Annotated in this window: 48 protein-coding genes and 1 pseudogene; 27 read left to right on the top strand and 22 right to left on the bottom strand. The window is 66.2% G+C overall.

Going from position 1 to position 52,601, the window contains the following annotated elements:
• Positions 1-63 precede the first annotated feature (63 nt).
• Both H7U20_RS23280 and H7U20_RS23275 read right to left on the bottom strand, forming a co-directional pair.
• Positions 64-1,467, bottom strand: coding sequence for a M16 family metallopeptidase (locus H7U20_RS23280; protein ID WP_199761504.1), 1,404 nt, complete (start codon positions 1,465-1,467; stop codon positions 64-66).
• Between the two features lie 3 nt (positions 1,468-1,470).
• Positions 1,471-2,784: a M16 family metallopeptidase gene (locus H7U20_RS23275; protein WP_199761503.1), complete on the bottom strand. Its 1,314-nt coding sequence runs from the start codon at positions 2,782-2,784 to the stop codon at positions 1,471-1,473.
• Positions 2,785-3,000: 216 nt separating this feature from the next.
• Here H7U20_RS23275 and H7U20_RS23270 point away from each other — a divergent pair, with 216 nt between their 5' ends.
• From H7U20_RS23270 to H7U20_RS23255, 5 genes are all read left to right on the top strand, one after another.
• On the top strand, positions 3,001-3,363 hold the full coding sequence (locus H7U20_RS23270; protein WP_199761502.1) for a hypothetical protein: 363 nt from the start codon (positions 3,001-3,003) through the stop codon (positions 3,361-3,363).
• Between the two features lie 27 nt (positions 3,364-3,390).
• Positions 3,391-3,732 (top strand): hypothetical protein, encoded by a 342-nt coding sequence (locus H7U20_RS23265; protein WP_199761501.1) that lies wholly within the window; start codon positions 3,391-3,393, stop codon positions 3,730-3,732.
• Positions 3,733-3,844: 112 nt separating this feature from the next.
• Positions 3,845-3,976, top strand: a complete 132-nt coding sequence (locus tag H7U20_RS30720) for a hypothetical protein (protein ID WP_255522880.1) — start codon at positions 3,845-3,847, stop codon at positions 3,974-3,976.
• Between the two features lie 122 nt (positions 3,977-4,098).
• On the top strand, positions 4,099-4,812 hold the full coding sequence (locus tag H7U20_RS23260; protein ID WP_199761500.1) for a hypothetical protein: 714 nt from the start codon (positions 4,099-4,101) through the stop codon (positions 4,810-4,812).
• 484 nt (positions 4,813-5,296) lie between these two features.
• Positions 5,297-5,776 (top strand): acyl-CoA thioesterase, encoded by a 480-nt coding sequence (locus H7U20_RS23255; RefSeq protein ID WP_199761499.1) that lies wholly within the window; start codon positions 5,297-5,299, stop codon positions 5,774-5,776.
• A 98-nt stretch (positions 5,777-5,874) separates the two neighbouring features.
• Here the strand turns inward: H7U20_RS23255 and H7U20_RS23250 are convergent, their stop codons facing one another.
• Positions 5,875-8,817 carry a bifunctional diguanylate cyclase/phosphodiesterase gene (locus tag H7U20_RS23250; protein WP_199761498.1) on the bottom strand — a complete coding sequence of 981 codons (2,943 nt, stop codon included), beginning with the start codon at positions 8,815-8,817 and terminating at the stop codon, positions 5,875-5,877.
• 102 nt (positions 8,818-8,919) lie between these two features.
• Positions 8,920-9,687 (bottom strand): spermine/spermidine synthase domain-containing protein, encoded by a 768-nt coding sequence (locus H7U20_RS23245; protein ID WP_233411007.1) that lies wholly within the window; start codon positions 9,685-9,687, stop codon positions 8,920-8,922.
• A 218-nt stretch (positions 9,688-9,905) separates the two neighbouring features.
• Here H7U20_RS23245 and H7U20_RS23240 point away from each other — a divergent pair, with 218 nt between their 5' ends.
• The 10 genes from H7U20_RS23240 to H7U20_RS23195 all read left to right on the top strand — a co-directional run bounded on the left by H7U20_RS23240 (position 9,906) and on the right by H7U20_RS23195 (position 21,338).
• Positions 9,906-10,181, top strand: coding sequence for a hypothetical protein (locus tag H7U20_RS23240; protein ID WP_199761497.1), 276 nt, complete (start codon positions 9,906-9,908; stop codon positions 10,179-10,181).
• 72 nt (positions 10,182-10,253) lie between these two features.
• Positions 10,254-11,432, top strand: coding sequence for a GGDEF domain-containing protein (locus H7U20_RS23235; RefSeq protein WP_199761496.1), 1,179 nt, complete (start codon positions 10,254-10,256; stop codon positions 11,430-11,432).
• Between the two features lie 146 nt (positions 11,433-11,578).
• The gene (locus H7U20_RS23230) at positions 11,579-13,036 is read left to right on the top strand and encodes a Ppx/GppA phosphatase family protein (protein ID WP_199761495.1); all 1,458 of its coding nucleotides are present in this window, start codon (positions 11,579-11,581) and stop codon (positions 13,034-13,036) included.
• A gap of 152 nt (positions 13,037-13,188) precedes the next feature.
• On the top strand, positions 13,189-14,076 hold the full coding sequence (locus H7U20_RS23225) for a substrate-binding periplasmic protein (RefSeq protein ID WP_233411006.1): 888 nt from the start codon (positions 13,189-13,191) through the stop codon (positions 14,074-14,076).
• Positions 14,077-14,236: 160 nt separating this feature from the next.
• The gene (locus tag H7U20_RS23220) at positions 14,237-17,227 is read left to right on the top strand and encodes a hybrid sensor histidine kinase/response regulator (RefSeq protein ID WP_233411005.1); all 2,991 of its coding nucleotides are present in this window, start codon (positions 14,237-14,239) and stop codon (positions 17,225-17,227) included.
• A gap of 2 nt (positions 17,228-17,229) precedes the next feature.
• The gene (locus tag H7U20_RS23215) at positions 17,230-17,640 is read left to right on the top strand and encodes a response regulator (RefSeq protein WP_199761494.1); all 411 of its coding nucleotides are present in this window, start codon (positions 17,230-17,232) and stop codon (positions 17,638-17,640) included.
• A 184-nt stretch (positions 17,641-17,824) separates the two neighbouring features.
• On the top strand, positions 17,825-18,577 hold the full coding sequence (locus H7U20_RS23210) for a hypothetical protein (RefSeq protein WP_370593227.1): 753 nt from the start codon (positions 17,825-17,827) through the stop codon (positions 18,575-18,577).
• 93 nt (positions 18,578-18,670) lie between these two features.
• Positions 18,671-19,438 carry a GNAT family N-acetyltransferase gene (locus H7U20_RS23205; protein WP_199761493.1) on the top strand — a complete coding sequence of 256 codons (768 nt, stop codon included), beginning with the start codon at positions 18,671-18,673 and terminating at the stop codon, positions 19,436-19,438.
• Between the two features lie 128 nt (positions 19,439-19,566).
• The gene (gene fdhD, locus H7U20_RS23200; RefSeq protein ID WP_199761492.1) at positions 19,567-20,370 is read left to right on the top strand and encodes a formate dehydrogenase accessory sulfurtransferase FdhD; all 804 of its coding nucleotides are present in this window, start codon (positions 19,567-19,569) and stop codon (positions 20,368-20,370) included.
• 293 nt (positions 20,371-20,663) lie between these two features.
• The gene (locus H7U20_RS23195; protein WP_233411004.1) at positions 20,664-21,338 is read left to right on the top strand and encodes a choice-of-anchor J family PEP-CTERM protein; all 675 of its coding nucleotides are present in this window, start codon (positions 20,664-20,666) and stop codon (positions 21,336-21,338) included.
• A 68-nt stretch (positions 21,339-21,406) separates the two neighbouring features.
• Here H7U20_RS23195 and H7U20_RS23190 read toward each other — a convergent pair whose 3' ends face one another.
• Entirely contained in the window at positions 21,407-22,588 is a 1,182-nt protein-coding gene (locus H7U20_RS23190; RefSeq protein ID WP_199761491.1) for an aminotransferase class V-fold PLP-dependent enzyme, read from the bottom strand.
• Between the two features lie 230 nt (positions 22,589-22,818).
• On the opposite strand from H7U20_RS23190, the gene H7U20_RS23185 reads away from it, so the two are divergent.
• Positions 22,819-23,616 (top strand): type 2 periplasmic-binding domain-containing protein, encoded by a 798-nt coding sequence (locus tag H7U20_RS23185; protein WP_199761490.1) that lies wholly within the window; start codon positions 22,819-22,821, stop codon positions 23,614-23,616.
• A 15-nt stretch (positions 23,617-23,631) separates the two neighbouring features.
• On the opposite strand, the gene H7U20_RS23180 is transcribed toward H7U20_RS23185, so the two are convergent.
• Positions 23,632-25,950, bottom strand: a complete 2,319-nt coding sequence (locus tag H7U20_RS23180; protein WP_199761489.1) for an FdhF/YdeP family oxidoreductase — start codon at positions 25,948-25,950, stop codon at positions 23,632-23,634.
• A 130-nt stretch (positions 25,951-26,080) separates the two neighbouring features.
• Here H7U20_RS23180 and H7U20_RS23175 point away from each other — a divergent pair, with 130 nt between their 5' ends.
• From H7U20_RS23175 to H7U20_RS30985, 5 genes are all read left to right on the top strand, one after another.
• Positions 26,081-26,350: an ArsR family transcriptional regulator gene (locus H7U20_RS23175; RefSeq protein ID WP_199761488.1), complete on the top strand. Its 270-nt coding sequence runs from the start codon at positions 26,081-26,083 to the stop codon at positions 26,348-26,350.
• A gap of 265 nt (positions 26,351-26,615) precedes the next feature.
• Positions 26,616-27,086: a nuclear transport factor 2 family protein gene (locus tag H7U20_RS23170; protein WP_199761487.1), complete on the top strand. Its 471-nt coding sequence runs from the start codon at positions 26,616-26,618 to the stop codon at positions 27,084-27,086.
• Between the two features lie 32 nt (positions 27,087-27,118).
• Entirely contained in the window at positions 27,119-27,664 is a 546-nt protein-coding gene (locus tag H7U20_RS23165) for a TetR/AcrR family transcriptional regulator (protein ID WP_370593226.1), read from the top strand.
• 209 nt (positions 27,665-27,873) lie between these two features.
• Positions 27,874-28,899 carry an acyltransferase family protein gene (locus H7U20_RS23160; RefSeq protein ID WP_199761485.1) on the top strand — a complete coding sequence of 342 codons (1,026 nt, stop codon included), beginning with the start codon at positions 27,874-27,876 and terminating at the stop codon, positions 28,897-28,899.
• Positions 28,900-28,914: 15 nt separating this feature from the next.
• The gene (locus H7U20_RS30985; RefSeq protein ID WP_370593225.1) at positions 28,915-29,304 is read left to right on the top strand and encodes a class I SAM-dependent methyltransferase; all 390 of its coding nucleotides are present in this window, start codon (positions 28,915-28,917) and stop codon (positions 29,302-29,304) included.
• On the opposite strand, the gene H7U20_RS23150 is transcribed toward H7U20_RS30985, so the two are convergent.
• Genes H7U20_RS23150 through H7U20_RS23140 form a run of 3 tightly spaced genes read right to left on the bottom strand, consistent with a single transcriptional unit; the run spans position 29,294 to position 30,655 of the window.
• Positions 29,294-29,647 carry a hypothetical protein gene (locus H7U20_RS23150; protein ID WP_370593237.1) on the bottom strand — a complete coding sequence of 118 codons (354 nt, stop codon included), beginning with the start codon at positions 29,645-29,647 and terminating at the stop codon, positions 29,294-29,296. The two genes, H7U20_RS30985 and H7U20_RS23150, sit on opposite strands and share 11 nt — an antisense overlap.
• Before the next feature lie 22 nt (positions 29,648-29,669).
• On the bottom strand, positions 29,670-30,155 hold the full coding sequence (locus H7U20_RS23145) for a penicillin-insensitive murein endopeptidase (RefSeq protein WP_199761483.1): 486 nt from the start codon (positions 30,153-30,155) through the stop codon (positions 29,670-29,672).
• A gap of 8 nt (positions 30,156-30,163) precedes the next feature.
• Positions 30,164-30,655 (bottom strand): Hcp family type VI secretion system effector, encoded by a 492-nt coding sequence (locus H7U20_RS23140; protein ID WP_199761482.1) that lies wholly within the window; start codon positions 30,653-30,655, stop codon positions 30,164-30,166.
• A gap of 102 nt (positions 30,656-30,757) precedes the next feature.
• On the opposite strand from H7U20_RS23140, the pseudogene H7U20_RS23135 reads away from it, so the two are divergent.
• A pseudogene (locus H7U20_RS23135) lies at positions 30,758-30,940 on the top strand (IS21 family transposase); the annotation flags it as partial.
• A gap of 182 nt (positions 30,941-31,122) precedes the next feature.
• On the opposite strand, the gene H7U20_RS23130 reads toward H7U20_RS23135, so the two are convergent.
• From H7U20_RS23130 to H7U20_RS23100, 7 genes are all read right to left on the bottom strand, one after another.
• Complete coding sequence (locus H7U20_RS23130) at positions 31,123-31,896, bottom strand: ferritin-like domain-containing protein (RefSeq protein ID WP_199761481.1); 774 nt, start codon at positions 31,894-31,896, stop codon at positions 31,123-31,125.
• A gap of 303 nt (positions 31,897-32,199) precedes the next feature.
• Positions 32,200-32,487, bottom strand: a complete 288-nt coding sequence (locus tag H7U20_RS23125) for a hypothetical protein (RefSeq protein ID WP_093390804.1) — start codon at positions 32,485-32,487, stop codon at positions 32,200-32,202.
• A 190-nt stretch (positions 32,488-32,677) separates the two neighbouring features.
• Positions 32,678-33,355 (bottom strand): ABC transporter ATP-binding protein, encoded by a 678-nt coding sequence (locus tag H7U20_RS23120; protein WP_199761480.1) that lies wholly within the window; start codon positions 33,353-33,355, stop codon positions 32,678-32,680.
• Positions 33,356-33,430: 75 nt separating this feature from the next.
• Positions 33,431-34,234, bottom strand: coding sequence for a phosphonate ABC transporter, permease protein PhnE (phnE, locus tag H7U20_RS23115; protein WP_199761479.1), 804 nt, complete (start codon positions 34,232-34,234; stop codon positions 33,431-33,433).
• Positions 34,231-35,076 carry a PhnE/PtxC family ABC transporter permease gene (locus H7U20_RS23110; protein ID WP_199761478.1) on the bottom strand — a complete coding sequence of 282 codons (846 nt, stop codon included), beginning with the start codon at positions 35,074-35,076 and terminating at the stop codon, positions 34,231-34,233. The genes phnE and H7U20_RS23110 overlap by 4 nt, the downstream gene beginning before the upstream one ends.
• Before the next feature lie 4 nt (positions 35,077-35,080).
• Entirely contained in the window at positions 35,081-35,926 is an 846-nt protein-coding gene (locus H7U20_RS23105; RefSeq protein WP_199761477.1) for a phosphonate ABC transporter ATP-binding protein, read from the bottom strand.
• A 3-nt stretch (positions 35,927-35,929) separates the two neighbouring features.
• Positions 35,930-36,817 carry a putative selenate ABC transporter substrate-binding protein gene (locus H7U20_RS23100; protein WP_199761476.1) on the bottom strand — a complete coding sequence of 296 codons (888 nt, stop codon included), beginning with the start codon at positions 36,815-36,817 and terminating at the stop codon, positions 35,930-35,932.
• 218 nt (positions 36,818-37,035) lie between these two features.
• Between H7U20_RS23100 and egtD the strand changes: the two genes are divergently transcribed.
• Positions 37,036-38,052: an L-histidine N(alpha)-methyltransferase gene (gene egtD / locus H7U20_RS23095; protein WP_233411026.1), complete on the top strand. Its 1,017-nt coding sequence runs from the start codon at positions 37,036-37,038 to the stop codon at positions 38,050-38,052.
• Between the two features lie 67 nt (positions 38,053-38,119).
• Positions 38,120-39,466: an ergothioneine biosynthesis protein EgtB gene (gene egtB / locus H7U20_RS23090; RefSeq protein WP_199761475.1), complete on the top strand. Its 1,347-nt coding sequence runs from the start codon at positions 38,120-38,122 to the stop codon at positions 39,464-39,466.
• Between the two features lie 182 nt (positions 39,467-39,648).
• On the opposite strand, the gene H7U20_RS23085 is transcribed toward egtB, so the two are convergent.
• Entirely contained in the window at positions 39,649-41,259 is a 1,611-nt protein-coding gene (locus tag H7U20_RS23085; protein WP_199761474.1) for a methyl-accepting chemotaxis protein, read from the bottom strand.
• Positions 41,260-41,504: 245 nt separating this feature from the next.
• Positions 41,505-43,205 (bottom strand): 2-isopropylmalate synthase, encoded by a 1,701-nt coding sequence (gene leuA, locus H7U20_RS23080; protein WP_199761473.1) that lies wholly within the window; start codon positions 43,203-43,205, stop codon positions 41,505-41,507.
• A 604-nt stretch (positions 43,206-43,809) separates the two neighbouring features.
• Between leuA and H7U20_RS23075 the strand changes: the two genes are divergently transcribed.
• Entirely contained in the window at positions 43,810-44,544 is a 735-nt protein-coding gene (locus H7U20_RS23075) for a PEP-CTERM sorting domain-containing protein (RefSeq protein ID WP_199761472.1), read from the top strand.
• A gap of 245 nt (positions 44,545-44,789) precedes the next feature.
• Here H7U20_RS23075 and selD read toward each other — a convergent pair whose 3' ends face one another.
• Positions 44,790-45,839 carry a selenide, water dikinase SelD gene (gene selD / locus H7U20_RS23070; RefSeq protein WP_199761471.1) on the bottom strand — a complete coding sequence of 350 codons (1,050 nt, stop codon included), beginning with the start codon at positions 45,837-45,839 and terminating at the stop codon, positions 44,790-44,792.
• Positions 45,836-46,984: a glycosyltransferase gene (locus tag H7U20_RS23065; RefSeq protein ID WP_199761470.1), complete on the bottom strand. Its 1,149-nt coding sequence runs from the start codon at positions 46,982-46,984 to the stop codon at positions 45,836-45,838. The genes selD and H7U20_RS23065 overlap by 4 nt, the downstream gene beginning before the upstream one ends.
• 55 nt (positions 46,985-47,039) lie before the next feature.
• Between H7U20_RS23065 and senA the strand changes: the two genes are divergently transcribed.
• The gene (gene senA, locus H7U20_RS23060; RefSeq protein ID WP_233411002.1) at positions 47,040-48,242 is read left to right on the top strand and encodes a selenoneine synthase SenA; all 1,203 of its coding nucleotides are present in this window, start codon (positions 47,040-47,042) and stop codon (positions 48,240-48,242) included.
• A 127-nt stretch (positions 48,243-48,369) separates the two neighbouring features.
• Here senA and H7U20_RS23055 read toward each other — a convergent pair whose 3' ends face one another.
• On the bottom strand, positions 48,370-49,746 hold the full coding sequence (locus H7U20_RS23055) for a sensor histidine kinase (protein ID WP_199761469.1): 1,377 nt from the start codon (positions 49,744-49,746) through the stop codon (positions 48,370-48,372).
• A 1-nt stretch (position 49,747) separates the two neighbouring features.
• Positions 49,748-50,404 carry a response regulator gene (locus tag H7U20_RS23050; protein WP_199761468.1) on the bottom strand — a complete coding sequence of 219 codons (657 nt, stop codon included), beginning with the start codon at positions 50,402-50,404 and terminating at the stop codon, positions 49,748-49,750.
• Positions 50,405-50,650: 246 nt separating this feature from the next.
• Here H7U20_RS23050 and H7U20_RS23045 point away from each other — a divergent pair, with 246 nt between their 5' ends.
• Entirely contained in the window at positions 50,651-52,471 is a 1,821-nt protein-coding gene (locus H7U20_RS23045; protein ID WP_199761467.1) for a DUF885 domain-containing protein, read from the top strand.
• Positions 52,472-52,601 lie beyond the last annotated feature (130 nt).

Here is a 52,601-nt window from a genome sequence, read left to right as displayed (position 1 = left end):
GGTGGGTGGTTCTGTTTCCGCCGGCGCCACCATCGGGCGGCCGACGGTTCCGGCCTGGCCGTATTATCGCGCAGCCGGGGCGAAGCCGTCGGCGCTGATCTCCAACTCGGTCACCTCGCCGTACTTGGCGGCGATGGCGCGGATCGCTTCGGCCTTGCCGACCAACACCGTCTGCAGCTTGTCGCGCGGGAAGTGGCGCTCGACCAGTTGCTTGGCCTTGGCCGGCGTCAGGCTGTCGACGTCGCGCATGAAGTTGTCGATCTGCTCGCGGCCGACCTGGAAGGCGTACATGTCGCCCAGCAGTCCGGCCAGTTGCTCGCCGGTTTCGAAGCGCGGCGGAAACTGGCCCTTGACGTAGGCCTTGGCCGAGTCCAGGGTGGCCTGGTCGATGCCGCGCGTCCACAGCCGCTGGTAAGTCTGGTGCGCCAGCGCCAGCGCCGCCTCGGTCTTGGGCAGGGCGGTGAAGCTGGAGATGGCGAAGGTGCCGCTCTGGCCCAAGGTGGCGAACTCGCTGCGGGCGCCGTAGGTCAGGCCGGAGTTGACGCGCAGCTCGTCGTTGAGCCAGGAGGTGAAGCGGCCGCCGAGGATGGTGTTGAGCACCTGCAGCGGCACGTAGTCCGGGTCGTTGCGGGCGATGCCGGCGCCGCCGATGAGGAAGGTGGTCTCGATCGCGTCGGGTTTGTTGACCAGCCAGACGCGCGCCTGGTCGGCCTTCACCTTGCCGTTGTCCTGCGCCGGCGGCGGGCCGCCGACGGCCTGCCAGGCGCCGAACAGCGACTCGATCTGGCGCCGCATCTCGGCCGCCTGGAAGTCGCCGACCACGACGATGGCGGCGTTGTCCGGCCGGTAGTAGCGCTGGTGGAAGCTTTTCACGTCGGCTTGTTGCAGCGCGGCCACGCTGGCCACCGTGCCGCCGGGCGGGTTGGCGTAGGCGCCGGCGCCGAACAGCATGCTGCGGTAGTAGTTGCCGACGACATTGCGCGGACTTTCCTTGGCCTGCTTGAGACCGTTGACCTTGCGCTCGCGCAGCTTGGCCAGCTCGGCCGCGTCGAAGCCGGGTTGCTGCACCATCTCGGCGAACAGCGGCAGCAGCGCGGCGGCGTCGGCCTTGGCGAAGTTGGCTTGCAGGGTGCTTTGCTCGCTGCCGGCGGCGCCGGCCAGGCGGGCGCCACGGAAGTCGAAGGCCTGGTCGATGGCGGCCTTCGGATGGGCCGCGCTGCCCAGCAGCAGGGCGTCGCCGGTCAGGTTGGACAGGCCGGGCTGGGCGGCGTCGTTGACGGCGCCGGCCTTGACCACGGCGCGCACCGAGATCAGCGGCACCTCGTGGCGCTCCATCAGGTAGACGGTCAGGCCGTTGGACAGGCGCGCCGTTTCAAACGCGGGCAGGCGGAATTCGGCGGCGCCGGCGCCGGTGGCGGCGGCCAGGCCGGCGCCGGCCAGCAGGCTAATGTGCAACAGGGTCTTCATCGGTCAGTCCTCCTTCGCGGCGAGCACGCCGACGGTGCGCTGCGATTTTTTCAGGTATTTGGCGGCGACCGCCTGGATATCGGCCGGGCTCAGTTTTTCGTATGCGGCCGGGGCGTCGAACAGCTTCTTGTAGTCTCCGAAGAAGACCTCGTAGTTGCCCAGCTGCTGGGCCTTGCCGTTGATGGTTTCTTGCGCGCGGTACAGATTGAGCAGCTTCTGGTTCTTGACCTTTTGCAGCTCCTCGACGCTGACGCCGTTGCGCACCACGTTGTCCAGCTCGGCCAGCAGGGCCTGCTCCAGCTTGGCCGGCTCGACCTTGGCGGCGGCCACCGCGTACAGGTAGAGCAGGCCGGGGTCGAAGCCGTCCAGGCTGTCGGCGCCGACCTGGGTCGCAAGTTGCTGCTCGACCAGGGCGCGGTAGAGGCGCGAGGTCTTGCCGTCGGTCAGCAGACTCTGCAGCACGTCGAGGGCGTAGTGGTCGGCGTGGTTGATGGCCGGCACCTTGTAGGCCACCAGCAGGTTGGGCGCGGTGACCGATTCCTTGGCGACGAAGACGCGGCGCTCGCCTTTTTGTTCGGGCTCGACGGTGCGCACGGCCGGCGGCAGCGCGCGCTTAGGGATGGCGCCGAAGTATTTGCTGGCCAGCTGGCGCACCCGCTCGACCTGGACGTCGCCGACGATGACGGTGACGGCGTTGTTGGGCGAATAGTAGGTGTTGAAGTAGCGCACCAAGTCGTCCTGGGTCCAGGCCTTGATGTCGGACTCGTTGCCGATCACCGACCAGGAGTAGGGGTGGGCGCTGAAGGCGACGCTGTTGAGCTCTTCCTGCAGCAGGCGCACGTTGGAGTTCTCCAGGCCGGTGCTGCGCTCGGACAGCACCACGCCGCGCTCGCTGGCGACCATCTTCGGGTCGATGCTGAGGTGGGCGATGCGGTCGCTTTCGAGCGTGAACACGGTCTCAAGCGAGGCAGCCGGGAACCAGTCCTGGTAGACGGTCACGTCGTTGCTGGTGTAGGCGTTGTTGGAGCCGCCCTTGGCCTCCATGGTGCGGTCGAACATCTTCGGGCCGTAGTGCTTGGAGCCGTTGAACATCATGTGTTCGAAGAAGTGCGACAGGCCGGTGATGCCGGGCGCCTCGTTGCGCGAGCCGACCTTCCAGAAGGTGTACATATTGGCGTTGGGGATGGCGCTGCTTTCGAGCACGATGAACTTCATGCCGTTGGCCAGCGTGAACGATTTCACTTGGTCGGCGGTCACCGCGGGCGCGGCGCCGGCCAGTCCGAACAGGACGCTGGCGGCCAGGACTTTCCACTTCATAAGGCTTCCTTTCGGGGGAGGGTGCAGAATGCGGCAAGGATACGATATTTTCCGGGAGAAAGTAGGCCTTTTTGATAATGACATTATTGCAAGTAAAATGGCGTCGCAATATATTGGCATTTTGGCTGCCTGAAGGGAACTTCGAAAAACCGTCATTCCGCATCGGCGGACCGCCGCGCAGGCGGGAATCCATACCCGCAAGCTCATTGGCTCAGCATGGGTTCCCGCCTGCGCGGGAACGACAATTTGGTGGTTTTTTTGAAATGCCCTGAAGAGCAGTCGCACCTGATATTTTTGACAGGTTTGCAACTAAAGGGCACCTCGAAAAACCGTCATTCCCGCGCAGGCGGGAATCTATACCCCGCATATCCATTGGCTCAGCATGGGTTCCCGCCTACGCGGGAACGACAATTTGGTGGTTTTTCGAAGTGCCCTAAATTGAAAAATATTTCTAGGCGGAATTTTTCTATTCAGGTAATTTGTAAAAATAATGTTTATTTTGCACAATTCGCTGACGGCGTTGCCAGTGGCAGCGTTGCGCGAGGTGTTGTCATGTTTTTGTTTTTAATTGAAAAATAGTATTGAGCGCGGAAGGTATGGTTTGGAATGGTTAAAGTATTTTTATTCATACTAGTTTCTTTGTTGCATTTTTCCTCTATGGGAAAAGATTATAAAGGTCGCGCTGACCTTGTTAGGGTTATTGATGGTATTAAAGTACTGGTTCATTCAAATGAAGAGTTGAGTTCTGAGTTTGTTTCGAGAATTTTTGAACTAAAATTAACTCCTAAATGTAATGTTCCACCTGATGGGAACGTTGATGGTCTTTACTACTGTCGATATGCGAGTAATTTTAAGAGTAAAGGCGCAATAAAGTTTGTTGCGTTTGAATCATTGGGTAAAGCCGCTAAGCCAAATCTTGGGGGGGAATGCTTCTTGGCGAGTGGATAAAGCTAGGCTGTGTGTAACCCGTCTTGATTTGACGGCTATGTTTGGAGTGGATTACTCATCACCACATACCCCACCTGCTTACTATTTAGGTAGTGGTTCGGGAGATTTTCCAATGAATGACTTTGACATTGTTTTGGTAGGCGGGGGAATTCCTATGGATGACGTTTATGTCCAAGTGAGAACTGATGGCGTATGTGCAATGGATATAATTTTACATAAGCCTTTTATAGAAAAGAAAAATTAATGGATAAGGCACTTCTTCAGATCGCATCGAAAACTGGTTAAAAACTATGATGGATGTTGCGAAAAATTTATAAGTAAATTGAACTCTCAATTAAACAGTTGAAAACGATTTGGAGAATGGAAGTGAAATTTCCTTTTTTGTTTTTTATTATTTTTCCCTTTGCGTTCAGTTCCAATGCTCAAAAAATTGGTTCAGCGCCAGTAGTTTCAGTAGACACGAGTGGCTTGGGAACGAGCAATCTAGCTACTGTTTTAGCTAAATCCGCAGGCGCGACGACGGAGGAGTTGACTCGACGTCTTGTGGCTTCTTTAATCCATGGCAACGCAATTGACGAAATGCACGATAAAAAACAAAGTATGGAAGCGCTTGGATTTAATTGTAGTGCGACGTTGTGCAACTACAAAGGGATTTATCGATCAGTCGTTAGGTCAGAAAAGTGGCTGCAATACGCGGATCGTAATTACGATATATCCGTAGACATCAAAAAATCACCTATTGAAATTAAGGTCTCTATTCAATCGATAAGGAAAGAGTCATCTGAATTAATCGGTACGGAGATTGGTGAATTTATTGCCAAGGAAGGTCCTTTTTCGGATAATGAAAAATTTTCTGAAAAAGTAATGTCCATCCTATCCATCATCCCAAAGCAGGACAGGCTCGAAGAGCTTCGGAAAATGGGATTCATCTGTGAAAACACCTGTGAATTTTCCGGAGGGCAACGTATAGACGTACTCAGTGGATGGGATTTAAAATCAAGAGCTTATAAATATAATGTCACAATTTCTGATTTGTCTGGAAGGTTTATTGTTAATGCAAATCAATTTATTTTAAATTGAGCAGATTTCATGGCAACGATTGTAGCGGATCAAGCTCCAGTGGCAGGTGTTCGAGAGCATGATTTTTGCGCTCTGGAAAGCAGGGGGTGACTGTGTAAATCTTATCAACAGTATGAATTTCAACTGTAATGCTTTCTCTATCGATGTCCTAGGCTTTAAAGGCACCTCTAAAAACCTGTCGTTCCCGCGTAGGCGGGAACCCATGCTGAGCCAATGGACATGCTGGGTATAGATTCCCGCGTGCGCGGCGGTCCGCCGATGCGGAATGACGGTTTTTCGAAGTGCCCTTAAATGTGCAATCGTCAAATGGGATCAGTGGAGGACCGGGCAAGTACCAACCTCCAACAGAAAAATAACTGGCTTTGTTTTCGAAAAGCTTGCTAACTGTTTGCCACGGCGGGTGGGAGCGGCTAGCATGACGCAGATCAACTCCGCAAAACACCACCAACACCCCCGAAAGCAGAAAACCGATATGGAAAAACCGATGAGCTGGTCCGCCCACGAACTGTCGATGACGGTGCTGATGACCCCCGACATGGCCAATTTCTCCGGCAATGTGCACGGCGGCACCATCCTGAAGTACCTCGACAGCGTGGCCTATGCCTGCGCCAGCCGCTATTCGGGCAGTTACGTGGTTACCCTGTCGGTCGACCAGGTGATGTTTTTGCAGCCGATCCACGTCGGCGAACTGGTCACCTTCCTGGCCTCGATCAACTACACGGGGCGCACCTCGATGGAGGTCGGCATCCGCGTGGTGACGGAGAACATCCAGCAGCGTTTGGTGCGCCACGCCAACAGCTGTTACTTCACGATGGTGGCGGTGGACGAGCACCGCAAGCCGGTGAAGGTGCCGCCGCTGGTGCCCGAGTCGGCCGAGCAGATCCTGCGCCATCAGCAGGCCCAGTTGCGCAAGCAGGCGCGCCAGATGGTGCACGGCGCCAAGAAGGGCGGCGCGCCGGCCTGACCGCCCACGGACGGCGGCCGGACGGTGGCGCGGTTAGGGCCGAGGCCGGCGCCGGCCAAGGCCGGCGCCAAGGCCGAGCGAGGCCAGGCTAGGCCAGGCTAGGCGAAGGCGGTCGACGGCGCCAGATGCTTGCCGTCCTTGAGCATCTGTTCGAACACGGCGGCCGGCACCGGCGGGCTGAAGTGGAAGCCCTGCATCTGGTCGCAGCCGTTGCGCCACAGGTAGTCGAGCTGGCGCGCCGTCTCCACCCCCTCGGCGACCACGCGCAGCTTGAGGTTGTGCGCCAGCGCGATGATCGACACGACGATGGCCGCCTCGTCGCCGCTGGCGCCGATGTCGCTGACGAAGGAGCGGTCGATCTTCAACACGTCGATGGGGAACTGGCGCAGGTAGGACAGGCTGGAGTAGCCGGTGCCGAAGTCGTCGATCGACAGGGTCAGGCCGAGGCCCTTCAACTGGTGCAGCAGTTCGACCGCCAGCGTGACGTCGCTCATGAACAGGCTCTCGGTCAGCTCCAGCTCCAGGCAGTCCGGCGCCAGGCCGCTGCTGGCCAGCACGGCGGCGATGGCGGCCGGCAGCTTGGGCTCGTTGAACTGGCGCGCCGACAGGTTCACCGCCACCCGCAGCGGCCCCAGGCCGGCGGCCAGCCAGGCCTGCGTCTGGGCGCAGGCGCTGGCCAGCACCCAGGCGCCGATCGGCACGATCAGGCCGGTCTCCTCGGCCAGGCCGATGAAGCGGTCCGGCTGCACCATGCCCAGCTCCGGGTGGCGCCAGCGGATCAGCGCCTCCATGCCGACGATGCGGCCGCTGTCGAGGTCGACCTGGGGCTGGTAGTGCAGCACGAACTCGTCGCGCTCCAGCGCGTTGCGCAGCGCGCCCTCGATGCGCAGCCGCTCGAGCGCCTCCTCGTTCATCGCCGGCCGGTAGAACTGGGTGTTGTTGCGGCCCTGCTTCTTGGCGCAGTACATGGCGATGTCGGCGTGCTCGATCAGGTGCTGGGCCGGCGTGCCATCGGCCTGGTAGATGGCCACGCCGATGCTGCAGGTGACGAAGAACTCCTTGCCCTCCAGCTGCACCGGCTGCGCCATGGCGCGCATGATGCGCGCGCTCACCTCCGGCGTCAGCGCCTCGTCCGGGTACTCGGTCAGGATGGCGACGAACTCGTCGCCCGACAGGCGGGCCACGGTGTCGCTCTCGCGCACGCTGTCCTGCAAGCGGCTGGCGACGGTCTTGAGCAACAGGTCGCCGGCCTTGTGGCCCAGGCTGTCGTTGACGAACTTGAAGCGGTCCAGGTCGATCAGCATGACCCACAGCGGATGGCCGCTGCGGTTGGCGTAGGCCACCGCCTGGCCGAGCCGGTCCTGCAGCAGCACGCGGTTGGGCAGGCCGGTCAGCACGTCGTGGTGGGCGATGTGCTGGATGCGTTGCTCGGACTGCTTGCGCGCGGTGATCTCGCTGCCGGTGCCGCGATAGCCCTGGAAGACGCCGTCGGCGTCGAACACCGGCTCGCCGTTGGTGCTGAACCAGCGCGCCACGCCGTCCAGGCCGACCAGCGAGTACTCCAGGTCGTTGAACGGCAGGTGCGCCTCGAGCCGGGCGATGTGCTCGCGGCCCCATTTCGCGCCGCGCATCTCGGCGTTGTTGTCCCAGCGCGTCAGGCCGAGGAAGCGCTCGCGCGGCAGGTGGCCCTTGTCGAAGAAGCCGTCGGTGATGTGGGTGAAGCGGAAGGCGCTGTCCTGCTCCCAATACCAGTCGGAGGACAGCGCCAGCAGGCGGCGGAAGCGGTGCTCGCTGTGCTGCAGCGCCAGTTCGGTGGCCTTGCGCGCGGCGACGTCCTGGTTGAGCTTCTCGTTGCTCAACTGTAGGTCGTGGGTGCGCGCCTCGACCAGCCCCTCGACGCGGCGCCGGCGTTGCGTCAGCGATTGCACGAAGGCGGCCGTCAGGGCGGAGAACAGCAGGCCGCCGAGCAGGGTGGCGCCGGAGCCCAGGTGCTCGGCCAGGAAGGGCTGCGGCAGCGGCGTCACCTGGACGTGCCAGGGCTTGCCGGCGGCGTTGAAGGTGCGGGTGAACACGGCGGCGCCGGCCGGCCAGGGCCAGGGCCAGGCCGCCGGCGCCGGTGTCGAGGTTTGGACGGTCCGGCCCTCGACGCCGGCGGCGTGGGCCTGGGCGGCGTTGGCGGGCGGCGTGGCCGGCGCCGGGGCGGCCCCGGCCGGCGGGCCGTAGACCAGGTTGTCGGGCTGGACCTCGTCGCCGGTGTAGACGCGCAGGCGCAGCTCGGCGTCGTCGAGCAGGTCGGCGCCGAGCAGGATCTTGTGCACCAGGTCGGTCGAGCGTATCACCGCGCCGGTGTTGCCGACCCAGGCGGCGCGGCGCTGCGCCGGCGTGGCGCTGGGCGCGCCGGCGCGGAACACCGGCATCAGCAACACGAAGCCCTGCCGGCCGCCGCGCTCCTGGGCCAGGCGCAGCAGCGGGCTGGCGGTGACCTGGCCGCTGGCCACCGCCTGTTCGATGGCGCCCAGCAGGGGCCGGTTGGGCGCCAGGTCGAGGCCGAAGGCGGCCTCGTTGCCCTGGTAGGGTTCGAGGTAGTCGACGATGATGTGCAGCGGCCGCGAACGCACCGGCACCAGCGCGCCGTGGTCGCCCTGCGCCTTCTCGCGCATCTGGTAGCCGGGCAGGCGGCGCGCCAGTTCCGCCTGGTAGGGCGCCAGCTCGGCGTCGCTCAGCACGCGGTGGTAGTTGAAGGCCTGGATGAAGGGGTAGCGGCGCAGCAGCGGCAGGGTGAAGGCGCGGAACTGCTCGCGGCTGGGCTCGCCGAAGGTGCGGAACAGGTCGTTGGTGATGGTGAGCACCTCGACGGCGTCGTCCAGGCCCCGCCGGATCGCCGCCACGCGCAGGTTGGCGCGCTGCTGGAAGCTCAGTTCGAGCTTGTCGAATTCCAGCGCGCCGACGGCGGCGCACAGCAGCGCCGTCACGGCCAGGCCGGCGCCCAAGGTCAGCGCGGCGGCGGCCGAGAGGGCAGAACGCTTGCTGCGGTGCGGCATCGCGCTTCCTTGTCAGGTGAAAGTATGCTGTCGATCAGTGTGTCACAAAAGTCCGCCGGCGGGGGGGGGGGGGGGGGNNNNGCTTTGCCGCCGCCGCCGCCCTCAGTGGCGGCCGCCGCGGCGCAGCCGCCACACCACCCAGTGCGCCAGCAGCCGGTTCAGCGGCGCCAGCCCCAGGCCCTGGTAGGGCGCCACCCGCTGCAGCGTGCTCAGCGCCGGCGACGGCGCGCCGCCCTTGACGGCGAACAACAGGCGGTTGTTGCCGGCGATGCCGCGGAAATGGCACAGGCGGTCGGCGAAGGCCATGCGCAGGCGCCGCCGCATGGCCGGGAAGTGCGGGTCGTAGCTGAACATGTTGGCCACCAGCACGCCGCCGGGGCGCAGCGCGCGGCGGCAGTCGGCGTAGAAGCGGGCGCTGGCCAGCGCCGGCGGCAGGCCGTCGGCGTCGAAGCCGTCGACCAGCAGCACGTCGGCGCTGCCGGCCAGGCTGGCCATGTGGCGCGCCGCGTCGGCGCAGACGATGCGCAGGCGCTCGTCGTCGGGCGGGATGGCGAACTGCTCGCGCAGGGCGATCACGTCGGCGCGCAGTTCGAGCACGGTGATGCGGCTGTGCGGCAGGTAGCGGTGGCAGAACTTGACCAGCGAGCCGCCGCCCAGGCCGACCATGACGATGTGCTCGGGGCGCGGCTGGAACAGGGTGAAGCACATCATGGCGCGGGCGTAGGCCAGCACCAGCTGGTCGGGGCGCGACAGGCGCATCTCGCTCTGCACCATGCCGGGCAGGAATTCGAGCGAGCGCAGATCGCCGTCGGTGCGGACCTGCGGGGCGGCGGCGGACGATGGGTGCGGCAGGTTCATGACTTCATGCATGCTAGCTTGTTGCCAAGCGCGGGTTTCTGATAAGCTGGGGCAATGTTGTGGTCGCGCCGGCGGTTTGATCTTAGCATGGCGCCGCCGACCGTTGCGGCGGCGCGCATCGGACGCCGGGCCGCCACATTGCGTTTACAGACGGAAAATTTGTAGGTACATTGACAGCACAGCAGCCGGCGCATCCGACGGCCCCCTTGGAGCGAAGAAGAGAGAGAGCGATGTTTTTAGACCACCCCACGATTACCGCCACCAACAGCTTCACCGAGCCGGACCGGATCGAGCGGCTGACCCGCGTCTATGGTTATGTGATGGCGCTGGCCGACTCGGCGGGCAACAGCCATTTCGTCGAGAAGCTCAGCCAGATCCACGACCACAAGGGCACCCTCATCGTCTTCTGGCACGACGCCCCGAGCGATGAGGAGAAGTCCTTCTTCACCCAGGCCTGGGCCAGCAAGGTCGGCGACGGCAGCAGCAACGTCGAACACGAAGTCTGACCGGCGGGCGGCGCGCGCCGCCGGCCGTTCCGCCGCCGGCGCCATGGCGCCGGCCGAACCTCCTGCCTTCCCATGGATATCAAAACACTGATTTTGGCGCTGGCCCTGGGCAATCTGAGCCTGTGCACGGCGCTGTTCTTCTTCGAGTACGAGCGCAGCAAGCGCTTCGGCCTGTCGACCTGGGCGCTGGCCAAACAGTGCCAGGCGGCCGCCTGGCTGCTGCTGTACCTGCGCGGCAGCATCCCCGATCTGCTCAGCGTGCCGGTCGCCAACGGCCTGTTGTTCGCCGGCGTCGCGCTGGACGCGGCGGCGCTGTGGAACGCCGTCGGCCGTCCGGTCTGGCGCCGCTTCCTGCTGCCGGCGCTGCTGGTGGCCCAAACCGCCTTCGCCGGCGCCTGGTTGTTCGACGCGCCGGCGCCGGTGCGCGTCGGCGCCGGCGCGCTGATCGTCGCCGGCTTCTTCCTGGCCGGCGCGCTGGCGCTGGCGCGGCGCTGGCGCCACAACAGCCTGCTGCAGCGCTTCCTCGCCGCCGGCATGCTGGTGCTCAGCCTGGCGCTGGCGCTGCGCGGCCTGCTGGCCGCCGGCCTGGCCGATGCCGACGGCCAGGGCGCCGGCGCCGGCCTGGCCGAGACCTTGTTGCAGTGGCTCGGCTTCGGCGTGCTCTACCTGATGATGCTGGTCAACTCCTTCGGCTATCTGCTGCTGTCGCGCCAGCGTCTGCAGAGCCAGCTCGACCTGCTCGAAGTGCAGGACGCGCTGACCGAGGTGCCCAACCGGCGCGGCTTCTACCAGGCGCTGGCGCCGTGGATGGCCTTGGCGCGGCGGCCCGGCATGCCCACCGCGCTGATCATCCTCAACCTCGACCATTTCAAGCGGGTCAACGACAACTACGGCCACCCGGTCGGCGACGCGGTGCTCAAGAGCATGGTCGAGGTCTGCCTGCGGCAACTGCGCGACAGCGACCTGATGGGCCGCCTCGGCGGCGCCGAGTTCGCCATCCAACTGCCGCGCACCGCGCTGGCCGACGCGCTGGTGGTGGCCGAACGCATCCGCAACGCGGTGGCCGCCGTGCCGGTCAAGACCGAGCGCGCCGTCATCAACCTGACCGCCAGCCTGGGCGTGACCACCATCCGCGCCGACGACAGCACGGTCAGCCTGTTCAAACGGGCCGACGAGGCCTTGCAGCAGGCCAAGCGCGACGGCCGCAACCGCGTCGCCGAGGCGCGCGCCGCCAGCCCGCTGGAGGCTTGAGGCGGCCGCCGGCGCGGCCGCTGTTGCAAACGCGGCGCACGCTTGCCAAACGTCATCAAGCGGTCATAATCGACGCTTACTGTAGTAGAATTTTTGTCACCATGGACATCGCAAGCCTTCGTGGTCGTTCTTAGAGAGAGGCTGGTATGTACGCAGCAGTAGATTTGGGTTCCAATAGTTTCCGCCTGCACATCGGCCAGCACGACGGCGAGGCGATCCGCGTACTCAAAAGCATGCGCGAGCCGATCCGCCTGGCCGCCGGCCTCGACGCCGCCGGCAACCTGACCGAGGCGGCCATGCAGGCCGCGCTGAGCTGCCTGAAGAATTTCCGCGCCACCCTGGCCGGCTATCCGCTCGACGCCGTGCGCGTCGTCGCCACCTCGGCGATGCGGGTGGCGCGCAACTCGGCCGCCTTCCTGCCGGCCGCCGAGCTGGCCATCGGCCACCCGATCGAGATCATCTCCGGCGAGGAGGAGGGCCGCCTGATCTACATGGGCGTGGCCAACGCGCTGGCCACGCCGGGCGAGCGGCGCCTGGTGATGGACATCGGCGGCGGCTCGACCGAGTTGATCCTCGGCCGTGGCCAGGACATCGAACGGGTCGAATCGTTCAGCCTGGGCACCGTCAAGCAGAGCATGCTGTTCTTCGTCGGCGGCCGGGTCGACGTGCCGTCCTTCGAGGCGGCCATCCTGTCGGCGCGCAGCCACTTCGAGGACGCCGCGCCGCCCTACCATCCGCAGCACTGGAAGCAGGCCTACGGCTCGTCGGGGACGATCCGCACCATCGCCGACATCATCGCCAAGAACAAGCTGGGCAAGGGCGACCTGTCGGCCGCCAGCCTGGAGGCGCTCAAGCAGCGCTTCATCGCCTTCGGCCACGTCAGCAAGATCGAGATGCCGGGGCTGCGGCCGGACCGCGCCTCGACCATCATCGGCGGCCTGGCGATCCTGATCGCCCTGGTGCACGAGCTGGAGATTCCGGCTTTGCAGCCGATCGAGGCCGGCCTGCGCATGGGCGTGATGTGGGACCTGTACCTGCGCTCGACCAAGCGCGACCGGCGCGAGCAGTCGGTGCGCGGCCTGGCGCAGAAATTCCACGCCGACGCCGGCCGCGCCGGCCGCGTCGCCGAGGACGCGGCCGCGCTGTACCTGCAAATGAAGCCGGTCGCCGACAACTACAGCCGCCTGCTGTATTGGAGCGCGCTGCTGCACGAGGTGGGCCTGGTGGTGTCGCAGACCGGCTACCACAAGCACGCCGCCTACCTGGTCGAAAACGCCGACCTGCCCGGCTTCACCACGCGCGAGCAGAAGGCCATGAGCCGCTTGATCCTGGCGCAGAAGGGCAATCTGCGCAAGGTGGCCGACGCCCTGTCCGACCCCGACTTCGCCAAGGCGGTGGTGGCGCTGCGCCTGGCCATCCTGTTCATGCACTCGCGCATCGAGCTCGACTTCGCCGAACTGAAGCTGCGCATGAAAAGCCGCATCGAGCTGGAGATCCGCCGCGAGCTGGTCAGCGACCATCCGACCGTGTCGTACTGGATGGAGAAGGAGCAGGAGTTGTGGGACGAGGTGGGGGTCGACTTCAGCATCCGCGCCAACGGCTGAGTTCGTACAAGGGCGGGTTTGTACCCGGATAGCAACTGCCGCGCCGCCCGCCCTGTCAATATTGTTGGAGCGACATATTTTTTCCCCGGAGTTTTGCTTACACTAGGGATGCGCGCCCGCTTCCCGCAGGCGACCGAGAACAGGGGGCATCGATGAGGGTCTGGCTGAATTCCTGCCGCATGCTGGCCCTGGCCGGCGCGCTCGCCGGCGTCACCGCAGCGCCGTCCGCCAACGCTGCCGCTGCTGCTGCTGCTGCTGCTGCTGCTGCTGCTGCCGTTGCGGCTGCCGCCTCGGCCGGCGTGTCAGCCGGCGCGCCGGCCAGCGTGGCGGCGGCGCCGCCGCTGGTGGTCAGCCTGTGCTTCGAGCGGCAGGACGTGCCGCCCTGGCGCACCGAGGCCGGCGGCGGCCTCAATTTCGCCCTGCTCAGGATGGTCGCGCAGCGCCTCGACCTGCGTTTCGATTTCCAAAGCATGCCGTGGAAGCGCTGCCTGGCGCAGTTGCAGGCCAACCAGGTCGACGGCGCCTTCGCCGTCAGCTACAAGCCGGACCGGCGCGAGGTCGGCGAGTACCCCGGCGGCGCCCAGCCCGACGCCAGCAAGCGCATGCACATCGACCGCTACGTGCTGTTGCGCCGCAAGGGCAGCGCCGCCGACTGGGACGGCAAGGCCTTCAAGCATATCGACGGCAGCATCGGCTTCCAGCTGGGCTACTCGGTGGGCGACATGCTGCGCGCGCACAACGTCGAGGTCGACGAGGGCAGCCAGCGGGCCAACGAGCTGGCCCGCAAGCTGCTCGCCGGCCGCCTGGCCGCCGCCGCCATGGGGGGCAGCGACGCCGCCGTCGTCATGCGCGGCCCGCTGGCGGCCCAGCTGGAGATGCTGCCCGTGCCGCTGATCGAAAAGCCGTATTTCCTGATCCTGTCGCACGCCATGGTGGCGGCGCGGCCGCAGTTGGCCGAGCGCATCTGGCGCGGCGTCGAGCAGGTGCGCAACAGCGCCGAGTACAAGCGGCTCGAACGCGAAGCGGGAGCCGGCCATTGATCCCACCCTAGCGAGCGAAGCGGCGGCGGAGCAGGCGGCGCAGGCCGCTGCGGGCACCGCCACGGCGCCGCTGCCGGCGCCGCGTGGCGGTCGGGCCGAGCCCGCGCCGCAGCACGACGATGACGACGCCGACGACGACGCCGACGCCGGCGGCGGCCTGTTGACGCGCCTGGCGCGCGCCTGGCGTCAGGACATCCTGCTGCGCCTTGCCGTCGGCATCTTCCTTGCCGTCGCCTTGTCGACGGCGGTCTACACCACCTATGTGATGCAGGCGCTGCGCAGCGAGGCCGAGCAGCAGTTGCAGGAGCGCGCCGAGCGGCTGGCGGCGGTGCTGTCGCAAGCCCTGGCGCGGCCACTGTTCGACATCAACAGCGGCGCCGTCGCCAGCGTCGTCGACGCCTCCGGCGCCACCCCCGAGGTGCTGATCTTGCGCGTGCTGGCGCCCGGCGGCGCCGAGCTGGCCAGCTATGTCGCGCCGAGCGGCGCGCCGGTGGCGGCGCTGCGCGTGCGCCGTGAGATCCTCTTCAGCGACGCCCGCCAGACCTATCCGGTGGGCGCCATCGAGCTGGTTTTCTCGCGCCAGCAGATCGACGCCGAGCTGCGCCGCCAGATCGTCGGCACCGTGCTGGCCAACCTGATGCTGGCGCTGGCCATCGTGCTGTCGATCGTCCTGGTCGGGCGCAAGGCGACGCGGCCGTTCGGCGACATCCAGCGGGCGCTGGAGCGCCTCAGCCACGGCCACACCGACATCGAACTGTCCGGCATCGGCCGGCAGGACCAGATCGGCCGCCTGTCCGGCGCCGTGCGCAGCTTCCGCGACACGCTGACCCGGCTGCGCCGGGCCGAGGGCGCGCTGCGCCAGCTCAACGGCGAGTTGGAGGAACGCATCGCCGCCCGCACGCGGGAGCTGACCGGCTCGGTGCAACTGGCGCAGGACAGCCAGGACAAGCTGCAGACCATCGTCGACACGGCGCTCGACGCGGTGGTGCGGATCGACCTGAACGGCCGCATCGTCGGCTGGAACCGCCAGGCCGAGAGCACCTTCGGTTGGTTGCGCGAGGAGGCGCTGGGGCGCGCCCTCGACACCACCATCATGCCGCCGCGCTTCCGCCAAGAGCACCGGCGCGGCATGCAGCGCTTCCTCGAAAGCGGCAGCGGCAAGGTGCTCGACAGCCGCATCGAGGTCTACGGCCTGCACCGCGACGGCCACGAGTTCCCCATCGAGCTGGCGATCACCCACGTCAAGCGGGCCGACCAGGGCAGCTTCGAGTTCTGCGCCTTCATCCGCGACATCAGCGAGCGGCGCGAGCGCGAACACAATCTGCTCAAGGCGAACGTGCTGGCCGAGGCGGCCAACGTCGCCAAGTCCGAGTTCCTGGCCAATATGAGCCACGAGATCCGCACGCCGATGAGCGCCATCATCGGCATGGCCTACCTGACCCTGCGCACCGAGTTGACGCCCAAGCAGCACGACTATGTCGGCAAGATCCACCGCGCCGCGCTGGCGCTGCTGGGCATCATCAACGACATCCTCGACTTCTCCAAGATCGAGGCCGGCCGGCTCGACCTCGAACAGGTTCCCTTCCACCTCGACGAGGTGCTGGCCAACGTCGCCAGCGTGACCGCCCAGCGCGCCGCCGAGAAGCAGCTCGAATACCTGTTCGCCGTGCCGCCGGCCGTGCCGCGCCACCTGGTGGGCGATCCGCTGCGCCTGGGCCAGGTGCTGATCAACCTGGTCAACAACGCCGTCAAGTTCACCGCCAGCGGCGAGCTGGAACTGCGTTGCAGCGTGTTGGAGAACGACGGCGCCCGGGTCGCCCTGCGCTTCGCCGTGCGCGACACCGGCATCGGCATGGCGCCGCAGGACCAGGCCAAGCTGTTCCGCGCCTTCAGCCAGGCCAACGGCTCGACCAGCCGCGAGTACGGCGGCACCGGCCTGGGACTGTCGATCTCGCAGCGCCTGGTGCGCCTGATGGGCGGCGACATCACGGTGCAGAGCAGCCCCGGCGAGGGTTCGACCTTCCAGTTCGAGCTGGACTTCGGCCTGTCCGACGCGGCCGAGCCGCCCGCCGTGCTGCCGGCGGCGCTGAACGGCGCCCGCCTGTTGCTGGTCGACGACAGCCCGGTGGCGCTGCAGATCCTCGCCGAGGCCTTGCAGCCGCTGCCGCTGCGGCTCGACCGCGCCGGCGGCGGCGCCGAGGCGCTGGCCGCCATCGCCGCCGCCGACCGCGCCGACGACCCCTATCTGCTGGTGCTGTGCGACTGGCTGATGCCCGAACTGGACGGCATCGCGCTGGCGCGCCGGGTGCGCGCCGACGCCACGCTGCGCCGTCCGCCCGGCATGGTGCTGGTGACCGCCTTCGGCCGCGAGGAGGTGCAACAGCAGGCCGACGACGCCGGCATCCTCGGCTTCCTGTTCAAACCGATCGGCCAATCGGCCCTGATCGACACCCTGGTCGGGCTGGTGGCGCCGCGCGCCCGATTGGCCGGCGGCGAGCCATCCATCGGGCCGCGCTACGGCGCCCGCGTGCTGCTGGTGGAGGACAACCCGATCAACCAGCAGATCGCCGCCGAACTGATGGCGGTGCAGGGCATCAGCGTGGATGTCGCCGGCAACGGCCACGAGGCGCTCGAACGTTTGCGCGGCGCCGGCCCGCAGGCCTACGCGCTGGTGTTGATGGACCTGGAGATGCCGCTGCTCGACGGCCACGCCGCCACCCGCCTGCTGCGCCAGGACCCGCGCTTCGACGCGCTGCCGGTGATCGCCATGACGGCGCACGCGCTGGCCGAGGTGCGCCTGCGCTGCCTGGAGGAGGGCATGCAGGACTACATCACCAAGCCTATCGACCCGGAGCAGTTGTTCGCCACGCTGTCGCGTTGGCTGGGCGGCGACGTCCTGCCGCCGGCCACTGCGCCGGTCGCCGATATCGATGCCGCCACCGCCGCCGATCCTGCGCGGGCCCTGGCCCAACTGCGCGCGCTGCTGGCCGCCTACGACGGCGAGAGTCCCGAATATTTCAGCGCCGTGCGCGGCGTCTTGGCCGGGCTGCTGCCGACGCATACGCTGGAGCGGCTGGCCGCGCACATGGCGGCCTATCAATTCGAAGAGGCGGCCCAACTGCTGGCTGACGCCGCGAAGAAAATGGAGTGAACATGAGTGTGACCGGGAATGCCCGCCAGACCATCCTGATTGTCGACGACACGCCCGACAATATCATGCTGCTATCGACGCTGCTCAAGGACCGTTATCACACCAAGGTAGCCAACAGCGGCATCGCCGCCGTGCACATCCTGCACACGCTGGGCGCGGTCGACCTGATTCTGCTCGACGTGATGATGCCGGAGCTGGACGGCTACGAGACCTGCCGCCGCCTGAAGGCCGACCCGGACACCGCCGCCATTCCGGTGATCTTCCTGACCGCCAAAAATCGCGCCGAGGACGAGGCACAGGGCAGGGCGCTGGGCGCGGTCGATTTTTTGAGCAAACCGATCAATCCCGGCGTGCTGTTCTCGCGCGTCGCCATGCACCTGACGGCGCGCAATGTGCTGCGCGTGCCGGACTAGCAGATTACTTGATGCGGCGGGGGAATAAACAATACTTTCATGATATTGCTCAAACACACTTTTGATAAATAGTATATATTGTTTATATTGTTGAAAAAATGGAGCAAACATGAACAAGCCTATCACCGCCAAAACCACCACCGCCGGCAACGCCAACGCCAACGGCAAAGACGCGCCGCTGCCAGTGGTCGCCACGATCGACACCGGTGCCGCCCCGGCGCCGGCCCACAAGGCCCCGCTGAAAGCCGCGCCAGCCAAAGCCGTAGTGACAGCCGCAGCAGCTGCGCCGGTCAAGGCCGCAGCCAAGCCGGTCGTCGCCAAGGCCGCCAAGCCAGTTGCCGCCAAAGCCGCTGCCAAACCGGCCGTCAAGGCTACTGTGAAGCCAGCGGCAAAGGCCGCAGCCAAACCAGCAGCAGCCAAAGCAGCAGGCAAACCGGCAGCAGCCAAACCAGCAGCAGCCAAGCCAGCAGCAGCCAAGCCAGCCAGCGCCAAATCGGCCGCCAAGGCCACAGCCAAACCAGTCGCAGCCAAACCCGCTACCGCCAAATCGGTAGCCAAGGCCGCTGCCAAACCTGCGCTGAAGAGCGCCAAGCCAGCCGCCAAGCCAGCCGCTAAATCGGCCGCCAAGCCTGCCGTCAAAACCGTCGCCAAGTCGGCAGTGAAGGCACCGGCCAAGACCGCCGCCAAGCCGGTCGACGCGGCCAAGGACAAACCGCACAAGGAAAAGCTGGTGCGCGACAGCTTCACCATGCCGGAGCAGGAATACGCGGTGCTGGGTCTGGTCAAGAAAGCCTGCCTGAAAGCCGGTTTTGAGATCAAGAAGAGCGAATTGCTGCGCATCGGCGTCGCGCTGATCAGTCAGATCGACCTGGCCACGCTGCAAAATGTGTTGGCATCCTTGCCACAGCTGAAAACCGGCCGGCCGAAGAAAAACTGAGTGTGTACATGTCACGGAAAAGACATATTGATGTCATTTTCTTGAAGTATTAGGCCGTTACGCTTGCTTCGTCTCCCACAGAAAGGACGAAGCATGCAAACCTCGATCATCCAAGCGCACGTCAGGGCAAGCTCGGCCAAGCTGGTTTTGAGCATGGCCAGCACACCGGAAGAACTGCGCGAAGTGCAGCGCTTGCGTTACACGGTGTTCATCGAAACCATGGGACTCTCGTCGCTGGTCAGGGAAGATGGCCTGGACAGCGACGAATTCGACGAGCATTGCGATCACCTGATCGTGCGCGACTCGGACACGCTGCTGGTGGTCGGCACTTATCGCCTGTTGAGCGCCGCGCGGGCCCGCAAGATCGGCCGCGTCTACTCCGAAAACGAATTCGACCTCGGTCGCCTGAACAACGTGCGCGGTCGCATGGTGGAGGCGGGCCGCGCCTGCATCCATCCCGACTACCGTGGCGGCAGCGTCATCATGCTGCTGTGGTCCGGCCTGGCCGAATACATGCGCCGTGAACGCTGCGACTACCTGGTCGGCTGCGCCAGCATCAGCCTGGCCGACGGCGGCCACAACGCGGTGGCGGTGTACCAGTCGCTGGCGGCGCGCCACATGGCGCCGATGGAATACCGCGTCACACCCCACCTGCCATTCCCCATCGATAAAGTCGCACCGGCGCTGAAGCCGCAGATCCCGCCGCTGGTCAAGGGCTACCTGCGCTCGGGCGCCTGGATTTGCGGCGACCCGGCCTGGGACCCGGACTTCGAAAGCGCCGACTTGTTCCTGATGCTGCCGCTGGCCAATCTGGACAGCCGCTACGCCCGCCACTACGGCGTTGAGGGCGAGGCCGCCTGAGTCCCGGGGGGGCGCGATCACGGCGCCGCGCACCATATCCCCTGGCGCCGCCGGCTGGTGTATCGGCCGGCGGCGCTTTTTGCCGCTACCATGTACCATGCGGTGAAAGTTCACAACAGGGGAGTGCTATGCGGTTTGAAGGGGAGGCGGAACGGGTCGGGTTTCAGCAGCGCGAGGTGGTGCGCCACCACGCCGGCGGCAGCGCGCGCGGCAGCGACAGCGTGGTCGAGGAGATGCCGGTGGCGCTGGTCTGCAATGGCATCTCGCATGCCGTGATGATGGCCACGCCGCGCGACCTGGAGTGTTTCGCCCTCGGTTTCGCGCTCAGCGAGGGCGTCGTCGACGCGCGCGCCGAGGTGTACGACATCGAGTTGCGCCAGCATGCCGCCAGCGCCGAGGTCGAGCTGACCTTGTCGCAGCGCGCCTTCACCCGCCTCAAGGAACAACGCCGCACGCTGGCCGGCCGCAGCGGCTGCGGCATCTGCGGCATCGAGAGTCTGGCCATGCTGGACCTGGAGCCGGCCCGCATCGTCGCCCCCGTGCTGCCGGGCGCGCCGGCGCCGGCCGTGGCGCGCGCCGCGCGCGAACTGGCGCAGCACCAGACGCTGATGCGCGCCACCGGCGGCGCCCACGCCGCCGCCTGGTGCCGCCCCGACGGCGCCATCGACTTCGTGTTCGAGGATGTCGGCCGCCACAACAGCCTGGATAAATTGATCGGCCATTTGGCGCTGAGCGGCGTCGATCCGCAGGGCGGTTTCGTCTTCATGTCCAGCCGCGCCAGCTACGAGCTGGCACGCAAGGCGGCGCGCCTGCACATTCCGATGTTGGCGACGATCTCCGCCCCCAGCTCGCTGGCGATCGACATCGCCCAGCGCGCCGGCCTGAAACTGCTCAGCTTTTGCCGCCAGGACGGTTGCGTCGAGTACTGCTAGGGCCGTGTCCGGCCAAACGGCGCGGCGCGGCCGACGCGGCCGGCGGTGCCGTCATTGTTGCAAGCTGACGTCACACCCTTGTAATAATTACCATTTTGATTTCAGTCTATGTTATCTTAAATACATGTCATTTATTCACTATCATGTTGAAGAATGATGTGTTCGCGCTATGGCGGCTTGGCGGTCGCCGCGTGGAAGGTAAGCCGGGACGGCGTCCGCCGCTCCGGAAAACTGACTCTGCTGATGGAGGTTTACACATGGCTGTTTCGTTCAAATCCGCTTTGAAGTCGACTATGTTTGCCGCTGTTGCACTGAGCCTGGGCGCGAGCGCCTCGGCCGCCTCACTGACCGAAAACTTTGACGGCGGCGTACCCGCCGGCTGGGTCAAGGTCAACAATAGTGATCCGAAAGGCAGCACCGATTGGTTCCAGGGCAATCCACTGGTGTTCGGTTCGCACCAGGGTGCGGCTACCTCCTACATCGGCGCCAATTTCAACGCCGGTGCCGACGTGGCCGACATCAGCGACTGGTTGATCCTGCCGACCCAGACCTTCAACAATGGCGACAAGCTGTCCTTCTTCAGCCGCACCGTCGATGGCTCGCTCTACCCGGATCGCCTGGAAGTGCGTTTCAGCGCCGTCGGCGGTAAAGACGTCGGCCACACCGCAGGCAGCGTGGGCACCTTCACGACCTTGCTGTTGACGATCAATCCGAACCTGGACTATTTCGGCTACCCCGAGCAGTGGGCCCAGTTCAACACCACCATCAGTGGTTTGGCGGGCGCGACCAACGGCGCCTTGGCCTTCCGCTACGTAGTCGAGGGCGGTGGTCCGGACGGTGACAATTCCAACTTCATCGGCATCGACACGCTGAGCGTCACCGCCGTGCCGGAGCCAAGCACCTACCTGATGTTGGGCCTGGGCCTGGGCCTGCTCGGCGTGATGCGTCAGCGCCGCGCCCGCGGCTAAGCCTTGCCGCGCCATGGCCGGCGCCGTCGCGGCGCTGGCCATGGCGCGCTGTAGCAACGCCGGCGCGCTTAGCGTGCGCCGGCCGCGATCTCGCCGATCGCCGCCACCAGCGCGTCGAGCTGCTCGATGCTGGTGAACAGATGTGGCGTGACCCGCACGCACTCCTCCGCGCCGACCGTGCGCAACACCGTGAAAATCCGATAGTCGTCCATCAAGCGCCGCACCACCTGCTGCGCCGCCACTCCCTCGATGCCGAAGGCGGCGATGGCGCACGAGCGTTCCGCCGCGCGCGGCGTGAACAGGCGCACGCCGGGCACATCGCGCACCCGCGTCATCCAGTACTGCGACAGGTGGCGCAGCCGCGCCTCCTTGCGCGCCGAGCCGATGGCCAGATGGAAGGCCAACGCGTCCTCGATCGCCAGGATGGGCGCCGGCGGCACCGTGCCGACGTGGGCCAGTTTTTTGATATCGTCGACGGCGCTGCGGCTGTCGCCGAACAGCGGCGCGATGTCGACCACGCGCGGACGGCGGATGTACAGCAGGCCGACGCCGAGCGGCGCGCCGAGCCACTTGTGCAGGTTGACGCCGACGAAATCGGCGCCCAGTTCGCCCAGCCGGTAGTCGAGTTGGGCGAAGGAGTGGGCCGCGTCGACCATCACGTCGACGCCGTGGCGCCGCGCCATCGCGGCGATTTTCGCCACCGGCATGATCTGGCCGGTGCGGTGCACCATGTGGGTCAACAGCAGCACGCGGGTGCGCGGCGTGATCGCCGCCTGGTACAGCGCGACGATCTGTTCGTCGCTGGCCGGATCGAGCGGCGGCGTCAGGCGGGTCAGCGTCAACGCGTGGCGCGCGGCGACCATTTCCAGCGTCTCGATGACGCTGTCGTAGTCGTGCTCGGCCAACAGCACCTCGTCGCCGGCCCGCCACGGGTAACCCTGCAGCAGGATGTTGAGCGACTCCATCAGGTTGCGCGTGATGACCAACTCGCCCGCGTCGGCGCCGGTGAACGCGGCCAGCGCGCGCATCACGCCGGCCAGGCGCTCGGGCAGGCGCACGCGCAGGAAGTAGGCGCTTTCCAGGTTGAGCTGTTCCTGGTAACGCTGGAAGGCCTGGTGCACCGGCGTCGCCTGCACGCCGAAGAAGCCGTTCTCCAGGTTGATGAAGTCGGGCGAGACGGCGTATTGGGCGCGCACGCCGCTCCAATAGCTCTCGTCCTGGACGGGGTGGTCGGGCGGGTATGGATTCAACTGGGCTCCTGATGGTGTGGTCGGTGGATGGTAGGATGGTTGGATGGCTGCGCTGCCAATTGTACAAGTTTGCCGACGCGCCGGCTGGCGCCTACAAGGCCACCTGCTCGGTTGGTCCGGATGCGACATTTGTTGGAACGCGCTTGACGATGGCGTCTGCGCGGCGCTAGCATGAATCGATTGCAATGCAGCGCTCGCGCTGGGGAGCGCCGCAGTATGGAGAAGCTAGAATGAGCTTGCCCGCGCAGCTGGTGCTGTGGCTGGCCTTGCCCTCGCTGGTCGCGGCGGCGCCCTTGGCCGGCACGGTGCGCCTGGCGTCGGACGACTGGTGCCCGTTCATTTGCGCCAGCCATGGGCAGATCAACGGCGGCTATCTGGTCGACTTGACGAGGCAGGCGCTGGCCCCGTCCGGGCTCCAGGTGGCGTCGCTGCTGCTGCCCTTGAACCGGGCCGTCAGCGAGACGGCGGCCGGCGCCATCGAAGGCGTCTACGCCCCCTCGACCGATCCGCGCTTGCAACTGAGCGTGCCGCTGGCGTATTCGCGCGCCTGCTTCTACACCCTGGCCGGCGTCGCCTGGCGCTATCGGGGCGGCGAGTCGCTGCACGCGCTCAGGGTTGGCGTCATCGCCGACTACGGCTACGACGACGGCGAGATGGATGCCTACATCGCGCAGCATCGCGATAGCAGCGCCAGCCTGGCGTTCGCCTTCGGCGACGCCGCCGGCCTGACCAATCTGCAAAAACTGTTGCGCGGCCGGTTTCCGGTGTGGCTTGAGCACGAGGCGGTCGCCCGCCAGCTGGTCGCCAAGCTGGGGGCCGCGAGCCGGATCCGCCAGGCCGGCTGCCTGGCCCAGGCGCTGCCGCTGACGATCGGTTTCGCCGCCCACGATGCGCGCGCCGGGCAGTGGCTGCAGGCGCTGGCCGACGGTCTGCGCTCGTTGTCGGCGTCGGGCCAGCTGGCGGCGCTGCGGGCGCGTTACCACCTCCTGCCGGATGAGGCGGCAACGCCGGCGCCGAACGCGCGCTAACCCGATTTGGCGGCGTTACGCCGCCTGCAGCAGCACCGGGATCGACTTCGAGGTCGGCGTGCCGGCGCCGTCGGCGACGCTGGCGAGCGGGATCAGCGCGTTGGTCTCGGGGAAGTAGGCGCCCAGGCAGCCGCGCGGGATGTCGTACTCGACCAGCATGAAGCCGTCGGCGCGGCGCTCGACGGCGTCGTCCCAGACGCTGACGATGTCGACCATCTGGCCGGCCGCGAAGCCCAGCAGCGCCAAGTCCTCGCGGTGGATGAAGACCACGCGGCGCATGCCGAACACGCCGCGGTAGCGGTCGTCCATGCCGTAGATGGTGGTGTTGTACTGGTCGTGCGAACGGGCCGTCATCAAGGTCATCAGGCGCGCGCCGTACTTCGCCTTGGCGCGGTGGATCGGCGTGTCGGTGTCGACGGCGCAAACCAGGAACTCGGCGCGGCCGCTGGCGGTGCGCCACTCGCGCAGGCGCGAGGCGACCTTCAGGTGGAAGCCGCCCGGCTTGGCGACGCGGGCGTTGAAGTCGTGGAAGTCGTCGAACACGCGCTCGATGGCGTCGCGGATGCGGGCGTAGTCGGCGGCGTACCAGTTCCAGTCGACCGGCGCCTTGCCCAGCGTGGCCTGGGCCAGGCGCGCCACGATCGCCGTCTCCGACAACAACTGCGGCGAGGCCGGCGTGTTCATGCCGTAGGACAGGTGCACCATGCTCATCGAGTCCTCCACCGTGATGCCCTGCGCCACGCCGCGCTGCAGGTCGATCTCGGTGCGGCCCAGCGTGGGCAGCAGCAGCGCGGCGCGGCCGTGCACCAGGTGGCTGCGGTTGAGTTTTGTCGCCACGTGCACCGTCAGCTCGCAGGCGCGCAGCGCGGCGAAGGTGAGCGGGGTGTCCGGCGTGGCCATGGCGAAGTTGCCGCCCATGCCGAAGAAGACCTTGACCCGGCCGGCCAGCATCGCCTCGATGGTGGCGACGACGTCGTAGCCGTGCGCGCGCGGCGGGGCGAAGCCGAACACCTCGCCCAGGCGGTCGAGGAAGGCCGCCGTCGGCTGCTCCTCGATGCCCATGGTGCGGTCGCCCTGCACGTTGGAGTGGCCGCGCACCGGGCACAGGCCGGCGCCGAGGCGGCCGATGTTACCGCGCATCATCATCAGGTTGGACAGCATGCGGATCGTCGCGACGGCGCCCTTGTGCTGGGTCAGGCCCATGCCCCAGGTGGCGATGACCCGCTCGCCCTTGGCGTAGATCTGCGCCAGTTGCTCGATCTGCGGGCGCGGCACGCCCGACTCTTGCACCAGCTGGTCCCAGTCCTGCCGGCGCAGGTCGGCGGCGAAGGCGGCGAAGCCGCTGGTGTGCTCGGCGATGAAGTCGCAATCGAGCACGCGCGGCGTGTCCGGCGCACCGGCCGCCGCCGCCGCGACGGCGGCGTCGTCCAGTTCCAGGGTGCGCTTGGCCAGCGCCTTGATCAGCGCGAAGTCGCCGCTCAGCTTGGGCTGGATGAACAAGGAGCTGATCGCCGTGCTGGAGTTGCTCAGCATCTCCAGCGGGTGCGACGGGCTGGTGAAGCGTTCCAGGCCGCGCTCGCGCAGCGGATTGATCGAGACGATGGTGGCGCCGCGCTTGGCGCACTCGCGCAGTTCGCCGAGCATGCGCGGGTGGTTGGTGGCCGGGTTCTGGCCGAAGATCAGCAGGGTGTCGGTGTGCTCGAAATCCTCCAGCGTCACCGTGCCCTTGCCGGCGCCGACGGTGGCCGGCAGGCCCCGGCTGGTCGGCTCGTGGCACATGTTCGAGCAGTCGGGGAAGTTGTTGGTGCCGTAGGCGCGCACGAACAACTGGAACAGGAAGGCGGCCTCGTTGCCGGTGCGCCCGGAGGTGTAGAACGCCGCCTGGTCGGGATCGGGCAGGGCGTTCAACTGGCGCGCGATCAGGGCGAAGGCGTCGTCCCAGTCGATTGGTAGATAACGGTCGCTGCCGGCGTCGTAGACCATCGGCTCGGTCAGGCGGCCGTGCTGCTCCAGCGCGTAGTCCGACTGTTCCAGCAGCTCGGTGACGGTGTGGGCGGCGAAGAAGTCGGCCCGCACCCGCTTGCTGGTGGCCTCGGCGGCCACCGCCTTGACGCCGTTCTCGCAGAATTCGAAGGTGGAGGCGTGCTCGCGGTCGGGCCAGGCGCAGCCGGGGCAGTCGAAGCCGTCCGGCTGGTTCTGCGCCAGCAGCGTCTTGTAGTTGCCGCCGCTGACCTTCTCGCGCACCAGGTTGATCGCCACCTGTTTGAGCGCGCCCCAGCCGGCCGCCGCGTGGGTGTACGGTGCGATGTATCCTGCCGGTTTGCTCTTGTCCATGCCTGCCGCTCCTGATGCCGTGTTGGTGTTGGTGTCGAGGGCGCAGTATAGTGCCTTCTTGTTAATTTGAGAACAAGGCAGGGCGCCAAGCGCATCGGCTACCATGGCGGCTCTGGCGAATGAGGACAATATGGATGACGCGGTATTGGCCGCCTTGATCGGCGTGCTCGAACAACTCTGGCGCAGCGAACGCGAGCGCCCCGGCAAGGCCTGCTCGCTGGCTTGGCTGAGCAAACAATCGGAGCGTCCGATGAGCGTGCTGCGGCGCCAGCTGACCCTGTTGGTCGACGCCGGCTGGGTCGCCCAGACCTTGCTGGAAGAGGGCGGCGGCACGGTGGCGCTGAGCGACGACGGCCGGCAACTGTGCGCCAGCCTGTTCAGAAAGCCCGCGGGCGCTTGAGAAAGTCCACAGGCGCTTGAAAAAGCCGCAGGCGCTTGAGAAAACCCACAGGCGACACCTGGGGTCAGACCCGGCGGGTCTGACCCCGGCTCTCCGCCTTTGGGTGGTTTAAAAGCCGCCGGCGCCTTGACTTGGCGACAATCCCGACCGTCCCGCTTTTTCAACAAAATGCTTGCCACCGAAAAGGCCGCAGTTTATAGTGATTGTACTGATCGGTACAGAATGTTCCAATCGGTACAAAACGAATCCACTGAAAGGCATCAACATGACTATCCGTCCCCCAGTCCCCCCGTTCACCCGTGAATCGGCCATCGAAAAAGTCCGCCTGGCCGAAGACGGCTGGAACAGCCGCAACCCCGAGCGCGTGTCGCTGGCCTACACGCCGGACTGCCTGTGGCGCAACCGCGCCGAGTTCGTCCAGGGCCGCGAGGCCATCGTCGGCCTGCTGGCGCGTAAGTGGACGCGCGAGCTGGAATACCGCCTGATCAAGCAATTGTGGGCTTTCGAGGGCAACCGCATTGCGGTTCGCTTCGCCTACGAATACCATGACGACTCTGGCCAGTGGTACCGCGCCTACGGCAACGAGAACTGGGAGTTCGCCGCCGACGGCCTGATGCAGCATCGCCTGGCCAGCATCAACGAGGCGCCGATCGCGGCGTCCGAACGCAAGTTCCATTGGGACGTGAACGGGCCGCGTCCGGCCGACCATCCGGAGCTGAGCGAGTTCGGTTTTTGATTTGAAGGGCAGACAGCAACACGATGGCAAGAATGATCGCAGAACGCAGTGATGTGGTGCCGCAGTTGGGCGAAGTGTTCCGTACCTACGGCTACGAGGGCGCCAGCCTGGCCCGCATCACCGAGGGCACCGGCTTGGGCAAGGGCAGCATCTACCATTTTTTCCCCGGCGGTAAGGAGGAGATGGCGCAGGCCGTGCTCGACGATATCGATGTCTGGTTCCGCGATCAGGTGTTCCTGCCCTTGCGCCAGTGCGGCGTGGCGGCCGATGGCGTCGCCGCGATGCTGGCCGCCGTCGGCCGCTACTTCCTGTCCGGCCAGCGCGTCTGCCTGGTCGGCGTGTTCGCCCTGGGCCACGAGCGCGACCGCTTCGCCGTCCGCGTGCGGGACTATTTCGACGAGTGGATCGCCACGCTGGCCGGCGCGCTGGAGCGCGGTGGCCAGGACGCCGCCGTCGCGCGCGACTTGGCCGAGGAGGCCGTCGGCGCCATCCAGGGCGCGCTGGTGCTGGCCCGCGCCGCCGACCAGCCGGCCCTGTTCATGCGTGCGCTGGAACGGCTGCGGGGTCGTCTGGCCTGAGCGGGAGGGCACGGCGGTGCTGGTCGTGTGCGTGCTTTTGGCGCTGGACATCGCCGCCGCGCCGGCATGCCAGCGGGCTGCCAGCGCCGGTTCGAGTGCTGGACTGCGCTCCAGCCGGCTTATGCTAATGCTAATGTAATGGGCCCATGTGTTAGGATGCCGGGCGCAGAAGCTGCCCTTCCATGCCCGGTCCCGGACCAATACTAAAAATGACCTTACAAAAAAACAATCACTTCGACCTGGCCCGTTTCGTCGCGGCCACCTTGGTCCTGTTTTCGCATTCCTTCGCGCTATCGAACCAGGCCGGATACATCGAGCCGCTCGCCTATGCCAGCGGCAACCGTCTTGATTGCGGCAGCGTTGCCGTCGCGGTGTTTTTTGCCATGAGCGGTTTCCTGATCACCGGCAGCTGGTTGCGCAAGGGCGTGCTGGTCGATTATCTGAGCGCGCGTGTCTTGAGGATCATGCCGGGGCTGGCCCTGGCCTTGTTGTTGAGCATTGCGATGGGGGCGGTGCTGACCGTCACGCCGCAGTTGTATCCGCAATCGGCGCTCAGCTATTTCATCAAGAATTTTTTCATGTACAAGGGGCAGGGCGAGCTGGCCGGTGTTTTTCAGAACAATCTGTATAACCCGGTGGTCAACGGTTCCCTGTGGACGCTACGGCACGAGTTCACCTGTTATTTGATCGTGGCGGCGCTGGGCATGGCGGGCCTGCTCAGATACTGGACGGTGTTGTTGATTTGGGCCGGCGCCACCGTGTGTGCCGTCTTCAATCTGGGCGGTATCCATTATCTCCAGGAGTTCTTCCCATTGCTGGGCTGGTTCATGGCCGGCGCCCTGGTGTACTTTGTCCGTGAGCGGCGCTTGAGTACTGCCGCTTGGGTGGGCATGGCGTGTCTGGTTGTGGCCATGGCTTACCTGAAAGTGGACTTGCGCTATATTTCGCCGGCCTTGGCATTCGCGCTCATCCGCTTGATTTACCAACAAGGACCGCTGACCCGCTTCGGAAAGTATGGCGACTTTTCGTATGGCATGTACATTTTCGCCTTCCCTATTCAGCAACTCGTTTCATCGCTATCGCTGGAGAAGATCTGGTGGCAGAACTTCTTGCTGTCGTTCCCCTTGACGTTGGTGCTGGCGATGCTGTCCTGGCATTTCCTTGAGCAGCCCTGCCTCAAGCTGAAGGATAGGCACTGGTTGAAGGCCAAATCCAAGGGTGCAATCGACGCCTGAGATGCGCAGGTGACGGTGTTCGATCTGTCCGGGCGCCAGCTTGACCAGGACTGCATGGTGGCCGCCCGCGAAGGGCTGGGATGGCGCACCGTGCAGGGCGACATGCGTGACCTATCGGTGTTCGCCGATACCAGTTTCGATTATGTGTTTCATCCAATTTTGAATCTGGATGTGCCGGAGATGCTCAGTGTCTGGCGCGAGTGCTATCGCGTGCTCAAGTACGGCGCCAAGCTCCATGTCCTCTTCGGACATTCAATGGCATTGGAGCCGGACACCTGTTCTCGTCCGGAGCGGCGCCATCGCGGCGCAAGACATCGGCGACCAAGAACCGGGAGATCCGGCCGTTGCCATCGCTCTCATGTTCGACAGTCTTACGACGTGTGTCCAGCCGGCCTCAACAACTAACGGTGGGAATGCTCTCACCGGTTCGGAGGTTGAGACCAATCCAGCACTGATATCCACGATCCGTGCCCACGGACGTGTAGTTGCAGGAAACGCCACGCTTGTTACGCTCCCTGTATCCCGATTCTTGGCTACATCCAGGATGGGAATCCGGGCCAATCGAATCGAACACGTCCTTGGCCGCTTGGCCTTTGAATGCAACGGTCATCGTGCGCTCCGCCGCGGTCGGCGCTTTGCGCTCGGCCAGCTCACCGGAGTAGATCGTATAGGTCGCATGAAACGGTCGCCATTCTCCCGACCACTGCGCCGCATAGGCCATCGAAAGTAGCGTAGTCAAACCGATCACCAAGCAAATAATCTTCCGCATATCAGGCCACCAGTTGCAGGTGGAAGTGATCGTCGTGCTTTGGCCACTTTCGCACTACAGGTAGATTCGGTCCGTTGAAATAAATCAAAATGACCGGCGAGTTGATGCAGAAGAGCTCAATCAGCTTTTCCGTTGCGTCGTGATCATACTCCGCGTCCCACCACCTGCAAGGCTCGTGCTTGCCATCCTTGCGCATTGGGCGGATGTCGACTTCCAGTCCGCTTCGGTGGGTCTTGTGATCTTTATTCGCAAGACCACCGGTAAGGCTGATATCACCGACACCGAACTTACGGCCATCCATGGTTTGCCATTCGCGCTCCACCCACAGGATAGCGGTGATCATTGAAGCGGTGGCATATTGATATGCACCGTTGCTGGGCTTTCCTTTCATCTGGCCGTAGGTATAGTAGCCGGCATCCTGCGGAGCTTGGGGAAGCATGAAATAGTGGCGCGAGTCCTGCGGTTGCAGTTCAAGTTCTTGTCCCATTGCGCACCTCAGACAATCCGGTTGGTCGTTAAGTCCCAGCCGCCAGACGTATTGCCGCCGGCGCCGCCGCTGATTTTTTGCTGCGTGTACGTGTGCTTGATTTTCGAGAATTTCAGGGCTACGCTGTCGTGCAAGATGTCGCCCGCGTGGATGACTTGATCAATGTTCCCTATCAGGACGTTTTCAAGTTCGACTGCGTAGTATTTAACGCGTTCGCCCATGCTGTCGGCGCGCATGAATTCGAGTCGCGCCTTTGGTATCGTTTTGCCGGCTGCGCAAGTCTGCATGAGGATCGGCGAAGCCAGATCCGCAAGTTTGGTCACAGATACACTGCGATGTTCGCACCGCTCGGCTGTGTGGCCGCCAGCGGTGGACGCCGTGGCACTTCGAGGCTGTGACACCCCCATGTGGGCGGAATGTAACTCTATCCAGCCTATATGCGTCGAATCGGTGCTCTCGCCTTTGATTCCATCGATCAGCAAGTAGATATCTGCGGCCATAATGATCTCCAAATCTGTGTGAATGAGATGGGAATTATTCATGGCTTCAATGGGGGCTCAATTGCGCATAGTCAGTCGGATTGAACTTAGCTGCGCAGCGAGTATCGCCGCTTCGCCCAGCGGCTCAAACGCTCGATGCGCCAAGTTCATCGCGCCGGAGAGAAGCTGTTCTTCGACTACGCCGGCCCCATCATCGCGCTCACCGACGGCGGCCGCACGCACATCTTTGTGGCCTCGCTGGGGGCGTCGAGCCACACCAACGCCTGCGCTGCGCTGCGCGAGACGACTTAACGCAAGCGGGTTTTCGCGTCATTTCCTACTTGAGGTGTCCGGACAGGAGAATCACTGTCCGGATTCAAGTGCCAATTGGGTGTCCGGTTTGAGATGAGAGCGAGTGCCTGGCTTGACGAGAATACTCAGCCGGCTGAACGAGGTCACGTCGTTCCTAGGCCGAATAGGGCACGTTTTCAAGCCAGCAAAGCCGCCAGCTCCGCTTCGCTGAAGCCGGCGGCGCGGCGCGCCTCGATGTTGAACGGGCCGCGCAGCCGGGGGGCGCGGTAGCGCTCGGCCATTTCGGCGTAGGCCGCCACCGGGTCGAGTCCGCGCTCGGCGCAGACGTGCTGGTACCAGCGGTTGCCGACGGCGACGTGGCCGATCTCGTCGCGCAGGATGATGTCGAGGATGGCCGCCGCGTCGTGGTCGCCGGCCTGTTTCAGCTTGTCGCGGATCGGCGGCGAAGCGTCCAGGCCGCGCGCCTCCAGAGTGCGCGGCACCAGCGCCAGGCGCGCCAGAATGTCGTCGCGGGTCTTCTCGGCCATCTCCCACAGGCTGTGGTGGGCGGGGAAGTCGCCGTAGGCGTAACCCATGCCGCGCAGGTGCGCGTCGAGCATGCTGAAGTGGTAGGCCTCCTCTTTGGCGACGCGAATCCAGTCGCGGTAGAACTCGTCCGGCATGCCGGGGAAGCGCCACAGGATGTCCAGCGCCAGGTCGACCGCGTTCATTTCGATGTGGGCCAGGGCGTGGATCAAGGTGGCGCGGCCCTCCGCCGTGTGCATCGAGCGTTTGCCCAGCTTGTTCGGCGCGACCAGCTCGGGCCGCGCCTCGCGGCCCGGCACGGTGCGCTCGGTGCCGAGGACGGCGGCGGCGTCGATCGGCCGGGTGGCGTCGATGGCGGCGGTGGCGGCCAGCTTGGCGGCATAGCTGGCGGTGGTGATGGCGTCTAGGGCTTGTTGTCTGGGCATGATGCGGTCTCGGGTCAGGGCCGCAGTGTGCCACGAATCGGCCGTGGCGGTGCGCTTGTCGTGGCGCGCGGCGGCGGCGGGCGACGAAAAATTGGCAAAAACGGTTTCTTTGTTTGATAACGCAGGGGGCGCGAGCGCGTCGGCTCAGTGTCTGGCGGGGAGGGTGTTTCGGTAGAACGCGTTCAGCGGGGGCTAGGCTGGACGTTCTGTGGCTGGACTAGACCGACGAGGCTGCAGTCATGCTGCGGTTCGCTCATCATGGCGCGGTGCTTGGCGCCTGTATTGCAAGTTCAGCAGGGCTGATCAGTGCATTGATGCGGTCGATAAGTCTTTTAACTCTTTGATGCTCAGGTCCGACTTTTCGTGCATTCGTAACAATATTGTGGCACCTACTGCAAGCTTGCGATGCCTGATCTTGCTGATGATGGGGGGTTGAACTTCCAACACCCTGCACAACTCTGCATCATTCTTCAAATTCATCTTTTCGATGAGTGTGTCGAGCAGTTTGTTTGGGACAAAGCTTGATGGTTCTAGCGCTCTGGCCCTGTTCATCGCTTCGATCAATTCCAACTTCTTTTGCCGTACGTTCATTTTGCTCCTCCTTTGCTCAAAAACGTGGATAGGTTGGCGTCTCCTAGCTGGCCATCGGTCACCGCATTGTGGTCTCAAATGGTGCAACCGTCTCAACATTATTGATAACCAAGCAAGTTGACTCAATGATACTACGACCGGAAATAAATGGGAGGATTTAACAAATAAATTATCTTGTTTATTGCTCAAACTAGTTGACGACTGTTGTTTCCTGTATGCCCGATTTTGTCAAAATGAGAACTTTATCGGCCATTTCGGCCGCCGCCTGCGAATGCGTGACCATGATGGCGCAGGCGCCGGTGGCTTTGATCTCGGCGCGCAGCAGGGTGAGGATGCTGTGGGCGGTGTCCGGATCGAGGTTGCCGGTCGGTTCGTCGGCCAGCACCAGGGCCGGCCGGTGCACCAGCGCGCGGGCGATGGCGACGCGCTGCATTTCGCCGCCGGACAGTTGGTGCGGGAAGTCGGCGTCGCGCCCGCCCAAGCCGACGGCGGCCAGCATGGCGCTGGCGCGCTGCTGCGGCAGGCCGTTGAGCAGCAGCGGCAGGGCGACGTTTTGCAGCAAGGTCAGATGCGGCAGCACGTGGAAGGCCTGGAAGATGAAGCCCATGCGCTCGCGCCGCAGGCGGGTGGCGGCGGCGTCGTCGAGGCCGGACATGGCGATGCCGTCGAGCAGGATGGGCGCGGCGTCGGCCTGCGGGCCGGCGTCCGGCGTGTCGAGGCCGGCGATCAGATTGAGCAAGGTCGACTTGCCGACGCCGGAGTCGCCCATGATGGCGACGAATTCACCGGCCTTGAAATGCCAGGACAGGTCGGCCAGCACCGGGCGGCCGTTGCTATAGGATTTGGACAGGTGACGCAGTTGGAGCATGGCGAATCCGGGACGAAGGGTGGAGGAGGGCGCCGGGCGGCTCGGTGGGGCGGCGGCTCGGCGGCTTGGTGAGACTTATCGGGTCAAGGCGCGGCGCATGGCGAAGCTGACCGCGTCGACCAAGGCCACCAGCAGCAGCATGGCCAGGATCACGGTGGCGGCCTGGCGCATCTGGAACAGCGACAGGTGGTATTTGAGCATCTGCCCCAGCCCGCCGGCGCCGACCACGCCGAGGATGGCGGCGGCGCGGATGTTGTTCTCCCAGCGGTACAGGGTGTAGGACAGCATCTGCGGCAGCGTTTGCGGCAGGGTGGCGTAGAAGAAGGCGGCCATGGCCGAGGCGCCGTTGGTGCGCAAGCTTTGCTCGGGCGCCGGCGCGGCGTTTTCCAGCGCGTCGGCGAACAGGCGACCGAGCACGCCGGCGGTGTGGGCGGCCAGCGCCAGGGTGCCGGCGAAGGGGCCGAGGCCGGCGGCGATCAGCAGGATCGAGGCCCAGACCAGCTCGGGGATCGAGCGCAGCACGTTGAGCAGGGCGCGCACCAGCGCGCGCGCCGGGCGGCCGAAGCGGCCGGCGCCGGGTAAGGCCAGCAGCAGGCCGGCGGCCACCGCCAGCAGGGTGCCCAGCGCCGACATCGACAGCGTTTCGGCGGTGGCCCAGGCGGTCTTGCTGACAAAGGCCGGCGTCATGTCGGGCGGGGCGAAGCCGGCGAGGAATTCGGCGATGCTGGCCACTGCCTGCAGCGTGAAGAATTCGCTCCACTTCAGCGGCAGCGAGGCGAAGCTGGCCACCACCAGGGCGAGCAGCAGCAGCGCCAAAATGGCCGTGCCCCAGGCGCGCGGCGGCGCGGCCGGCATGGCGCGCGGCCCGACGGCGCTCATCCGAGCCTCCGGCGCAGCAGTTTGGAGACGGCGTCGGCGCCGGCCACCAGCAGCACGAACACCAGCAACATCGAGGAGACCTCGCCGCCGGACAGCATTTTCATCGACTCGTCCATTCTTTGTCCCAGCCCGCCGGCGCCGACGAAGCCCATCACCACCGAGCCACGGATGGCGCATTCCCAGCGGTAGACGGTGTAGGAGACCAGTTCGGAGGCGGCCTCCGGCAGCGCGCCGTAGAGCAGCGCGGCCAGTCTGCCGCTGCCGTTGGCCAGCAGGGCGTCGCTGGCGTGGCCGTCGGTCGACTCCAAAATCTCGGCGTAGACCTTGCCCAGCATGCCGCAGTAGGTCAGCGCGATGGCCAGCACGCCGGCGGTCGGGCCGAGGCCGATGATGCGGACGAACAGCAGTGCCCAGACCAGTTCCGGCACGCTGCGCAACAACACCAGCAGCCAGCGCACGCTTTGCCGCAGCAGTGCCGAGGCCAGCCGCATGCGGCCGGTGCCGAGGCGCGAGATCGACATCTTCTCCGTCACCAGCAAGGTGGCGGGGATGGCGCCGAGCAGGGCCAGCGTCAGGCCGGCGGTGGCGATGGCGACGGTCTGCCAGGTCTCGCGCAGCAGCAGGGCGAGGAATTCGGCCGAGTGGGCCGGCGGCACGAAGCCGGCCAGGAAGCGGCCGGTGGCCTGCAAACTCTGCCAGTCGAACAGCAGGGCGGGATGGAATTCGCTGGCCACCATCATTGGCCACAGCAGGGCCAGGGCCAGCACGGCCATGCCGACCCGGCCGCGCCAGGCGGGGTCGGGGTGGGCCGAGCGGTGTTTCAGCAGCGGGGGATTCGACATGGGCTCAGAAGCAGGCGTCGACGGCCAGGCGCGGCGCGGCCGGATCGGCCGGCGGGGCGCTGGCGACCGGCTGCTCGCCCTGGTACAACTGGGCGATCATGGCCGGGCTGACCTGCTCGCGCGGCAGGTCGAAGACGATGCGGCCGTCGCGCAGCGCGACGATGCGCGGAAAGTGGCTGAGCGCCAGGTCGACCTGGTGCAGGCTGCAGATCAGCGTGGCGCCGCGCGCGGCGGCTTCCCGGCGCAAGGTGGCCAGGGTCAGTTCGGACAGCGCCGGGTCGAGCGCCGACAGCGGCTCGTCGACCAGCAGCGTCTGCGCGTTCGACAGCAGCAGGCGCGCCAGGCCGCAGCGTTGGCGTTCGCCGCCGGACAGGCGGTCGACGCGCGAATACAGTTTGTCGCCCAGGTTGAAGCGGGCCAGCGCGGCGAAGGCGGCGGCCGGATCGGCCGGTTTCACCAACGAGGCCAGCGCGCGCCAGAAGCCCCAGTGCGGCAGGCGCGCCGCCAGCACCGCCGTCACCACGCGCTGGCGCGGCGGCAGCGGCGGCGTTTGCGGCGCCAGGAACAGGCGGGCGCGCAGGCGGTGGCGTTCGCCCTCGGACAAGCTCCACGGCTCGACGCCGAAGGCCTGGAACAGGCCGTCGGCCGGCCGGTGGGCGCAGGCCAGGGTGGCCAGCAGCGTGGTCTTGCCGGCGCCGGAGGGGCCGATGATGGCCAGCTGCTCGCCCTGGGCGATCCGCAGGTCGATGGCGTGCAGCGCCGCCACCTGGCCGCGCGCGGCGGCCAGGTGGCGTACCGTCAGCCCTTGCAGGCGGTAGGTCGGCGCATGGTGGTTACCGGAAGCGGACATCGATTATTTTTTCAGCAGGCCCGCGTTGACGGCGGCCGCCTCGATGGCGGTGTAGTTGTCGGCCTTGGTGGGGATGAATTTGCTGGCGCGTTGCAGGTCGAGGATGGCCTTGTCGGCCGGGTTCTTCGGATCGAGGGCGAGGAAGGCGTCGCTGAGTTTTTTCTTCAGGTCGGCGTTCATGTCGGTGCGCACGCTCCAGTTGTAGTCGTAGTAGCCGGGCGTGGTGTAGAACACCCGCACCACGGCCGGATCGACCTTCTTCTCGCCGATCAGTTTTTCCCACACCGAGATGTTGAGCGCGCCGGCGTCGACCTTGCCGCCGGCGACGGCGGCGACGGTGGCGTCATGCGCGCCGGAGAAGGCGATGCGTTTCAGGTCGGTGTCCGGATTGATCTTGGCGGCCAGCAGGAAGGAGCGCGGCATCAGGTGGCCCGAGGTCGACGACTCGGAGCCGAAGCTCAGCGTCTTGCCCTTCAAGTCTTCCAGCTTGTTGATGTCCTTGTGGGTGGTGATGAAGACCGAGCGGAATTTTTCGTCCTCGGCGCGCTGCACCAGCGGCGTGATCTGGTTCTTGCTGCGGTCCTTGGCCTGGACGAAGGTGAAGCCGCCGAACCAGACCATGTCGACCTTCTTGTTGATCAGCGCCTCGACCGACGCCGCATAGTCGGTCACCGGGGTGAACTCGACCTTCATGCCGATCTTCTTCTCCAGGTACTCGCCGAGCGGCTTGAATTTGCGCTGCAATTCGGTCGGCGCCTCGTCGGGGATGGCCGAGACGCGGAACACCTGCGCCGGGCTTTGCGCCTGGGCGTGCGCGGCGGCCAGCATCAGACCGGCCGAGAGCGAGGCGGTCAACAGGGACTTGATAGTGCGCAGGGTGGAGGTTTTCATCGTGGCGTGCCTTTGTGTGGGTGGAACATTGCAATTGCGATCAGAAACAGGCCGCGCACGGCTGTGGCCTTGCGGCGCTTGAACTTGGATATTCAGCTATCATAGCAAAAAAGTCTTCGAAAAATTGTCATCCGCAGCAACGACCGGCGTGGCCTGTGGCGCGCGGCGTGGCCTTGGGATGGCCGTCATCCACTCTTGGACAGAGCAACTTTATGCCTATGTCACTGCGTATGACCCAGCCGGCTTCGCCGCTGGCCGCGGCAACGTCGCTGCCGATCGCCGCCGCTTCACTGTTGCGGCCAGCCCACGGCGATGCCGACTTGATCGGCGAGATCGCCGCCGGCCTGCTGGCGCCGGCGGCGCACTGCTCGCCCAAGTTCTTCTACGACGGCCTCGGCTCCAAGCTGTTCGAGGCCATCTGCGAGCTGCCCGAGTACTACCCGACGCGCACCGAGGCGGCCATCTTCGCCCGCCACGGCGCCGACATGGCGGCGGCCATCGGCGGCGGCGGCACCCTGATCGACCTGGGCGCCGGCAACTGCGCCAAGGCGGCCAGCCTGTTCCCGCTGCTGCGTCCCGCGCAGTACGTGCCGGTCGATATTTCGCGCGACTTCCTGCTTGATGCCGTCGAACGGCTGCAACAGCGCTTCCCGCAGATCGCCATGACGGCGCTGGGGCTGGACTTTTCCGCCGGCTTTGCGCTGCCCGCCAGCGTGCGCGCCGAGCGTCGCCTGTTCTTCTACCCCGGCTCGTCGATCGGCAATTTCACCCCCGAGCAGGCGGTGGCCTTCCTGCGCGGCCTGCGTGACAACGCCGGCGCCGACGGCGGCCTGCTGATCGGCGTCGACCTGGTCAAGGACAGCGCCGTGCTCGACGCCGCCTATGACGACGCGCTCGGCGTCACCGCCGCCTTCAACCTGAACCTGTTGCGCCACCTGAACCGCTTGATCGGCGCCGACTTCGACGTGACGCAGTGGCGCCACCGCGCCTTCTACAAAGCCGACGCCGGCCGCATCGAAATGCATCTGGAGGCGCGCGCCGCGCAGACGGTGCACTGGCAAGGCGGCAGCCGCCGCTTCGCCGAGGGCGAACGTATCCACACCGAGGATAGCTACAAATACACCCGCCAGGGCTTCGTCGACCTGTTGCAGCGGGCCGGCTTCGCCAGCCGCGCCGTGTGGACCGATCCGGCCGGCTGGTTCGCCGTGATCCACGCCGATGTGATCGCCGACTGAGCGCCAGCTCACCGTCAACTCAACGCCAACGCAACGTCAACTCAACGCCGAGCAAAGCGAGCCGCCTATGCAAATGCACGAAACCGGGCTGTGGAACGCCCGCTACGACACTGTCCGCCAACGTTCGCTGGCGCTGGCCGAACCGCTCACCGACGAGGACTGCGGCGCCCAGTCGATGCCCGACGCCAGTCCGATCAAGTGGCATCTGGCCCACACCACCTGGTTCTTCGAGACCTTCATCCTCGAACGCATGGAGGCCGACTTCGCACCCTTCCATCCGGCCTTCCGGGTGCTGTTCAACTCCTACTACAACGGCATCGGCGAGAAGCACCCGCGCGCCCAGCGCGGCCTGCTGACACGGCCGGCCATGCGCGAGGTGCGCGCCTACCGCGCCGACGTCGATGCGCGCATCGCCCGTCTGCTGGCCTCGGCCCTGGATGCGGCGGCGCGTGCCGAGCTGGCGAGCCTGTTGACACTGGGCCTGGAGCACGAGCAGCAGCATCAGGAGCTGATGCTGACCGACGTGAAACACCTGCTGGCGCAAAGTGCGCTGCTGCCCGAGTACATCCGCCGGCCGCTGGCGCCGGCCGCCGCCACGCCCTTGCGCTGGCTCGATTTCGAGGGCGGCTTGAGTGAGATCGGCCACGACGGCGCCGGCTTCTGCTTCGACAACGAGCTGCCGCGCCACCGCCAGTACGTGGCGCCGTTCGCGTTGGCCTCGCGGCTGGTTAGCAACGGCGAGTACCAGGCCTTCATCGACGCCGGCGGCTACTTCAACGCCGCGCTGTGGTTGGCCGAGGGCTGGGACTGGGTTTGCGCGCAAAAATTGTCGGCGCCGTTGTACTGGCGCCGCGACGAGGACGGCAATTGGTGCGAGTTCACGCTGTGCGGCGCGCAGCCGCTGGACCCGCACCGTCCCGTCACCCATCTCTCTTTGTACGAGGCGGACGCCTACGCCAACTGGGCCGGCGCGCGGCTGCCGACCGAGGCCGAGTGGGAGTTCGCCGCCCGCGCGGAGTTGGGTGGCGCGGGCGGCGGGGCAGCGCGCGCTGCGGACGCTGCGGCCGCCACCAATGCCGTTAGCGCTGCTGCTGCTGCTGCTGCAGGCGATTGGCTGCATCCGGCCGGCGCGAGTGGGGGCGCCAGCGCGGCGGCGGGAGCTGGAGCGGGGCGGGGTCTGCGGCAGATGTTCGGGCATTGCTGGCAATGGACCAGCAGCAGTTACGCGGCGTATCCGGGTTTCCGTGCCGCGCCAGGCGCGCTGGGCGAGTACAACGGCAAGTTCATGCTGAACCAGTACGTGCTGCGCGGCTCGTCGAGCGCCACGCCGGACGGCCACGCCCGCGCCAGCTATCGCAATTTCTTCCCCGCCGCCGCGCGCTGGCAGTTCAGCGGCCTGCGCTTGGCGCGCTAAGGTGTCATAGCCGTCGTTCCGCATCGGTGGACCGCCGCGCATGGGGAAACGCATGCACCGCGTGCTGCTTGGCGCGGCATGGGTTCCCGCCTACGCGGGAACGACTGGGTTTAGCGGGAACGACTGGGTTCAGTGGAAACTACTGGGTTCAGCGGGAGCGACTGGGTTTATCTAGTTGGTAGTCAAGTGGTGGCCGGCAGCCGGCGGGCGCTGGCCCGTGTGGCCACCCGTTGCACCGGCCTGTCGGCGCCGTCGATGCGGAACTGGCTGACCACCTGCTCAAGCGCGCCGGCTTGGTCCTGCATGGCCGCCGCCGCTGCGGCCGACTGCTCGACCAGGGCGGCGTTCTGCTGCGTCACGTCGTCCATCTGGGCGATGGCGATGTTGATCTGCTCGATGCCGTCGGTCTGCTCGGTGTTGGCCAGCGAGATCTCGCTGACGATATCGCTGACCCGCTTGACGCTGGCGACCACCTCGTCCATCGTGCTGCCGGCCTGCTCGACCAGGCGGGCGCCGGCGTCGACCCGGGTCACCGAGTCGGCGATCAGCTCCTTGATCTCCTTGGCCGCGCCGGCCGAGCGCTGCGCCAGATTGCGCACCTCGGAGGCGACGACGGCGAAGCCGCGTCCCTGTTCGCCGGCGCGCGCCGCCTCCACCGCCGCGTTGAGCGCCAGGATGTTCGTCTGGAAGGCGATGCTGTCGATGACGCCGATGATGTCGACGATGCGGCGCGACGAGTCGTTGATCGAGCCCATGGTGTCGATCACCTGCGACACCACGCTGCCGCCGCGCTGCGCCACCTGCGAGGCCGACTGCGCCAGCTGGTTGGCCTGGCGCGCGTTGTCGCTGTTCTGCCGCACGGTGGTGGTCAGCTCGACCATCGACGAGGCGGTCTGCTCGAGCGCGCTGGCCTGCGCCTCGGTGCGCGAGGACAGGTCCATATTGCCGCTGGCGATCTGGCTCGAGGCGGTGGCGATGGTGCCGGTGCCGTTGCGCACCTGGCCGACGATGTGGGCCAGGCTGTCGTTCATCTCACCGAGCGCGCGCAGCAACTGGCCGGCCTCGTCGTGGTGTGCGCTGTCGATGCGGCTGGTCAGGTCGCCCGCCGCCACGGCGCGCGCCACCTTCAGCGCGTAGCCGATCGGGTCGGTGATCGAGCGCGTCACGCGCCAGGCGAAGGCGACGCCGAGCAGCAGGGCGGCGGCGCCGAGCACGCTCATCAGGCGGCCGGCCGTGCTGATGTCCTGCTGCACCGCCGCGCCGTTGCTGGTGACGGCGCGACGCTGCAAGTCGGACAGCTCGCGGATGCTGGTTTGCAGCTTGTTCAGCCGCGGCAGCGTGTCGCTGGCCATCAGCGCGGCGGCGGCGTCGTGCTGCTGCTCGGCGATCAGCTTGCCGACCTTGCCGAACGAGGCGACGTATTGGCCGCGCTGCTCGCGGATGGCCGCCAGCAGCGCCTTGCCCTCGGGCAGATACAGCAGCTTGTCGAGGGTCTCCAGCGCGGCGCCGATGAGCTTCTTGTTGGCGTCGACTTCGCGGTTGATCTCGGCCACCCGCGCCGGGTCCTTGGCGATGAACAGTTCGAGCACCAGGGCCGAGTTGGCGCGCGTGGTGCTGCTGATGGTGGCGGCGGCGTCGGCCTTGACCCAGTCCTTGTCGATGATGGTGTCGGTATGCGCGCCGATGCTGCTCAAGCGTTGTAGGCCCACCACAATCAGGATCAACATCAGGGTCAGCACCGCCCCGAATCCAAGTCCAAGACGAATGCCGATCTTCAGGTTCGATATGTTCATGCAGTGACTCCTCACAGGCGTGGCGGGGGATTTGCAGAAAATGGTGCGGTGAACAAATCGAGTATAACGCCGAAAAAGACGTGTTGGCTGTGCGTCAAAGCAATACGCGGCGGGACGGCGGGGGCTGGGAGGATGCGGCGGAAGAGGGGGAGCGGCAGGAGTAGCAGCAGGGGGAGCTGCGGGGAGGCGGCGCGGGAACGGCGGGCGTTCCCGCGCCGGGAACTAGCTAGTCAGTTGGTCCGAACTCAGGCGGTGACGCCGGCGGCCTTGCCGCTGGCCGCGCCCTCGCTCAGGCGCAGCTGGCGGTTGACGGCGCTCAGCACGGCCTTGAACGAGGCGGTGACGATGTTGCTGTCGACGCCGGCGCCGAACAGGGTCGGGCCGTTGGCCAGGCGCAGCTCGACGTAGCAGGCGGCCTGGGCGTTGGCGCCCGAGCCGATCGAGTGCTCGTGGTAGTCCATCAGCTTGATGTCCAGGCCGAGCGCGTTGACGAAGGCGTCGATCGGGCCGTTGCCGCCGCCCTGCAAAGCCAGCGGCGCGTTGCGGTGGCTCAGCGCGATGTCGATCTGCACCGGCTCGTCGCTGGTGGTGTCTTCGACCAGCTTGTGCGAGGCGTAGGCGTAGGGCGCGGTCTGCTCCAGGTATTCGCTCTGGAAGATGCCGTGGATGCCTTCGGCGGTGATTTCCAGGCCGGTGGCGTCGGCCACCGCCTGCACGGCGCGGGAAAACTCGATCTGCAGGCGGCGCGGCAAGACCAGGCCGTAGTCCTGTTCCAGCAGATAGGCCATGCCGCCCTTGCCGGACTGGCTGTTGACGCGGATCACCGCGTCGTAGCTGCGGCCGAGGTCGGCCGGGTCGATCGGCAGGTAGGGAATTTCCCACTGCGCGCCCGGCTGCTGCTGGGCGAAGCCCTTCTTGATGGCGTCCTGGTGCGAGCCGGAGAAGGCGGTGAACACCAGGTCGCCGACGTAGGGGTGGCGCGGGTGCACCGGCAACTGGTTGCATTCCTCGACGCACTTGCGCACTTCGTCGATGTCGGAGAAGTCCAGGCCGGGGTGGACGCCCTGGGTGTACAGGTTGAGCGCCAGGGTGACCAGGTCGACGTTGCCGGTGCGCTCGCCGTTGCCGAACAGGCAGCCTTCGACGCGGTCGGCGCCGGCCATCACGGCCAGCTCGGCCGAGGCGACGGCGGTGCCGCGGTCGTTGTGCGGGTGGACGCTGATGATCAGCGAGTCGCGCCGCGCCAGCTTGCGCGACATCCACTCGATCTGGTCGGCGTAGACGTTGGGCGTGCTGCATTCGACGGTCGACGGCAGGTTGACGATCATCTTGTTGTGCGGCGTCGGCTCCCAGATGGCGCTGACGGCGTCGACGATGTGCTTGGAGAAGTCCAGCTCGGTGGTGGAGAACGATTCCGGCGTGTATTCGAAGACCCATTCGGTCTGCGGATGCTGGGCGACGAGCTCCTTGACCAGGCGGGTGCCGCTGGTGGCGATGTTGGTGATCTCCTCGCGCGACATGCCGAACACCACCTTGCGGAACACCGGCGCCACCGAGTTGTACAGGTGGACCACGGCGCGGCGGGCGCCGACCACGGAGTCGACGGTGCGGCGGATCAGCTCGTCGCGCGACTGGGTCAGCACGATGATGGTGACGTCGTCGGGGATGCGGTTTTCATCGACCAGCTTGCGCACGAAGTCGAAGTCGGTCTGCGAGGCGGACGGGAAGCCGACCTCGATCTCCTTGATGCCGATCTTCACCAGCAGCTCGAAGAAGCGCAGCTTTTTGTCGGCGCTCATCGGCTCGATCAGCGCCTGGTTGCCGTCGCGCAGGTCGGTGCTCATCCAGATCGGCGGTTTGCTGATGATGTTGTTGGGCCACTGGCGGTCGGACAATTGCACGGGTGGGAAGGCACGGTATTTGGCGGCGGGGTTCTGCAACATCATGGGATGCTCCTGGGTCTCGAATGGGGGAATGCGGGGACGGCGTTTTTCACTGCGGCGGCGCGGCGCAAGTTGCGCGGCGCGGGTGGCGATTGGTTGCCGGGCGGCCACGTTACACTAGGCCAGGCAACCGATCGGTAGCGATAGCAGCAGTGCCGACAGAACGCGCGCGGCGAACGACGCTGAGGGCGAATGGTCGGTGCTGCTAGGGACGCGGGTAGCCGGAGTGAACATCTGGGCAAACTTTCCTGGGGTGGTGAGACACGTGCGGCTTGTGGCCGGACGGAGCAGTGCGTAGAAACGAATTTAAGCGCGTGCTAGTAGTAGCGACGCTAGCGATAGGGCGCCAGCGTGCGACAGCAGGGAAGAGGATAGGTGCAGATGCGAGGTCATGCATCGAATGTACGAGATTGCAAGCGGCCTTGTCAAGTCATTTGGCGGCGCGCGGCCATCGCTGTGGCACGCCGGCGCCGGCGGACGCGGCGGGGCGCTTGGGTGTTGATACGAAAACAATGTAAAATGTGCACGCTTTCCCTGCCAGTCCGGCCGCGCGGCCCGATGCCGCCGCCGCGCCGTTGTCGTTTCTTCCCATTTCGAAAGGATGTCCATGCGCTTCACTACACTCACGCTGATTTCCCGCACCCTGGCTGTGGCCGGCACGCTGGTCCTGGCCGCACCGTTCGCCCACGCCGCCGGCGCCGGCTTCGGCGCCAACCTGATCGTCAACGGCGATGCCGAAGCGGGCGTCGGTTCGCCGAGCGGCGGCCTGGGCAGCACCCCGGCTTGGTCGCTGAGCTCGAATTTTTCCACCGTCAAATACGGCGCCAGCGGCGGCTTCCCGTCCGCCAGCGACGCCGGCCCGGCCAATCGCGGCCTGAACTTCTTCGCCGGCGGCGACAGCAACAGCGCCTCGCGCGCCAGCCAGGTGATCGACCTGAGCGCCTATGCCGGCGCGATCAACAGCGGCAAGACGCAGTTCGACCTGGCCGGCTGGCTGGGCGGCTACTCCTCGCAGGGCGACAACGCCGTGCTGAGCGCCACCTTCCTCGATGCCGGCGGCCACACGCTGGGCAGCGCCAGCCTGGCGTCGGTCGGCGCGGCCGAGCGTCACAACCTGACCGGCCTGGTGGCGCGCGATACCCAGGGCTATATTCCGGTCGGCGCCGTTTCGGTCGGCATTGTCCTCGACATGCTGCGCCGGGACGGCTCTTACAACGACGGCTATGCCGACAACCTGTCCTTCGCCATTTCGCCGGTGCCGGAACCGGGCAGTTGGGCGATGCTGGCCGGCGGCCTGGCCCTGCTGGGTGTGGCGGCCAAGCGCAAGCAGCGCAAGGCGTGATGGTTTAGCCCGTGGTTCCGCGCTCTCTAGCGCAGCATGGGTTCCCGCCTGCGCGGGAACGACCTCGGGCTGGCTTGCGCAGACAAAAAAACGCCGCCACGGTGATGCACCGTGGCGGCGTTTTGTATTTGCGGCGCGGGCGCCGGCGGCTACAAAACCACCCAAAGGCAGAGAGCCGGGGTCGGACCCCGCGGGTCCGACCCCAGATTCATGCCTGTGGGTTTTTTCAATCGAGCGGGCTGCCGTCAGGCGGCCACTTCCACGCGCGGCGCGCCGGCCACCATTTCGCCGATCACGGCGGCGCTGTCGAAGCCTTCGCGGGCGAACAGGGCCAGCACCTCGTCGACGCTGGCCGGGTCGCAGGACACCAGCAGGCCGCCCGAGGTTTGCGGATCGGTCAGCAGCATGTGCTGCGCCTGGCTGATCGCGGGCGACAGCGTGACGTCCTTGCCGTAGGCTTCCCAATTGCGGCCGGAGGCGCCGGTGAAGTAGCCGTCGTGGGCCAGCTGCTCGACGCCGGGCAGCAGCGGGATCTGCGCCATGTTCAGCCGCGCGGTCAGCTTGGCGCCACGGGCGATCTCGAGCAGGTGGCCGAGCAGGCCGAAGCCGGTGACGTCGGTCAGCGCGTGCACGCCGGGCATATCGGACAGCGCCTTGCCCGGCTTGTTCAATTTGGTGGTGTTGGCGATCATCGCGGCGTAGCCGGCGGCGTCCAGTTTGTCCTTCTTCAGCGCGGCCGATAGCACGCCCACGCCGAGCGGCTTGCCGAGAATGAGCACGTCGCCGGCGCGGGCGTCGGCGTTGCGCTTGACCTTGGACGGGTGCACCAGGCCGAGCACCACCAGGCCGTAGATCGGCTCGACCGAGTCGATGGTGTGGCCGCCGGCGATGGGGATGCCGGCCTCGGCGCAGATGCTCTCGCCGCCACGGATGATCTGGCCGATGGTCTCGAGCGGCAGTTTGTTGATCGGCATGCCGACCAGGGCCAGCGCCATGATCGGCGTGCCGCCCATGGCGTAGACGTCGGAGATGGCGTTGGTGGCGGCGATGCGGCCGAAGTCGAACGGGTCGTCGACGATGGGCATGAAGAAGTCGGTGGTGGCGATCAGCGCCTGCTCGTCGTTGAGTTTGTAGACGGCGGCGTCGTCGGCCGTCTCGATGCCGACCATCAGCTCCTTGGGCACCGGGAAGCCGCTCGAGTTTTTCAGGATCTCGGCCAGCACGCCGGGCGCGATCTTGCAGCCGCAGCCGCCGCCGTGGGAGAAGGAGGTCAGTTTGATGGTCTCGGTGGTCATGTTGGGTTCCGTGGTTGGGGGTGGTGCGGGGTATGCAGCAGATTATCCACTAACTTCAGCAGCGCCGCTCGCTCGGCGGCCGGGGCGAACAGCGGCGCGCGGGCGGCGCACTGGGCGCGCAGGCGGGCGTGGAAGGCCGGTTCGGCGATGCAGCGCTCGATCAGGCCGGCCAGCGCGGCGGCGTCGCCGGGCGCGAAGTAGCCGGCGTAGTCGTCGCCCAGCATGCCACGGTTGCCGCCGATGTCGCTGGCCAGCACCGCCACGCCGCAGGTCACCGCCTCGATGATGACGTTGGCGCCGCCCTCCATGTGCGAGGTCAGCGCCATCAGGAAGCTGCGCTTGAGGCGCTGCCGGGTGGCGCCGTGGGGCAGGGCGCCGAGCCAGTGGTAGCGCGGTGTGAGCGCCTGGGTGTGCCGCGCCAGGCGGCCCAGCTCCGCGTCGAGCGCGCCGCCTATGTGCAGCAGGCGCGCCGTCGGCGCCGTCACCAGCGCGGCGGCGCGCATGAAGGTCAGCGGATCTTTTTCGGCGCGCAGGTGGCCGATCATGCAGATGTCGAGATGGCGCCGGCGCGGCGGCGCGGCGTCCGGCGCGACGCTGGCTGGCATTGTCGTTGTGGCCGGCGTCGACGTCGTTGTCGTTGTAGTCATGGCTGTCGTGGTTGCCGTCGCGGCGGCGCTGGCCGGCGCGCGCAAAGTGGTGGCCGACTGGTAGATCACGCTGGCCTTGCCACGCAGCGGCGCCGGCAACTGGTCCAGGCCGTCCGGCTGCAGCACCACCAGCGCGCCGGCCTGGCGCAGCGCCGCCTGGGCGCTGGCGTCGTGCTGGATGTCGCGGTACAAGTCGGTGCCGGTGAGTAGCAGCAGCGTCGGGCGTTGCGGCCAGGCTTGGTGGAAGGCCGCCAGCGCGGCGGCCGAGCGGCGCGCGTGCAGCGCGATCAGCAGATCGGGCGCGCCGTCGCCGGTGGCGCGGCCGCCAGCGGAGGACGTCGCGCTGCCGGCGTCGCCGTCCGGCGCCGGCCACTGTTGCGCAATCGTCACGCGGTAGCGCGTGCGCAGAAAGCGCGCCCAGCGCTTGGCGCTTTGCCAATTGCCGTTGTTAGCCTTGGCCGAGGCCGGGCTGACAATCCAGATGTGCGGTTGGCTCATGGTGTGGGCTGGCGAACGATGGTTGTTTTGGCGGGCGCCTGGGCTACAATCAGATATGAGTTCAATCAACGCCTCCTTTCGAAACGCCAGGCCGATGCAGCTGGCCGACGCCCTGCAGAATGCGCGAGATTATACGCTGACGCTGTTCGAGTGCTTCGCGGCGGCCGGCATGGACGTCGCCGCCAACGTGCCGCAGCTGCGCATCGTCAATCCGCCCTTGTGGGAGCTCGGCCATATCGCCTGGTTCACCGAATGGTTCATCCTGCGCGAGGCGGCCACCAGCCACCCGGCCGACGCGATCTACAACTCCCTGTTGAGCCGTGGCGACGACTGGTTCGATTCGAACACGGTGGCGCACCGCAGCCGTTGGACGCTGGACCTGCCCAGCACCGGCGCCGTCAAGACCTACTGCCACGAGGTGCTCGACCGCGTGCTCGACAAGCTGACCCGCGAGGCCTTCGAGGACAAGGCCTTGTACCCCTACCGGCTGGCGCTGGCGCACGAGGACATGCATGGCGAGGCCTTGCTGTACACCTTGCAGACCCTGGGTCTGGCCGCGCCGGCGCGGCTGGTGAGCGACCAGCAGCCCTGTTACACGCCGGTCGACATCCGCTTCCCCGGCGGCACGCTGCACCTGGGCAGCGCTGCCGACGGCGGCTTCGTCTTCGACAACGAGCGGCGCGACCACGCCTGCCACGTGGCGCCGTTCACCATCAGCAGCAGCCTGGTGAGCAACGCCCAGTACGCCGAATTCATCGCCGACGGCGGCTACGACAAGCGCCAGTTCTGGAGCACCGCCGGCTGCAACTGGTTGATGCAGCAGGAGCGCTCGGCGCCGCGCTATTGGCAGCGCGAGGGCCAGCAGTGGCGCACCATGCGCTTCGGCCAACTGAGCACGCTGACCGGCGCCGAACCGGTGCGCCACATCAACCTGTACGAGGCGCAGGCCTACTGCGTCTGGGCCGACCGCCGCCTGGCCACCGAGGCCGAGTGGGAGTACGCCGCCTTGTCGGGCCATTCGGCCTTCCGCTGGGGCCATTTGTGGGAGTGGACGGCGTCGCCGTTCGAGCCTTACGCCGGCTTTGTCGCCGACCGCTACCGCGAGTACTCGGAGCCCTGGTTCGGCAGCCAGCAGGTGCTGCGCGGCGCCAGCTTCGCCACGCCGTCGCGGCTCGGCTCGGCCAAGTTCCGCAACTTCTACCTGCCCGAACGCGACGACATCTTCTGCGGCCTGCGCACCTGCGCCTGGGATCGCTGAGGCCAGCCAGCTGCGCGCAAGCCGGGGCGGACGCCAAAACCCACAGGCGCAAGTCTGGGGTCAGACCCGCGGGGTCTGACCCCGGCTCTTTGCCGTTGGGTGGTTTTTGCAGCCGACGGCATGCCGCCTAGACCGGGAAGTGCGCGCTGAAGGTGCAGCCGGCGCCGCCCAAGCCCGGCCCCAGCGTCAAGCGGCCGCCCAGCCGCGCCGCCGCCTGGGTGGCGATGGCCAGTCCCAGGCCGGTGCCGGCGCTGTCGTGGCCGGCGCCACGGTAGAAGCGCTCGAACACCAGCTCGCGCTCGGCCGGCGCGATGCCGGGGCCGTTGTCGGCCACCGACAGGACCAGCGCGCCGTCGCGCCGGGCCAGTTCCACCATCACTTCGCCGCCGCTGTGCACGTAGCGCAGCGCGTTGGTCAGCAGGTTTTGCAGCACCGACTGGAAGGCGTGCAGCTCCAGGGCTTGCGTCAGGCTGTCGGGCGCCTCCAGCGACAGCTCGATGTCGCGCGCCATCGCCGCCGGCGCCAGTAGCGCCAGCTCCTGCCTGAGCAATTGCGCCACGTCGAGCGGCGCGCCGGCCGGGGTCTGTTCGCGGTCGATCTGCGCCAGCTCCAGCAGTTGCTGCACCAGGTGCGAGGCGCGGCCGATGGCGCGGTCGAGCCGCTGCTCGGCGTCGGCGCGCTGTTGCGGATCGTCGGCGCGCGCCAGCGCGTGGGCTTGCACCGAGATCACCGCCATCGGCGTGCGCAGCTCGTGGGCGGCGTCCTGCACGAAGGCGCGCTCGCGCTGCACCTTGTGGCCCAGTTGCGCCAGCAAGCGGTCGATGGCGCTGGCCAGCGGCTTCAACTCGGCGTACTTGGAGTCGATGCCGAGCGGGCGCAGGTCGTCGGCGCCGCGCGTGGCGATGCGCGCGGACAGCGCGCGCAGCGGCCGCATGCCGCGCGCCACACCGATCCATATCGGCAGCAGGAACAGCGGGAAGGCGATGACGATGTCGAAGGCCAGGTCGCCGGCCAGCATGCGGACGGCCCAGGATTTGGCGATCAATGGTTGCGCGACGGTGACCAGCCAGGGGCCGGCGGCGCGCTGGAACACGCGGTATTGGCGGCCATCGATGAGCAGGTCGGTCAGCCGCGCGCTGTCGCCGGGCAGCGCCACGCCGACGCCGGCCGGTGCCGTGTGCAGGCGCCGGCCCTGGCCGTCGGCCAGCTGCAGCAGGCGCACGCCGGGCATCTCGTTGACGCGGTAGGAGTTGTGCAGCATCGCCGCCGAGGCGTCCAGCGCGACGCGCGCCTCGGCCTCGTTGCCGGCCGCCGCCACCGAGGCGACGATGGTGGCGCCCATCGCCGTCAGGTCGCGGTCCAGCGTGTGCGGATCGAAGAACTCGCTCGACAGGTAGGCCAGCAACAGCAGCCAGGTCAGCGCCACCGCCGCCAGCTGCACCAGCAGCACGCGCCGCACCAGGGTCGGGCGCAGCGCGTGGCGCAGGCGTTCCAGCAGCGTCATCTCAGACCGCCAGCATGTAGCCGATGCCGCGCACCGTGCGGATCCGCTCGGCGCCTATCTTGCGCCGCAGGTTGGAGATGTGCACCTCGATGGCGCCGAAGTCGAGCGCCTCGCCGAGCGGTTCCATGCGTTGCGCCAGCGCGCCCTTGGGCACCACGGCGCCCGGCTCGCGCGCCAGCTCCAGCAGCAGGTGGAATTCGCGCGGCGACAGCTCCAGCGTCGTGCCGGCCAGCGTGGCGGTGTAGCTTTTCGGTTCGATGCGCAGTTCGCCCACGCTCCACACCTCGCTGGCCTGCTGGGCGTAGCGGCGCAGCACGGCGCGGATGCGCGACACCAGTTCGGCCGTGGCGAAAGGCTTGAGGATGAAATCGTCGGCGCCGCCGTCGAGGCCGGCCAGGCGGTCCTCCAGCGCCGAGCGGGCGGTGATGATGATGACCGGCACGGCGACGCCGGCGCGGCGCCAGCGCGCCAGCAGGTCGAAACCGGTGCCGTCGGGCAGCGACAGGTCGAGCAGCACGCAGTCATAGGCGCAGTCGTGGAAGGAGCGCGGCGCCTGTTCGACGCGACGCAGCCACTCGCTGCTGATGGATTCGGCCTTCAATGCCTGCTGCAGGGCGAAGCCCAGATCCAGGTCGTCTTCAATGATCAGTATGTGCATGGCCGAATTATAGGTGGCCCAACCTTAAGCTAAGCCAAAGCTTGTAGAAAATAGAATGGCGCCATTGATAGTGGAAAGCTCGATGATGAACCTGAAACGCTTAAGAAAAGTGCTGCTGACGATGGCCTCGGCCTTGCTCCTGCTGCTGGTGGTGCTGCACATTCACACCGATATGTTTCAGTAGTTTTTATTGAAACATTGGGTTAGTCTCAAGAATTAACCCTCATTTAAAATTGGAGATAGTTGATGAAGCGAGTAGTCAAGTGGCTGTTGATGGCGCTGTTGACGGTGGTGCTGGCGCTGGCCGCGCTGGTCGCCCATACCGTGTATGCCAAGCCGCTCAAGCTGGACTGGTTCTACACCCGCGTGTTTGCCTCGTTTGCGCTGGACAGCCCCGAGCTGTTGTCGTCGCTGCGCATCCTGCCGGGATGGTTGGACTTCTACAGCGCCAAGCTGGACGACGCCTCGCCGGCGCACGAGAAGAAGCTGACGGCGCTGGTCAAGAACGAGTTGGCCGTGTTGAACCAGTACGACCGCAGCGTGTTGGACCGCGAAGGCCAGCTGTCCTACGACACGCTGCACCAGTATCTTCAGTTGCAGGCCGACGGCGAGGCGTTCAGCCAACACGACTTCCCGATCAACCAAATGGCCGGTGTGCAGAGCGCACTGCCCAACTTCATGGCGCAGGTACATCAGGTGAAGAGCCGGGAAGAGGCCGACAACTACATCGCCCGACTGAACAAGTTCCCGCGCAAATTCAGCGAGCTGCTGGAAGGGCTGAAACAGCGCGAGGCCAAGGGCGTCATCCCGCCGCGCTTCACGGTGGAGAAGGTGCTGGTGCAGATGAATGGTTTTGTCGGCCTGGCGCCGCAGGACAATCCGCTGTACTTGAGCCTGAAGGAGAAACTGGCCAAGATCCCGGCCGCGAAGCTTGACGACGCCGCGCGCGCCCAGCTGCTGGCGCAGGCCGAGCTGGCGGTCAAGGACAGCGTCTATCCGGCCTACCGCCAGTTGATCGCCTATTTCGTCGCGCTGCAGCCGAAGGCCAGCGTCAACAACGGCGCCTGGAGCCTGCCGAACGGCGACGCCTACTACGCCTGGTGCGTGCGCATGCACACCACCACCGACATGACACCGCAGCAGGTGCATGAGCTGGGCCTGGCCGAGGTGGCGCGGGTCGGCGGCGAAATGGATGCGATCCTGCGCCAGCAAGGGCTGGCCGAGGGAACCATCGGCGCCCGCGTGCAGACGCTGGCGCGTCAACCGGCGCAGCAGTACGCCAACACGGCCGAAGGCAAGGCGACCATGCTGGCAGGCTACCAGGCCATCCTCGACGAGGTCAATCAAGGTCTGGGCGGCGCCTTCGACGTGCGTCCCAAGCTGGGTGTGGAGGTGCGGCCGGTGCCGGCGGCGTCCGAGGCCAGCGCGCCGGGCGCCTACTACGAGCCGGGCGCCTTCGACGGCTCGCGTCCCGGCGTCTTCTACGCCAACATGCGCGCGCCGGGCGAGACGCCCAAGTTCGCCATGCGCACCTTGGCCTACCACGAGGGCATCCCCGGCCACCACTTCCAGATCGCCATCGCCCAGGAGCTGAGCGGCGTGCCGTTCTTCCGCAAGGTGATTCCGTTCACCGCCTATCAGGAAGGCTGGGCCTTGTATGCCGAGCGGCTGGCCTACGAGTTGGGCTTCCAGAAAAACCCGCTCGACAATCTGGGGCGCCTGCGCGACGAGATGATGCGCGCCACCCGTTTGGTGGTCGATTCGGGCATCCACTACAAGCACTGGACGCGGGAGCAGGCGATCAGCTACATGATGGACAACACCGGCATGGCGCAGGGGGATGTGACGGCGGAGGTGGAGCGCTACTTCGTCGCGCCAGGACAGGCGCTGGCCTACAAGGTGGGCATGCTGAAAATATTGGCGCTGCGCGAGCACGCCAAGCGGGAACTGGGCGCACGCTTCGACTTGAAGCAGTTCCACAACGAGGTGCTCAAGCACGGCGCCTTGCCGTTGACGGTGCTGGAGCGGGTGATCGAGGATTGGATCGGCGCGCGTAAGAAAGCCTGAGGCGGTTGGCCGCGAGTCGCCAGGGACGCAGGCAAAACCCAGCGGCGCAACCCTGGGGTCAGACCCCGCGGGGTCTGACCCCGGCTCTCTGCCTTTGGGTGGTTTGGGCGCAGCGGGCGCCTTGGCTTGG

The organism is Rugamonas violacea (assembly GCF_016461825.1).
Classification (GTDB): domain Bacteria; phylum Pseudomonadota; class Gammaproteobacteria; order Burkholderiales; family Burkholderiaceae_D; genus Rugamonas.
This window is presented reverse-complemented; position numbering and strand designations above follow the sequence as displayed.

Coding starts and splice junctions, on each gene's coding strand:
- H7U20_RS23075 (WP_199761472.1), top strand. CDS start 43,810: ATGCGCTTCACTACACTCACGCTGATTTCCCGCACCCTGGCTGTGGCC.
- H7U20_RS23280 (WP_199761504.1), bottom strand. CDS start 1,467: ATGAAGACCCTGTTGCACATTAGCCTGCTGGCCGGCGCCGGCCTGGCC.
- leuA (WP_199761473.1), bottom strand. CDS start 43,205: ATGATGTTGCAGAACCCCGCCGCCAAATACCGTGCCTTCCCACCCGTG.
- H7U20_RS23275 (WP_199761503.1), bottom strand. CDS start 2,784: ATGAAGTGGAAAGTCCTGGCCGCCAGCGTCCTGTTCGGACTGGCCGGC.
- H7U20_RS23270 (WP_199761502.1), top strand. CDS start 3,001: ATGGGTTCCCGCCTGCGCGGGAACGACAATTTGGTGGTTTTTTTGAAA.
- H7U20_RS23205 (WP_199761493.1), top strand. CDS start 18,671: ATGCAAACCTCGATCATCCAAGCGCACGTCAGGGCAAGCTCGGCCAAG.
- H7U20_RS23240 (WP_199761497.1), top strand. CDS start 9,906: ATGTTTTTAGACCACCCCACGATTACCGCCACCAACAGCTTCACCGAG.
- H7U20_RS23180 (WP_199761489.1), bottom strand. CDS start 25,950: ATGGACAAGAGCAAACCGGCAGGATACATCGCACCGTACACCCACGCG.
- H7U20_RS30720 (WP_255522880.1), top strand. CDS start 3,845: ATGAATGACTTTGACATTGTTTTGGTAGGCGGGGGAATTCCTATGGAT.
- fdhD (WP_199761492.1), top strand. CDS start 19,567: ATGCGGTTTGAAGGGGAGGCGGAACGGGTCGGGTTTCAGCAGCGCGAG.
- H7U20_RS23235 (WP_199761496.1), top strand. CDS start 10,254: ATGGATATCAAAACACTGATTTTGGCGCTGGCCCTGGGCAATCTGAGC.
- H7U20_RS23170 (WP_199761487.1), top strand. CDS start 26,616: ATGACTATCCGTCCCCCAGTCCCCCCGTTCACCCGTGAATCGGCCATC.
- H7U20_RS23185 (WP_199761490.1), top strand. CDS start 22,819: ATGAGCTTGCCCGCGCAGCTGGTGCTGTGGCTGGCCTTGCCCTCGCTG.
- H7U20_RS23165 (WP_370593226.1), top strand. CDS start 27,119: ATGATCGCAGAACGCAGTGATGTGGTGCCGCAGTTGGGCGAAGTGTTC.
- H7U20_RS23255 (WP_199761499.1), top strand. CDS start 5,297: ATGAGCTGGTCCGCCCACGAACTGTCGATGACGGTGCTGATGACCCCC.
- egtD (WP_233411026.1), top strand. CDS start 37,036: ATGTCACTGCGTATGACCCAGCCGGCTTCGCCGCTGGCCGCGGCAACG.
- H7U20_RS23140 (WP_199761482.1), bottom strand. CDS start 30,655: ATGGCCGCAGATATCTACTTGCTGATCGATGGAATCAAAGGCGAGAGC.
- H7U20_RS23195 (WP_233411004.1), top strand. CDS start 20,664: ATGTTTGCCGCTGTTGCACTGAGCCTGGGCGCGAGCGCCTCGGCCGCC.
- H7U20_RS23225 (WP_233411006.1), top strand. CDS start 13,189: ATGAGGGTCTGGCTGAATTCCTGCCGCATGCTGGCCCTGGCCGGCGCG.
- H7U20_RS23085 (WP_199761474.1), bottom strand. CDS start 41,259: ATGAACATATCGAACCTGAAGATCGGCATTCGTCTTGGACTTGGATTC.
- selD (WP_199761471.1), bottom strand. CDS start 45,839: ATGACCACCGAGACCATCAAACTGACCTCCTTCTCCCACGGCGGCGGC.
- H7U20_RS23245 (WP_233411007.1), bottom strand. CDS start 9,687: ATGCATGAAGTCATGAACCTGCCGCACCCATCGTCCGCCGCCGCCCCG.
- H7U20_RS23065 (WP_199761470.1), bottom strand. CDS start 46,984: ATGAGCCAACCGCACATCTGGATTGTCAGCCCGGCCTCGGCCAAGGCT.
- H7U20_RS23250 (WP_199761498.1), bottom strand. CDS start 8,817: ATGCCGCACCGCAGCAAGCGTTCTGCCCTCTCGGCCGCCGCCGCGCTG.
- H7U20_RS23175 (WP_199761488.1), top strand. CDS start 26,081: ATGGATGACGCGGTATTGGCCGCCTTGATCGGCGTGCTCGAACAACTC.
- senA (WP_233411002.1), top strand. CDS start 47,040: ATGAGTTCAATCAACGCCTCCTTTCGAAACGCCAGGCCGATGCAGCTG.
- H7U20_RS23265 (WP_199761501.1), top strand. CDS start 3,391: ATGGTTAAAGTATTTTTATTCATACTAGTTTCTTTGTTGCATTTTTCC.
- phnE (WP_199761479.1), bottom strand. CDS start 34,234: ATGAGCGCCGTCGGGCCGCGCGCCATGCCGGCCGCGCCGCCGCGCGCC.
- H7U20_RS23230 (WP_199761495.1), top strand. CDS start 11,579: ATGTACGCAGCAGTAGATTTGGGTTCCAATAGTTTCCGCCTGCACATC.
- H7U20_RS23145 (WP_199761483.1), bottom strand. CDS start 30,155: ATGGGACAAGAACTTGAACTGCAACCGCAGGACTCGCGCCACTATTTC.
- H7U20_RS23045 (WP_199761467.1), top strand. CDS start 50,651: ATGAAGCGAGTAGTCAAGTGGCTGTTGATGGCGCTGTTGACGGTGGTG.
- H7U20_RS23120 (WP_199761480.1), bottom strand. CDS start 33,355: ATGCTCCAACTGCGTCACCTGTCCAAATCCTATAGCAACGGCCGCCCG.
- H7U20_RS23105 (WP_199761477.1), bottom strand. CDS start 35,926: ATGTCCGCTTCCGGTAACCACCATGCGCCGACCTACCGCCTGCAAGGG.
- H7U20_RS23215 (WP_199761494.1), top strand. CDS start 17,230: ATGAGTGTGACCGGGAATGCCCGCCAGACCATCCTGATTGTCGACGAC.
- egtB (WP_199761475.1), top strand. CDS start 38,120: ATGCAAATGCACGAAACCGGGCTGTGGAACGCCCGCTACGACACTGTC.
- H7U20_RS23055 (WP_199761469.1), bottom strand. CDS start 49,746: ATGACGCTGCTGGAACGCCTGCGCCACGCGCTGCGCCCGACCCTGGTG.
- H7U20_RS23125 (WP_093390804.1), bottom strand. CDS start 32,487: ATGAACGTACGGCAAAAGAAGTTGGAATTGATCGAAGCGATGAACAGG.
- H7U20_RS23160 (WP_199761485.1), top strand. CDS start 27,874: ATGACCTTACAAAAAAACAATCACTTCGACCTGGCCCGTTTCGTCGCG.
- H7U20_RS23130 (WP_199761481.1), bottom strand. CDS start 31,896: ATGCCCAGACAACAAGCCCTAGACGCCATCACCACCGCCAGCTATGCC.
- H7U20_RS23100 (WP_199761476.1), bottom strand. CDS start 36,817: ATGAAAACCTCCACCCTGCGCACTATCAAGTCCCTGTTGACCGCCTCG.
- H7U20_RS23110 (WP_199761478.1), bottom strand. CDS start 35,076: ATGTCGAATCCCCCGCTGCTGAAACACCGCTCGGCCCACCCCGACCCC.
- H7U20_RS23050 (WP_199761468.1), bottom strand. CDS start 50,404: ATGCACATACTGATCATTGAAGACGACCTGGATCTGGGCTTCGCCCTG.